Origin of the sequence: Marichromatium bheemlicum (assembly GCF_012276755.1) — a bacterium.
Classification (GTDB): Bacteria; Pseudomonadota; Gammaproteobacteria; order Chromatiales; family Chromatiaceae; genus Marichromatium; species Marichromatium bheemlicum.
Map to the genome: position 1 here is coordinate 115,344 of NZ_JAAXKX010000004.1, position 57,325 is coordinate 172,668.

Below are 57,325 nucleotides of genomic sequence, written 5' to 3' on the forward strand. Positions count from 1 at the left end.
CGAGTCGAACGGCGACTTGCGCACCAGTCGGTGGACCCCGGTCTCGGTACGCAACCAGCCGAAGGCGTACTCGCCCTCGAACTTGATGGTGGCCGATTTGATACCCGCCACCTCACCGGCCGAGGCCTCCATCAGCTCGGTCTTGAAACCGCGATGCTCGCCCCAGCGCAGATACATCCGCAACAGCATCTCGGCCCAGTCCTGGGCCTCGGTGCCGCCGGATCCGGCCTGGATATCGACGAAGGCATTGTTGGCATCCATCTCGCCGGAGAACATGCGCCGGAATTCGAGGTCGGCAACGCGGGCCTCGTAGCCGGCGAGATCGGACTCGAGCGCGGCAACGGTATCGGCATCCTCTTCCTCGACGGCCATCTCCAACAGGTCATCGGCATCAGCCAGTCCCGAGGTCAGCTCGTCGATGGTGATCACCACCGCCTCCAGGGTGGCGCGCTCGCGTCCGAGCGCTTGGGCGCGCTCGGGCTGGCTCCAGACATCCGGGTCCTCGAGTTCGCGTAGGACCTCGGTCAGGCGTTCTTGACGGTTGTCGTAGTCAAAGATACCCCCTAAGGGACTGCAGGCGTCCCTTCAGGTCATTGATCTGCGAGGCGATCGGATTGATATCGAGCATGCAAGGCTCCGTCGGGTAAAACCCGTCATGATAATTCGTCAGGCCAGCGCGGCGCCACCCCGGCAGAGCCTAGGGGACGCCTTGCAGCCTACCGCGGCGCTCGTGCAGCAGTACACCACAGGGCACCGACCGAGGCGCCGAGACCATAACAGGCCGACCCGATCGATCCGGCCCTGCCGCACAGACCTCAAGGGTCACTCAGTCTATTCAGCAACATGCAGACTTCGCGCCACTCAGACCCCGAGATCGGGTCCTGTCGTCGGCCTGCAATCCAGCGCCAGCTGACTATACTTCAAGGTAAGGCAATCAACCGGATCCGACCCTAGCCATGGCACGTCTTCCTCGATTCGTCCTGCCCGGTTACCCGCAGCATGTCATCCAGCGTGGGAACAACCGTCAACGCATCCTCTTCGAAGAGGATGACTATTGGTTCATCTGGGAGAAGCTCAAGGCTGCGACCGAGAAGTTCCAGTGCTCGATCCACGCCTATGTCTTGATGCCAAACCATTTTCATTTGTTGCTGACCCCGCATCAGGACAATGGCATCGGCAAGCTCATGCAGTACGTCGGGCGCTACTACGTCCAGTACTTCAATGCCCGCTACGAGCGTACCGGCACCCTCTGGGAGGGACGCTACCGCGCCACCCTGCTCGACCCCAAGGAATACCTGTTGCCGGTCTCCCACTATATCGAGGCGAACGCGGTACGCGCCGCCCTGGTCGAGCATCCAGCCGCATACGGTTGGTCGAGCTATGGGGCCAATGCGCTCGGCGAGGACGACCCGCTGACTAGCCCGCATGCCGAGTACAACCGGCTCGGACGCAGCATGAAGGCCCGACGCGAGCACTATGCCCGATGCGCCGAGACCCCGGTCACCGAGCCACTGCTCGGACAGATCCGGGACGCCACCAACAAGGCCTGGGTGCTCGGTGACGACGCCTTCTGTACCCGTATCGCCGGCGCCCTCAACCGGCGCCCTCAACCGCGACCGCGTGGCGGTGACCGCCGCTCGGCGGCCTATCGTCGACGCGCCCAAGCGGCATCGATGCGATGAGCGCAGCAATCGAGATCCACCGCCCCGATCCCGGGGCGGAATATTTCTTCGCCGAGGGCTGTTTCATCCTCGAGACCTGGAACCGGCACGACGACCCTGAGGTCTCGATCGCCCGCGCCCGTCTCACCCCAGGGACCACCACCCGATTACATCGCCTGGTTGCAACCACCGAACGCTACTTGATCCTACAAGGGAGTGGCCATATCGCCCTCGACGACGGCACCGATCGGTACGTCGGCCCCGGCGATCTGGTACACATCCCCGCCGCCGCCCCCCAGCGCATCACCAACAGCGGCGAGACCGATCTGGTGTTCCTCGCCATCTGCACCCCACGCTTTCGCCCCGAGGCCTATCAGGACATCGACCCGGCGCCACACGACTGACCGCCTTCGTCCCGGGCCAGACACCATTCGTCGAGCGCGGTCATGTCGCCGACGGCGCCAGCGATCACGCTGCGATCGCCACCCAACGCCCCGTCAACCCCACAGCAGACACCCCGGAATGCGATGAACACCCCCACCCCACGCGATCGGCAGCTCACCCTGAGCGACGGACGTCAGCTCGGCTATACCGAGTACGGCACCGCACACGGCCGCCCGGTCTGTTACTGTCACGGCTTTCCCAGTTCGCGCCGCGAGGCGGGGCTGCTGCACCAGGCGGCGCGACGCCAGGGCATTCGTCTGATCGCCCCTGACCGCCCCGGTTACGGCCTCTCCAGCGACCAGCCAGGACGCGAGATCCGTGACTGGCCGGCCGACCTCGCCGCCCTCGCCGATCGGCTCGCACTCGATCGCTTCGACCTCATCGGGGTCTCCGGTGGCGGTCCCTATGCCCTGGCCTGTGTCGAGGCCCTGCCGACCCGGGTCGGACACTGTCTGCTGGTCTGTCCGCTCGGCCCCATCTACCTCGATCCGGTACGCCGTGCCATGGCCCCCGGGGTGCGTCTCAGCCTATCGTTGGCACGGCGCATCCCATGGCTCACCGAACGCATCTACACCGGCCCGGTACCGGCACTGCTTGCCGCACGTCCCGAGCTGGTCGCGCGGCTACGCTATCGCAACGCTGCCGCACCCGATCGCGCGGTGCTCGATCGCCCCGAGGTTACCGCCGCACTCGATCGCACGATCGTCGATGCAATGTGCAACGGCGCCCCGGGGGCGCGCCGCGATCTGCATCTCTACCCCCGGCCCTGGGGATTCGACCCGACCGGGATCGACCGCACCATCACCCTCTGGCACGGCGATACCGACAACACCGTCCCACTCGCCCACGCCCATTGGTATGCGCATCATCTGCCCGCCTGTCGCGCCCGGATCCTCCGCGGCGAGGGCCACTACTCGTTACCGGTCCGCCACGCGCTGACCCTCCTCCAGGCCCTGGCCGAGCACGATTGAGCCGCCCCCTCGTCCCTCGTAGCGCCCGAGGCCAAGCGCACGCCGGAGCACGGGGGCCAGACCATTGCGAAAAAAATCGTCATCGGGGGTTGACGGGCGCCGAGGGGGACATTAATATTTGCAGCCTCTTCGGGGCGCATAGCTCAGCGGGAGAGCACTGCCTTCACACGGCAGGGGTCGGTGGTTCGATCCCACCTGCGCCCACCATATCCGCAGACAAAAAAGCCGGCAACAGCCGGCTTTTTTTGTGTCTTCCACACTCCCACCTCCGTCACTGCTTACCCGTCATCCAAGATCGCCAGAGGGACGGGCGCGCCGCGCGCCGCAACATCCTGCAGCCGATCGCGCTCAATCCCCGGACACGGGTTCGACACGGTTACGCCCCCGGGCCTTGGCCAGATAGAGCTGGCGGTCGGCGATGCGCAACAAGCGCTCGGGACCGTCCTCCTCCTGTCGCTGCGGGATGAGCGCAGCGCAGCCGAGGCTCACGGTCAACCCCGGGCCCTCGCCCCGCTCGGCCACGAGACGGGCGAAGTGATCCTGGATCGCGTCGCGCACCGCCTCGGCGAGCTGTAAGGCGCCAGCGATATCGGTCTCCGGCAGCAGCAAGGCGAACTCCTCGCCACCGTAACGCGCCAGCAGGTCGGCTGGGCGGCGCAGGTGCATGGTGGCGCAACGGGCGATACCACGCAGACACTCATCCCCGACCAGATGCCCCCAGGTATCATTGACGGACTTGAAGTGATCGGCATCGATCATCACCACCGACAGCGGTAGCTGTTGGCGCCGTGCCCGCCGCCACTCGTGGTCGAGCTGGCGGTCGAAGACCCGCCGATTGACCACGCCGGTGAGCCCGTCGCGCTCAGCAAACTGCATCAACAGTGCAGTCTTGCGCCTGAGCAGCACATGGGTGTTGATCCGCGCCCGCAATACCGCCGCCGAATAGGGTTTGACGACAAAATCCACTGCCCCGGCCGAGAGCGCCTCGGCCTCGAGCCGGGTATCCTGATTGGCGGTGACATAGATCACCGGGATGGCGGCGGTGTCCGGCTCGGCCTGCAATTGTCTGCACACCTCCAGACCATCGAGATCGGGCAGGTGATAATCGAGCAGGATCAGCTCGGGGCGCTCAGCGGCAAGACGCAGCGCATCCTCACCATTGGTGGCAATAGTCAGGGTATAGGTGTGCTCGAGGATCCTGGCGATCAGGCGCAGGCTGGTGGGATCGTCCTCGACCACCAGCAGGTGCGGGCGCTCTGGCCCCTCGAGATAGGCATAGGGGCCATGATTCGATAGGCCGTCAGTATTCATCGGGTCAGTCCCTCTCGTATCCTCTGTAGCGTTGCCAGCGCCTGGGCAAAGGCGAAATCGTCGAGCTGTGCCACCAAGGGGTCGAGGGCCGCGGCCGCAGGGTGCCCGGCCAGCAACGAACGCAGACGGTGCAGCTGCTCGGCCGGGACCAACCGATGCCCCTGCAGCATTCCTTCCAGTTCGGCCAGCGCCGCCTGCGCGCCCGCCAGATCGAACGCACCAGCAGCGGCCTGGGCATCCGGGTCGGTTGCCGCCGTCTGCATCAGCACGGAGGTGCGCAAGGCATCCACCCCCGATTCGAGCGCGGCCAGACAGCGCCCCTGTAACGCGTCGAGGGTGGCGCTGTCGGCCGCCTCGGCCAGGGCTTGCTCCAGCGCCAAGGCGGCCTGCTGCACCCGCACCGCGCCGACACTACCGGCCGCACCCTTGAGGGTATGCGCCAGCCGCTGCGCGCTCGACATATCACCCGCAGCCCGGGCCGCGGCCAGCTCAGACGGCCAGTCGGCGATATCGCGCATGAAGCCCTCGAGGACGCCCCGCAACAACGCTTCATCGCCGTCGAGCCGTTCGAGAGCCGCGGCCAGGTCGAGTTCGTCCCCCTCGGCCGCGAGGTCTGCTTGACGACGCCGAGACGCCACCACGACCTCCTCACCCAACACGCTGCGCGCCGGCAGCCAGCGCCGCAACACCGAGACGAGTTCACGCGGGTCGACCGGCTTGGCGATATGATCATTCATCCCCGCCTCCCTCACCCGGTCACGATCGCTGGCAAAGGCCGCAGCCGTCATCGCGATGATCGGCACATCGCGCCCACGCGCGGTCTCGCGCAGCGCAGCGGTGGCCTCGAAACCGTCCATCCCCGGCATCTGCAGGTCCATCAGCACCAGCTCGAAGGGGTGCTCGGCAAACCGCACCAGCGCCTCGTGGCCATTATCGGCCACGCTCACCCGCAGCCCCATCTTGCCGAGCATCGCCAGCGCGACCTCTTGGTTGGTGTGGTTGTCCTCCACCAACAGCACCTCGGCCCCCCGAATCGCCTCGGCGCCGGCATACGGCCCCGCCTCGTTGGCCTCCTCGGCCTGGGGCAGGTGCACCCGACCGTGCTGCTGCAGATCGACGACCGCATCGAACAATGACGATTGGGTCAGCGGCTTTTTCAACACCTGATCGGGCTGCACCGCAGCGGTTGCCAGCGCCCGCAGCAACGCCTGGTGCTCGTAGGCCGAGACCATCACCACGGTCGCCGGGCGCGTCTCACGACCGGCGACCTCGTCGAGGTGGGTGAGCAACCGCAGTCCGTCATCGCGCAGCATGCGCCAGTCGGCCAACAACAGCGAGAACGACTCACGGCCCAGCTCGGCCTGGAGGATCGCCTGCAAGGCGCTGGCGGCATCGGTGACACACTCGACGGCAAACCCCCAGTCACCGAGATAACGCCCGAGGATCGCCTGTGCCTCGTCGTGCACATCGACCACCAACACCCGTTCGGGTTTGGGCGGTGCGGGTGGTGCCTCGGCGACATCGGCATCGACCTCCAACGCGAGCGTGAACCAGAAGGTGCTGCCCTCGCCCTCGCGGCTCTCGACGCCGAGCTTCCCGCCCATCAGCGCCACCAGGCGCTCACTGATGGTCAGCCCCAGCCCGGTACCACCGAAACGACGTGTAGTCGAGACATCGGCCTGACTGAAGGGTTGGAACAGGCGCGAGACCTGCTCGGCGCTGATACCGATCCCGGTATCGCGCACCTCGATGCGCAGTGACCGCCGCCCGGCATGCACCGGCCCACCCTGCACGGCGAGGATGACGCAACCTTGGGCGGTGAACTTGATCGCGTTGCCGAGCAGATTGTTGAGGATCTGGCCCAGCCGCAACGCATCACCACGATAGCCCCCAGTCAATGCCCGGGGGGCATCGATGAGCAGTTCCACCCCCTTCTCGGCCGCGGCGATGGCGAACAGCTCGGCGCGCTCGCGCAACAGCTGATCGAGGACGAAGGGAGACGACTCCAGCTCGATCTTGTCGGCATCGAGCTTGGAGAAGTCGAGGATGTCGTTGAGCAGCCCCAGCAGCGACTGGGCCGAGCGCTGGATCTTGGTCACCAGATCGCGCTGGTCCGGCGCCAGCTCGGTGTCGAGCAGGATCTCGAGAAAGCCGAGCACGGCGTTCATCGGGGTACGCACCTCATGGCTCATGTTGGCCACGAAGGCGCTCTTGGCCGCGCTGGCCGCGCGCGCCTCGGCGGTCCGCGCCTCCACCCGCTGCTCCAGATCGAGGTTGAGCGCCTGCAGGGCCACCTCGGCTTGCTTGCGCGCACTGATGTCACTGACCACGACCAGGCCGCCGATCAGCTGCTGCGCCTCGTCGAACAGCGGTACCGCGGTGACCTCGGCGACCCACTGCCGAGCATCCGGGAGCGTGATCTCCAGCTCCTCGGCAGGGATCGCCCGCTCCTCACGCAACGCGCGCTGCAGGGGTAACGCCTCGGGCGCCAGCAGTTGGCCCGCGCGGCGATACTCGATGCGGGCCCCGAAGGTATCGGGGGCCTCGGCTGAGGCCGAGAGGTTGTCATCGGCACCGAGCCCGAACAGGCGCCGCAGTGCGGCATTGCTACTGATGTGCTGGCAATCACGGCGATGGGTGAAACCAACCCCGACGGGTAGCGCCTCGAGCAGGCCCTCGAGCCGGGTCGTCAGGGCCCGTAACCGCGCCTCGATACGCTTGCGCCGGGTGACATCCAGGGTGATGCCACTGAGTTGGCCTTGGCCTGCGGCATCGAGCCGTCCACGGGCATTGATCCAGTGCTCGGAGCCATCCGGCCACAGCACGCGATACTCGGTGACATAGTCCTCACCGGTGCGCACCGCGCGCTGCACCAGGGCATCGACCCGCTCCCGATCGGCAGGATGGACGGCATCGAGGAAGTGCTGGTAACGCATCTCGACATCGGCCGACAGACCGAATTGCGCCTTGCAGCGATCACTGAAGAACAACGCGCCACTGGTCACGTCCCAGGTCCAGACCCCGGCCTCGGCGGCATCGACGGCCAGGCGCAAGCGCTCCTTGACCTCCTTCTGCTCGCTGATATCGAGCACCAGGGCGACGACATTGGTCACCGCTCCGGCGACATCGCGCACCGGCGCAGCGGCCACGTTCACCCACAGGATGCCGCCGTCTCGACGCCGACAGCGTTTCTCCATCATGCAGGGGCGCCCCTGCTGGAAGATCGCCTCGAACATCCGACCATCGGCCACCGGGTCCTCGGAGGCGGCGAGCGTCGACCAGTGCCGACCGGTCAGGTCCTCGGCATCGCGCCCGAGGATCTCGCAGAGCCGGGTGTTGACCTGCACCAGCCGTCCCCCGGGATCCATCACCATCATCCCCGCCAGCCCCTGATCGATGAAGCTGAGCAGGGTGCGCTGCGCCTCGAAGCGCAGCGCCGCCTCGCGCAGCGCGTCGGCACGGCGCTGGCTGCGCCGTAACGCCCAACCGGCGACGAGGATGACGCCGCCCAGCCCGGCGAGGATCACCAGATAACGCGCGCCCACCTCGACGAGTTCGGCGCGATAGCGCGCGCGCGGCACATGATCGACCAGCTTCCACAGCCCGGGCGAGACACCGTCGACCTGGTTCGGCGCCGCCAGGACCCGCATCGGCTCCAGGGTCTCGAAGCTCCACAGTCCGGCCTCGTCCTCGAACTGACCACGTGGGGCACTGGCGATGCGCGCCCAGGCCGCGGGGTGGCGCCGCGCCAGGGTGAGGTCGGGGCGCCCCCGCATGAACCCCCAGGCATCCTCGGCGCGCGCCCCGACCAGCCAGTAACCATCGCGATTGAGCAGCCAGGTCTTCGACTCGCGCAACCCGGCGAGCGAGTCGACCAGGTTCGTCGCCAGATAGTTGACGATGAGGATCCCGCAGCCACGACCCGCATCATCGACGACCGGGGTGGCCAGCCGCAGCACCGGTTTGTAGGGGTGTTCGACCCCGCCATGTTCGACATTGAGATCGAGCGCCGAGACATAGGTCTCGCCCGGCGCCAGCGCCATGGTCTCGGTGAAGTAAGGGCGCCCGGACTTGTCCTGGAGCGCCGCCGGCGGCGTCATCGAGGGACCCGGTGTGGACTGCTCGAGGCGCACCCGTTCGCGACCACGGACATCGATCCAACGCAGCTGGTCGTACTGGGGTTTGGCCGCCATGAAGGCCGGCCAGTCGCGCAACAGCGCAGTCGCGGTGGTCTCCGGGTCCGTAGCGCAGCCGGACAAGCCGTGCCCCCGGGCCAGATAATGGAGATCGCGATCGACCTCGTCGAGCATCCGGCTCAACAGCGCACTGCTGAGCGCGGTCGCCTGACGACTCTCGACCAGATACCGCCCCAAGACCTGTTGACCGGTCGCCCAGGCGGCAAAGCCGACACCGATCAGCGCGGCCAGGCCCGCGGCCACCAACCCGGTCAGTTGCGAGACCCGAAGTCCCTTGCCGCTCATCCTCCGGAGCCTCCATGGGGCCGTGTCGATGCCCCGGATAGTCTGCGCGCCTCGCGGTCTTTAAACCCCGGCTCGTCGGCCGATGAGGTCTCAGCCCGAGGAGGAGGGCTCGCCGTCGTCGTCGACCTCGCCCCCGGGCGGCCATGATGCCGCCCCCGCTCCCCCCAGGGTCTGGCCGAGCACCTGTCGGGTCCGCGCGGCGAGGAACGCCGGTGAGAGCCGCCGCTCGGCGAACAACAGCCGCTGCGCGGCGCTCCGGTCGAGGTAGAGCAGATCGGTCGGCGCGGGGGCGAAGGGGCGGCGACTGATCCGCGCCACCCGTCCCAGGTTGAGTCCACGACCGTCATCGAGCAGGATCAGGTGCGGCGCCAGCCCACGCGCCGGGTCCGGGCGCGGGAAATCGAGCACCGCGAGCAATTCGTGCGGGGTGTCGCTCAGGTGTACACCAAGCTGGGTACGACTCTCGACCAGCTCGACGAGATAGACGCGCTCCCCGACGGCCGCGCGCAACCGTTCGAGCTGCTGGTGATAGACACTCCCGGGCCAGAGCCGATCACGACACGACTCGCGGTCGGCGCTCGAGCACTCGGACGCGGTGCCCGTCTTCGTCTCTCCCCCTGCCATCTCCTTCCCCGGTATTGGCGATCGTGGTCAGGACAGTGTGCACCAACGCCGGTCGGACGGTAAAACCGCCAGGGTGGTTCAGGCGTAGACGTCCACCCCCAATACCTGCTGGACGTAGACGCGCTCCTGGTGCTGCTGGACGGCCTGGTACTCATCAAGGGCCCGGCGGGCACGCGGGTCGATATTGGCGTTGGCCGCAAGTAGTTCGCGGGACTCCTTGCGCGCCTGGAGGCGCTCGGCACGCTCGACCTCGGCCACTGGACGTGGGATCCGCTCGGCCTGATCGGCGCGCGGTTGTAGCTGTTCGGGCGTGGCTTGGGGGTCGCGCTCACGCTGCGGTTGCTCGAGAGGCAGCGGATAGAGTGGATGCAGCGTGGCGTTGGAGATTTGCATGGGTCCGGCATCCGCGCTGAGGGGGTCAGGGAGCAGGCGCATCCCGATGCCGCATCCCGCGCCCGCCGCGAGCGGGCACTGTGGTGCATTATTGACGATCCATCGTGAAAATCAACGCCCTACTACTACAGCCGCATATTTTTTTGTGTTGTGATATGTGGACTCAACGGTTTGGTTTTCAAACAACATGAAGTACAGCGAGGTCTCTGGCTGGGAGACGGAACTGGACAGGATCCATCAGCGCCTAGCGGCGTGTTTTCGTCGCCCTGAGCCGCGCGCCCGAGCGCGGGGTTATCTGCAAGGGCTGCTGACGACAGTGCCACGCAAGAACGGTTGGCAGCTGGCCGAAACCTTGGGCGAACGGCGCCCGGACGGGGTGCAGCGGTTGCTCAACACGGCGCGCTGGGACGCCGAGGCGGCGCGCGAAGTGCTGCGCGCCTACGTCGTCGAGGCGCTGGGCGACGCCGAGGCGGTGCTGATCGTCGACGAGACCGGTTTCTTGAAGAAGGGCACGCACTCGGTGGGGGTGCAGCGCCAGTACAGTGGCACGGCGGGCCGGGTCGAGAACAGTCAGATCGGGGTGTTTCTGTGTTACGCCAGCCGGCACGGTGCGGCCTTCATCGATCGGGCGCTGTACCTGCCTAAATGTTGGGCGAATGACCCCGCACGCTGCGCCGAGGCCGGTGTCCCGGAGCAGGCACGCCGGTTCCAGACCAAACCAGCCCTGGCGCGTACGATGCTCGAGCGCGCGCTCGATGCGGGGGTGCCTTGTGGGTGGGTGACGGGCGATGCCGTCTACGGCAAGGATCGCAAGCTGCGCCTGTGGCTCGAGGCGCGCCAACAGCCCTTCGTGCTCGCCGTGGCGGGCAATGAACCGGTGTGGTTCGATGGCCCGCAGACCCATCGCGTCGCGGCACTGGCCAAGACGCTGCCAGAGACGGCCTGGCAACGCCACGCCGTCGGCGCCGGCAGCAAGGGCGCGCGCACCTTCGAGTGGGCCTGGGTGCCGCTGTGGCGCCTGCAGCTCAGCGCCGCGGAGCGCGCCTGGGGGCATTGGCTGGTGGTGCGGCGCAACTGCAACCGCCCCGAGGAGCGGGCCTACTACATCGCCTTCGCGCCCCGCGCCGAGGCCACGCTCGAGCGCCTGGCCAAGGTCGCCGGGCAGCGCTGGGCGATCGAGGTCGGCTTCGAGCTGGCCAAGCAGCAGTGCGGGCTCGATGAGTATGAGGTGCGCCGCTGGCCGGCCTGGCATCGCCATATCACCCTTGCGCTGCTGGCCCATGCCTGCCTCGTCGTGCTGCAACGGCGGGCGAAAAAGGGGGCGCTGTCGCCGGGCGGATCGCACTGACCGCCCCTGAGATCCGGCGCCTGCTCGAGGCGCTGTTGTGGCGCGAACGCGCCCCGCCGGATGCCGCCATCGCCTGGTCGGATTGGCGACGACGGCACCAAGCGCGGGCCAGGGTCTGTCATTATCGAGCGCGTGGGGCTGGGCCGCCGTAAAAATATGCGGCTGTAGTAGTAGTCAACGCCTTGGCGCGACAGCGCACTCAATGCCCCCAGAGCATGTGGTCGACGTAGCGCTTGACCCGACGGTGGCTGGGGGTGTCGATGGTGGTGAACTCGAGACTGGTGCGATAACTGCCCTTGTCGCGTTGTGAGCGCAACACCCGCGCATAGACCTCCATCGCCTTGCCGGAGCCGATCTCGGGGGCGAGCGAGAGCAGGATCTCGGTGTAGGGCGGTAACACCACCGGCAGATCGGCACTCATCCCGTAGTAGCTGAGATCGTGCACCTTGCCGACGAAGGACTCGGAGAGGATGCGCTTGGAGACCACCTGACGGAACTCGACGGCGAAATCGACGGCGATCCGCGGCGCCTTGCGCGGCTCGACCTCGGGCACCTCAAGACGCTGCGGCCAGTCGACCGCCTTGAGTTCGTAGAGGGTGACCGGCTCGGCCTTGCCCTTGACGGTGACCTGGTTGATCGCGCCGATCTCGATGTGCTCGCGGGCACCGGCCTGGGCCGATTCGCTGAGCAACACCTGGCCACGCAGGCTGTAGTTCTCGATGCGCGCGGCCAGGTTCACCGGATCACCGATGACGGTGTATTCGTTGTAGAGTGGCGAGCCGAAGCTCCCGGCCATCAGCCGACCACTGCTCACGGCGACCCCGGCATAGAGGCTCGGCTCGTTCCAGGCGCGCTGATCGCGGTTGAGCACGACCATCGCGCGCTGGATCTCGACGGCACAGGCGAGCGCGCGCAGCAGATCGTCGTCACGGCGCTCGGGCACACCGAAGACGGCCATCACCGAATCTCCCATGAACTTGTCCACCACCCCGCCGTAGCGGGTGACCAGCTCGACCATCCGGGTGAAGAAGCGGTTGAGCAGGCGCACCATCACCTCGACCGGCTGCGACTCGACCAGGGCGGTGAAGCCGCGGATATCGGCGATCACCACGGTCGCCTCGGTGGCGATGATCGGCTGCGACTCGAGCAGGAAATCGTCGAGCTGGGCGCTCAAGCGCTCGCGTAGCATCTCGCCGTCGATGGGTGCCGAAGCGGCCTCTTCGCCCCCTTCGATCGCGGCGAGGATCCGCGCGAACAAGAGTTGTTTATCTTGGTGTTGCATGGAACCGGACGAACTCCAGCGCGTCATAAATTGACAATCTTCATGGGGTTTGATCCCTCGATCGGCGAAGCTGATCCTTGTCCTCAACGAGACAATCGCGGCATCGCCTCCCCCTTCCGAACCGGAGACAAGCATTCATGGATCGTTTTACACGGATCTACAGCATCGTGCTCGGCCTCATCGCCATCGGCTTGATGGGGCTGTGGCTCAAGTCGGCCTGGCAGCCCGAGGTGTGGCAACTCGACGAGATCCTGGTCGAGGATTCGATGCTCTCATCCTACCCCTACCAGTTCAGGGTTCGGGCCTTCGAAGACGGTGTCGCGACCATCTCCACCCCGCGCTCGTTCGACATCCCGGCGATCCGCTTCCTGGAGATCATCCACCCCAACCTCGCCAACAGGGCGCAGGATGATCCCAAGATGATTGCCGCCCAGCAGGAATTGATCAACCATCAGAAGCGCGCCCAGGGCCTGATCCTGGCCCAGCCTCAGGTCGAGCGCGTCGACTGGCAGCTCGACACCCAGTGGCTCGCCGATCATGGGGTCCAGATCGGCGGCCGCTGATCGACCGTGCACCGGGTCGGCCCGGCCTCCCACTGAGACCGACGCCGACCCGGCGACACCGCCCCACGCCCGCCACACACCGCTGACGGCAACCACCCAGCCCCGGGACAGGGGCGTGGTGAACGGCTATAGTTACTCCTCTCGAGTCGCGCCGGATCCACCACCCCGCGCGACCCCCAGCCATCGCTCGTTCGTAGAAGGGTTCCTCCATGCAGGTCAGTGCTCGCGTCCCCGACAAGCTGAAGCGGTTTCTCGGCGCCCATCGCCGTCAGCTCTTCAACCTCCTCGCCTGGTGCTGTTTCGGCCTCGGTTTCGTCGGCATGCTGGTGCCGCTGATGCCGACCACCGTGTTCTGGATCTGCGCCGCCTGGCTGTGGCTGCGCAGCCGCCCGGAGCGAGTCCGCTTCCTGGTCGAGCACCCGCGCTTCGGTGCCTCGATCCGCGACTTCCTCGAACACGGCGAGGTCTGCCCCACGGGCAAGAAGGCGGCCATCCTCAGTATGGCCGGCAGCTACCTGATCTGGTTCTCGCTGATCGGGCCGGGGTTGTGGCCGGCACTGACCGTGGCCGCGATCCTCGCCCTGGTCTCCACCTGGATCGCCACCCGCCCCGACAACCGCCATCGTCGCCGTCAGGCACAGGGCGAGGTCCGGGTGGAACTCGATCTCGAAGGGCTCGTCGCCGCCGAACCGGCCACCGAGACACGCGGCCTCTCGCGCTGATCCCGCCGGCGGCCATTGACTGCCATGGGGTCGATCCTACTGCTCGACAATGGTTCACGCCGGGCCGCGGCAGTTCACGCCTTGAGAGGTCTGGCCGCCACCCTCGGGGCGCGCTGCCACCAAACGGTGACGCCGGTCTCGCTCGGCCATGTCGACCACATCCCCGCCGCCGAGCTCGACGGACAGGCAGCGGTGTTGCTCGAACCGCTGCTCGAGGCCCGGCTCGCCGCCGGTCTGCGCGAGTTCCTGATCCTACCGTTGTTGTTCGGTCGCAACGCCGCGCTCACCAACACCCTGCCCGCACTCACTGCGCGACTGCGGGTGCGCCACGGCCCCTTCACGCTGCGACTCGCCCCTGAACTCTGCCCCCTTCCCGAGGGCGAACCACGGCTGGTCGAACTCCTCGCCGAGCAGCTCGAGCACTGCGCCACGACGGCCGGTCGCACACCACGACGCGTCATCCTCGTCGATCACGGCTCGCCGCGCCCTCAAGTCAGCGCGGTACGGGCCTGGCTGGCCACGCGCCTGAACGAACGCCTCGGCGCCACGGTGCAGCTCGAACAGGCAGTGATGGAGCGCCGCCCGGAGGCCAGCTACGATTTCAATGGAGCGCTGCTGGAGACACAGCTCGAGCAGCTCGCCGCCACCGGACGCGATACCCCGATCTTCCTGGTGATGCTGTTCCTCGCACCGGGTCGTCACGCCGGCCCCGGGGGCGATATCGCCACCATCTGCGCACGCGCCGAACAGGCCCACCCCGGTCTACGGATCCACACCACCGACCTGGTCGGCACCCACCCTCTGCTCATCGACATCCTCGCCACCCGGCTGCAACAGCGCACACGCCATCGCGCACTCTGAGCCGCGCTAGCGCGCCCTTGAGTCGGACCGCCCCCCGCCCCAATCCTTGCCGGAAGACATCAGCCTCGCACCCGCACCGTCATCAAGATGCGTCGCTTTCTGCGCCACCCCTCGGACATCCCGATCCACTACCGACTTGCCAACCGCCCCCACCGGCGACGCAACCGCCTGCGCAATATCGGCAAGGGTGGGCTCTGCTTTCTCTCCTGCACGCCGGTAGCGGTGGGCGCGACCATCGAGATCGAGATCCCGGTCGCCGAACCGGCCTACCGGGCCGAGGGGTTCGTGGCCTGGTGCCGCCCCCGTCGAGGCTTGTTCGAGGTCGGCGTCCACTTCGCCAACGGCGAGGCCGATTACCAGATCAGGATGGTCGAACAGGTCTGCCGGATCGAGCACTACCGCCGGCGGGTACTCGCCACCCAGGGACGAGCACTCAGCAGCGAACAGGCCGCGTCGGAGTGGATCCAGCGCTATGCGGCCGACTTCCCAGGCTGAGCAGCACACCCCGCCAGGAGCGCGGGCCTCGGGGGGTCAGTGGAAATGGTGGACGTAGCGCAGGTTCATGCGCGCGCCCTCGGGGCGGTTCTCGGCGCCGGTCTCCCAGAAGGCGTTGAAGAACAGATGATCGTGGGGGCTGAGGTGATAGAGCGCCCCGGGGCCGATGGCGAACACCCGCTCCTCGCTGTCGGCGACCGACTCGCCGTCGATCTTAGAGCGGGTGATCTGCTCGAGATAGTAACCGTTGATGCCCAGACGCAGCCGGTTGGGCAGCACCTCGTAGGCGGTGGAGAAATTAAGGTGGATCGCCTGCCCGGCCTGGGCGTCCTCGGCACCGAGCCCCTTGAAGGGGTCGTTGTTCTCGGCGTTCCACAGATAGTGCAGACGCCAGGAGACCGTCCAGCGCGGACGGACGAACAGGGTCGCAGCCCAATAGGGGTTGAAGGAGAAGACGTTGCTGCCGGCGTTGATCGGGGCGTCGGCGTCGTAGCTACCGGTGGGGAGCAGCATCTGCAGTTCGATACGGTGCATGAAACGCGGCCCGTTCGGTCCCATGATCGGGTCCCACTGCAGGAAGGGACCGACCAGCACGTCACCGAGATTCCCCCCGTTGGTCGAGAGCGCGAGATTGTCGCCGGGATCGAGATCGAATCCGACGACGGGCAGGATCAGGTCCAGCCCCCACTTGCCACCGAACAGCAGCGCCTGATCCGACTGATAGACGAGCTGGGTGAGGCTGAGGTTGAGATCGAGTTCGGCGCGTTCCGGCCCGCGCGGGGTCGGAACCCGCAGGTCATCACCCGCGGCATCCTTGAGCGCACCGTTGCGATAGAGCTGCAGGTATTGACTGGCATACCAACCCGGCCCTGAGGGCGGACCGCCATCGAGAAAGCTGGTGAAACCGAGATTGACCGCCGGCAGGTCATAGGCGAACGCCGACGGCCCACCGATCAACCCCAGAACGACGGTCGCCGCCCTCCATGCTCGCACGCCCATGCACACACCTCGCTCCATAGTGTCGCGGGCAACGCGACAACCGGTACCGAACCGGCCCGATCGTCCGTCCCCGCGCAACCGCTCGCACACGAAAAGACCGCGCGGATCTTAGTGCAATGCCGAGCACTTGGCAAAGGCGATCGCCACTCAGCGGGGCGCAACCTCTTCGACGGCGGCCTCCCCCAACGCCTCACGCAGCGCCGCAAGCGCCTCGTCGAGCCCCGCTCGCCCGCGAAAACCGAGCAGGATGTGCGGGTCCTCGCCCATGTGCGGCAGGCTGAACATCTTCAGCGCCGGGAAGCGCGCGCCGAAGGACTCCATCACCGGGATCAATTGGCTCTCGGGGATACCACACACCTTGAGCGCGACCTCGCGCTGAGGCGAGCCCGTGCCATAGTGGGTCTCGAGCACCTGTGCGGCCATCGGCCAGGCCATCTTCGGAAACCCCGGCAGGAACCAGTGATCAGCCACCCTGAAACCAGGGATGCGGTTGACCGGGTTGGCGATCAAGGCACTGCCTTCGGGCAGCTCGGCCATGAGGATGCGGTGTGGATAGGCCGTCTCGCCGAACTTCTCCTCGAGCAGCGCTACCGCCTCGGGGTGGCGGGTCAATGCCACTCCGGCGGCGGCGGCGGCACAACCGCGGGTATGGTCGTCCGGGGTGGCACCGATGCCGCCACAGACGAAAACCGGCTCGGCGCGCGCCATCGAGAAACGCAGGTGTGCGGTGATCACCTCGGGATCATCGGGTAGCATCCACTGCCAGGCCAACTCGTGGCCTCGGCTGCCGATCATCTCCTTGAACCGTTCCAGGTGCTGGTCGCGTCGCGTGCCGTTGAGCACCTCGTCGCCGATCACGATCAACCCGAAGCGTTGCGGGGTCTCGGTTGCCATCTTTTCAATCGCTCCAGAAACACGGGATTACAACGAAAAAGGGGGCCTTGCGGCCCCCTTTCGCGGTCAGTCGATCAGGGCCTTACGGCCACGGATCACTCGCCGGGCTCGACCGCCTTCATGCTCAGACGGATACGGCCCTGCTTGTCGACCTCGAGGACCTTGACGCGCACCACGTCTCCCTCGGAGAGCTTGTCGCTGACGCTCTGCACCCGCTCCTCGCAGATCTGCGAGATGTGCACCAGGCCGTCGCGACCGGGGAGGATGGTGACGAAGGCACCGAAGTCCATCAGCCGCGCGACCTTGCCCTCGTAGACCTTGCCGACCTCGACATCGGCGGTGATCAGGCGAATGCGCTTCTTCGCCTCCTCACCGGCGGACTTGGCCACCGAGAAGATCTTGACCACACCGTCGTCGTTGATGTCGATGGTGGCGCCGGTCTCCTCGGTGATCGCACGGATCACCGAACCGCCCTTGCCGATGACGTCGCGGATCTTCTCGGGGTGGATCTTGAACTCGATGATGCGCGGCGCGTGCTCGGACATCTCCTCGCGCGGCGACGACAACACCTTGTTCATCTCCTCGAGGATGTGCAGACGCCCGGCCTTGGCCTGCTCCAGGGCGATCTCCATGATCTCCTTGGTGATGCCCTCGATCTTGATGTCCATCTGCAAGGCGTTGACGCCCTCGGCAGTACCGGCCACCTTGAAGTCCATGTCGCCGAGGTGGTCCTCGTCGCCCATGATGTCGGTGAGCACGGCGAACCGATCGCCTTCCTTGATCAGCCCCATGGCGACCCCGGCCACCGGGGACTTGATCGGCACGCCGGCATCCATCAGCGCGAGGCTGGTACCGCAGACGCTGGCCATCGAGCTCGAACCGTTCGACTCGGTGATCTCGGAGACCACACGCACCGAATAGGGGAACTCCTCAAGGTTCGGCATCACCGCCAGCACGCCACGCTTGGCCAGGCGGCCGTGACCGATCTCGCGGCGCTTGGGGCTGCCGACACGACCGGACTCACCGACGCAGAAGGGCGGGAAGTTGTAGTGGAGCATGAAGTGCTCACGGCGCTCGCCATCGAGTGCATCGATGATCTGCGAGTCACGCTCGGTGCCCAGGGTGGTGACCACCATCGCCTGGGTCTCGCCACGGGTGAACAGCGCCGAGCCGTGGGTGCGCGGCAGCACACCGGTGCGGATGGTGATCGGACGCACGGTGGCGCTGTCGCGACCGTCGATGCGCGGCTCGCCGGCGAGCACAGCCGAGCGTACGGTGCGCTTCTCCAGCCCCTCGATCTCGGCCATCACCTGCGCCTCGGTCCAGGCCGCCTCCTCGCCCTCGCACAGCGCGGCCAGGGTCTCGGCGCGGATGGTGTCGAGCGCGGCATAGCGCGCCTTCTTGTCGTGGATGCGATAGGCCTCGGCGACGCGTGCGCCACAGGCCTCGGCGACGGCCTCGGCGAGCGCGGTGTCGCGCTCCGGGGCGCTCCAGTCGAAGGGCGGCTTACCGGCCTCGGCGGCCAGCTCACGGATGGCTTGGATGACCACCTGCATCTGTTCGTGGCCGAACAGCACGGCGCCGAGCATGGTCTCCTCGGAGAGCCCACGGGCCTCGGACTCGACCATCAGCACCGCCTGCTCGGTACCGGCGACGACCAGGTCGAGATCGGAGTCCGGTCCCAGACCGACCACCGGCGGGTTGAGGATGTACTCACCGTCCTTATAGCCGACCCGGGCGGCACCGATCGGGCCGTTGAAGGGCAGACCGGCCAGGGCCACCGCCGCAGAGGCACCGATCAGCGCCGGCACCTCAGGGTTGACCGCGGGGTTGAGCGACTTGACCGTCGCGATGATCTGCACCTCGCGCTTGAAGCCATCGGCAAACAGCGGCCGCAGCGGGCGGTCGATCAGACGGGCGGTGAGGATCTCGGCCTCGCTCGGACGCCCCTCGCGACGGAAGAAACCGCCGGGGATACGGCCGGCGGCGTAGCTCTTCTCCTGGTAGTCGACGGTGAGCGGGAAGAAATCACGCTCGACACCGGGGCGCTTGTCCACGACCACGGTCACCAGGACCACGGTGTCTTCCATGTTCACCAGGACGGCGCCATCGGCCTGACGCGCGATCTCGCCGGTCTCGAGCCTGACGGTCTGATTTCCGAATTGGAACTGTTTAACGATAGGGGTGGGAATCACAAGTAAATCCTCGGGGTATATGGTCCGTCGAAGCTTCGGGCCGTGGACCCCTGCAACCGCGTGGCGCCGATGCTCGCCGGGCTGACAGGGTGGTGTGTCGGCGGTTGCGCCCGGGACACCAGGCGCACCGGCGACGGCCAGACCAGGACCGCGCTCGCGGTCCGGTCCTCGAGCCTTCGAGTACGCGTCAGCGACGCAGCCCCAGGCGCGCGATCAGCTCGCGATAGCGATCGAGATCCTTGCGCTTGAGATAGTCAAGCAGTTTACGCCGGGAGTTGACCATGCGCACCAGGCCCCGGCGCGAGTGATGGTCGTGTTTGTGCTCCTTGAAGTGATCGGTGAGCTGCTGGATGCGCGCGGTGAGCAGCGCGACCTGCACCTCGGGGGAACCGGTGTCGCTCTCGCCACGACGGTATTCTTCGACGATCTTCTTCTTGTCTTCTGCGGTCATGGTCATTGGGTGTCTCCTGGATAGGGGTGACGATAAACAGGCGCAGACCCGGCAACGCGGATGGATCCTCCGACAATGACCTCAGGGAATCCGGCCTGTGTGGCATATGCGGGGTTCCCCCGCGACAACGCCCCCACCCCGGCAGCAACCGGGGCGGGGGCGAAAAACGTTCAGATCAATCGCTTCGGCTGGACCTTGCCATCGTCGAGGATACAGCCGACACCGAGGAACTGCTCAGACGGGTCATAGAGACGCACCAGACCCTCGGTCGGCGCCTGCGGCACCAACACCGCCTGTCCCTGGCGCAGATAGAAGGCCGCATCGGCCGACAGACGCACCGCCGGCCAGTGCCCGAGAGCGCTGTCGAGGGCCAGTAGTTGTGCGTCGAGCTGCGCCAACGCGCCCTCCTCGGCCGCGGCCATCGCCTCGACCTGATCGAGGGTGACGAAGGCGGTCTCGCCCTCGCGATAGGGGCCGACACCGGTACGACGCAGCGCGCTGACGTGGGCACCACAGCCGAGTTCATGACCGATGTCCTCGGCCAGGGTGCGGACATAGGTCCCCTTCGAGCAGTGCACGTCGAGTTCGATCTCGGGCAGCTCGCAATTGATCAGGTCGAGCGCGAAGATCTCGATCTCGCGCGGGGTGCGCTCGACCTCGACCCCCTGACGGGCGAGCTTGTAGAGACGCTGCCCCTGATGCTTGACCGCCGAGTACATCGGCGGCAGCTGCGAGATGGTGCCGATGAAACCGGCGATGACCTCGCGCACCCGAGCCTCGTCGATACCCTCGACCGCACGGGTCTCGAGCACCTCGCCCTCGGCATCCGCCGTGGTGGTGGTCACCCCCAAGCGCACCCGCACCCGATAGCGCTTATCGGCATCGAGCAGATAGGTGGAGAACTTGGTCGAGTCCCCCAGACAGCATGGCAGCAGGCCGGTGGCCAGCGGATCCAGGCTGCCGGTGTGGCCGGCCTTCTTGGCCTGGTAGAAACGCTTGACGCGCTGCAGCGCGTCGTTCGAGCTCAGCCCGCAGGGCTTGTCGAGCAGCAGGATGCCGGTGATGTTACGTCCCGGTCGTCTACGGCGCGCGGCCATCGTTAATCACACTCCACGTCGGCGCCTTGTGAATCGTCCCGGTCCGTCTCAGCGACGGCCTGATCGATCAACGCGGAGAGTCGGGCCCCGCGCTCGATCGATGCATCGAACACAAAATGCAGTTGAGGGATGGTCCGCAGACGGACACGCTGCGCCAAGGCATGGCGCAGGTATCCGGCAAGCCGACCGTTGAGCAGCCGCTCCTGGACGGCGTGATCGGCGTCGTCCGGGAAACAGGTGAAGTAGACCTTGGCATGCGCCAGGTCACGGGTGACCCGCACCTCCTGGATGGTGATGCTGGTCAGCCGCGGATCCTTCACCTCGTCGCGGAGCAGGACCGAGAGCATACGCTGCAGCTCGGCACCGACCCGCTCGGTGCGGTCGAATTCCTTCATGCTGGTCTATAACCGTGACTGATCAAAGTTGACGCGCCCGCTCGGTGCGCTCGAACACCTCGATCTGGTCACCTTCCTGGACGTCGTTGTAGTTCTTCACGCCGATACCACACTCGGTGCCGGCCTTGACCTCGGGAACGTCGTCCTTGAAGCGACGCAGCGATTCGAGCGCACCCTCGTAGACCACGACGTTGTCGCGCAGCACACGGATCGGGTTGTTGCGCTTGATCGTCCCCTCGGTGACCATGCAGCCGGCGACCGCACCGAACTTGGAGGAGCGGAAGACGTCGCGAACCTCGGCCAGACCGATGATCTCCTCGGTGACGATCGGGCTGAGCAGACCGGAGATGGCCTGTTTCACGTCGTCGATCAGCTCGTAGATGATGCTGTAGTAGCGCAGGTCGAGACCCTTGTCCTCTACCACGCGCCGCGCTGCGGCATCGGCACGAACGTTGAAACCGAGCAGAATGGCGTTGGAGGTGAAGGCGAGGTTGGCATCGGACTCGGTGATACCACCGACACCGGAGGCGACCACCGCCACCTTGACCTCATCGTTGGTGAGCTTGACCAGGCTCTCCTTGAGCGCCTCGAGGCTGCCCTGCACGTCGGCCTTGACGATGAGGTTGACACTCTTCTGCTCGCCGTCCTTGAGCTGGCTGAACAGCTGATCGAGGCTCGCGCCGCGCTGCTCCTCGAAGCGGTGCTGACGCTGCCGCTCGGCACGGAACTCGGCGACCTCGCGGGCACGCCGCTCGTCGCTGACGGTGATCACGTCGTCACCGGCGTTGGGGGTGCCGGAGAGACCGAGCACCTGCACCGGGATCGACGGCCCCGCGGACTCGACCGCCTTGCCGGTCTCGTCGAACATCGCTCGCACTCGACCGTGCTCACCACCACTGACGATGATGTCGCCGCGATGCAGGGTACCGGCCTGGACCAGCACCGTGGCCACCGGACCGCGCCCCTTGTCGAGGCTCGACTCGACGATGGCGCCGCGCGCCGGGCCCTCGACCGGGGCCTTGAGCTCGAGGACCTCGGACTGCAGCAAGATGGCGTCGAGCAACTCGTCGATGCCGTCACCGGCCTTGGCCGAGACGCGCACCACCATGGTGTCGCCGCCCCACTCCTCGGGCACCACCTCGTGCTGGGTGAGTTCCTGCATCACCCGATCGGGATTGGCCTCGGGCTTGTCGATCTTGTTGACGGCGACGATCACCGGGACCTCGGCGGCACGGGCGTGCTGGATCGCCTCGATCGTCTGCGGCATCACCCCGTCATCGGCCGCGACCACCAGGATGACGATGTCGGTGACCTGGGCGCCACGGGCACGCATCGCCGAGAAGGCGGCGTGCCCGGGGGTGTCGAGGAAGGAGATCGTGCCCTTCGGGGTGTCGACGTGATAGGCACCGATGTGCTGGGTGATGCCACCGGCCTCACCGGAGGCGACCCGGGTACGACGGATGTAGTCGAGCAACGAGGTCTTACCGTGGTCGACATGGCCCATGATGGTCACCACCGGCGGACGGGTGACCTGCTCGGCCTGCTCGGCCTGCTCCTCGAACTCCTCGAGCAGCACGTCCTCGGCATCGCGATCATCGGCGAAGACCGGTTTATGGCCCATCTCCTCGACCAGGATCGCGGCGGTATCGCGATCGAGGCTCTGGTTGATGGTGACCATCATGCCCTGCTTGAACAGTTCCTTGATCACCTGCGAGGACTTCACCGACATGCGGTTGGCCAGCTCACCGACAGGGATGCTCTCGGGGATCTCGACCTCACGCACCACCGGCGCGGTCGGCTTCTGGAAGGCATGGGTGTCGGACGACTGGATCTTGCCACGACGTTTACCGCCGCGACGCAACCGACCGCTACGGTCGTCATCGACCCCGCGACGCCCCCGAGTGGCCTCCTTACGCACGCCCTTCTTAGCGGGCCGATCGTCGCGATCGTCACGACTGTCGGCGCCCTTCTTCACGATCTTCTTGCCCTTGACGGGTTCGGCGCGACGACCAGCAGGGGCCGCCTTCTTCTCGGCGACAGGCGCGGCCTCGACAGGCTTCTCGACCACAGGTGCGGGCGGCGCCTCGGCGGCGCGCTTGGCCTCCTCGGCCTGGCGCCGCGCTTCCTCGGCCTCGGCCTCGGCTCGACGCTTGGCCTCTTCCTCGCGACGCTTGGCATCTTCCTCGCGCTGACGGCGCTCACGCTCTTCCTGCTCGGCGAGGCGACGCGCCTCCTGCTCGGCGCGCATCGCCTCGAGCTCAGCGCGACGCCGGTTCTCGTCGAGGAGCGCGGTCGTCGACTTGCGCTCCGGACCACGGCCACGACGGTCCGGACCGGAGCGTCGACCGGCACCGGCGGCACCGGGCTCGGTGCGCTTGTAGGTGCGCTTGCGTCGCACCTCGACATTGACGGTCTTGCCGCGCACCGTCGGTGCCGGACGGGCACCGGCACCGGCACGGGCGCCTGCGGCGGCGGGCTGACGCAGCTCGCTGACCGACTTGCGCTTGACCGAGACCGCGCTGCTGGAGTCGGCGGCCTCGTCGCCCTCCTCCTTGCCGTGGCTGCGCCGCAGATAGCCGAGCAGCTGCTTCTTTTCCTGCTCGGTCAGGGTGGAATCGGCACCATTGGCACTGATCCCCGCCTCGTTCAGCTGGGTGAGAAGACGCTCGACCGGGATTCCGACCGTGGAGGCGAGTTGTTTGACGGTAACTTCACTCATGGACTGACCTATAAACCTCTATTCCTCTGCGGCTTGCACAAACCAGGGTTCGCGTGCCTTCATGATCAAGCGCGCAGCCCGCTCTTCGTCCATGCCCTCGATTTCCATGAGTTCGTCGATCGACTGCTCGGCGAGATCCTCGCGTGAGGTCACCCCACGCTCGGCGAGTGCGTCGGCAAGCGCCTCGTCCACACCCTCCATCTCGAGCAGATCGTCCGCCGGGGCCCCTTCTTCTTCGGAGGCGATGGCGCGTGTCAGCAACAGGTCGTTGGCGCGCTCGCGCAGCAATTCGATCGTTGCCTCGTCGAAATCCTCGATGGCCTGCATCTCGGCAAGCGGCACATAAGCGACCTCTTCGACGCTGGAGAAACCTTCCTCCACCAGCACCGCGGCCAACTGCTCGTCGATGCGCAGCTGGTCCATGAAGGACTGCACCGAGCGGTTGGCTTCCTGCTCGCTCTTGGCTGCGGCATCCGCTTCGTTCATGACGTTGAGTTCCCAACCACTGAGCTGCGTGGCCAGTCGGACGTTCTGTCCGAACCGACCGATCGCCTGGGCCAGGTTCTCTTCCTTGACCGCGACATCCATGCTGCGTGCGTCCTCGTCGATGACGATCGAGACGACATCGGCCGGAGACATGGCATTGATGACGAACTGCGCGGGGTTCTCGTCCCAGAGGATGATATCGACGCGCTCCCCGTTGAGTTCATCGGAAACCGCCTGGACACGTGAACCACGCATCCCGACGCAGGCACCCACCGGATCGATCCGTGGATCGGCGGTGCGCACGGCGATCTTGGCGCGCGAGCCGGGATCACGCGCCGCCCCCATGATCTGGATCAGGCCCTCGCCGACCTCGGGGACCTCGAGCTTGAACAGCTCGATCAGTAGCTCGGGCGCGGTACGACTGACGAACAGCTGCGGGCCCTTGGGCTCGGAGCGTACGTCGTAGAGATAGCCGCGCAGCCGGTCGCCAGGGCGCACCGACTCACGCGGGATGACCTGGTCGCGCGGCACCAGCGCCTCGGCGTTGTTGCCGAGATCGAGCAGGATGGTGCCACGGTCGGCCTTCTTGACGATACCGGTGACCAACTGGCCCTTGCGATCGATGAAGGCGTCGACGACCTTGGCCCGCTCGGCCTCGCGCACCTTCTGCACGATGACCTGCTTGGCGGTCTGAGCGGCGATCCGCCCGAACAGCTCGGACTCGATCTCCTCCTCGATGAAATCACCGATCTCGAGTTCGGGCTCGAGCACGGCCGCGGCAGACGCGGTGATCTGGCGTGCCGGGGCCTCCAGCACGCCTTCTTCCGGATCGGGGACGATCTCCCAGCGGCGGAAGGTGCGATAGTCGCCGGTCTTGCGATCGATGGTGACACGCACATCGATCTCGCCGCCGTGCTTCTTGCGCGTCGCAGACGCCAACGCAGCCTCGATGGCCTCGAAGATGACACCTGCGGGGACGTCCTTTTCGTTGGAAACGGCCTCAACGACCAGTAGGATCTCTTTGCTCATTCAACCTATCCGAACTCAGAACTTGCACCCCATACCCGTCGGGCCGCGGCGCGTTGAGAGTACGCTCGGCGGCCACGACGGCGCCATGCTCACCAATCGACCACCAGGCGCGATGATTCGATCACACCAAAGGGGACCTGCCAGACCTCGCCCTCGACCTCGATCGAGACCTGTTCGTCGTCACAACCGACGAGCAGACCCTGAAGCCGGCGCCGTCCCCGGAGCTTCTCAGCCAGGCGTATCTTCACCCGCTCACCGACGAAACGCGCGTAATGTTCGGGGAACACCAACGGCCGTTCGACGCCGGGTGAGGAGATCTCGAGGTCGTACTGACCGGGCAAGGGATCCTCGACATCCAGCACACCGCTGAGCTGATGGCTCACGCTGGTGCAGTCATCGAGGGTGATCCCATCGGGATGATCGATATAGACCCGCAGGGTCGCGTTCGTTCCGTGCTGGAAGAACTCGACCCCGACGAGCTCGTAGCCCATGGGTTCGACGACGCGACGCGCCAAACGCGTCAATGTGCTGTCTGCCGGCTGCATAATCCGCCCTTCAGAAACAAAAATTGGGCCAGCGGCCCAACCTCTTGCGGTGACCCAAGCACCCCTCGCACGGGCTTGTCACCAATTCGCGAGCGATAAAAAAACCCCGAGACGGGGTTCGATGGGTGGCCAGTGCAATGGTTACCAGATCCGCCACTTCCTTAAGCGCTGAAAGTCTATAGTAACTTATTGAGTTAAGCAAGGTGCGCATCCCGCGTGAACGCGCCCGAGCCCTGCCGCGACGAGGCGCCATCCGGCCGACTATACGGCATCCTGGAAGGCGCCTCATCGAGAGCTAGCGACCCGGACCCAGAAAAGCCGGCGGCCCATCGACGAAGGGCGGCGGTGGCGGCGGGGCATGGAGCAACGGCGGATACGGCCAGACCACCGGATACGGCGCCCAGCGCTGCTCCATCCGCTCCCTGGCCAGACGACGCAGAGCGGCATGGTGTGCCGCCAGGCGCGCCTGGTAGGCCACCTGCGGGTCGCCTGGTGCAGTGACCACCTGAGGCGCGGGTGCGACCGGCGCGGCTGGCGCCAGCACCCCACCCGCCTCGTCACGCAGCGACCCCACCGCGCCCGACCCTGCCGCCGTGGGCGGAGACACCGTCTCTGGCGCGTCCGGCTCGGCAACAAGCGCCGGCAGGGCGATCACCTCGACATCGACGACAGCGACTTCGGCAGGCGCCGGGCTCGGCGCGGCGACCGATCCGAGCGTCGTCGACTCGGCCTGCGACATCGCCGACACCGACGCCTCCTCGGCACTGACGAGTTCGCGCCCCTCCCGCTCCAGCGAATCCCAATAGAGATAGGCGAAGACGAACACGCCGCCCCATAACAGGAACTTCGGCAACCAACTGATCACGGAACGGGTCTTGGGGGTTTCTGCAGCGGCCATCCGAGTACTCCATGGTGAGATGGTCGGGGCGACCCCGGGGGACGCCCCGGGGCGCGACATGCGCCACCGCCTCGGCGTGCAACGACGCCGGGAGGGGTCCGACAAACACACATCACCGTGCCGCGAGCGCCGAAACGACGACCTGGCCCGGGAACCGAATCAGCCGTGGCCGGCCAGCGCGGTGAGGATCTCGACAATGCGCCCCGAACAGACCTCGAGGTTGCGCTCGATCTCGGCCATGGTGATCTCGCCCTCCCCCTTGCCCGCGGCCCAGTTGACCACGAAGGCGAGGGTGGCGTAGCACAACCCGAGTTCACGCGCGAGCGCCGCCTCAGGCATGCCGGTCATACCGACCAGATCGCAACCGTCACGCTCGAGCCGCGCCACCTCGGCGGTGGTCTCAAGCCGCGGTCCCTGGGTAGCGGCATAGGTGCCACCGTCGACCACCGCGTGACCGAGTCGGGCACAGGCGCCGAGCAGCTCACCACGCAGCGACTGACAATAGGGCTCGGTCATGTCGACATGCTCGACGCCGTGCGCATCACCGGTGAAGAAGGTGTGCTCGCGACCATGGGTGTAGTCGATGATCTGATCCGGCACCCCCAGCACCGCCGGGCCATAACGCTCGGTGATCCCCCCGACGGCGGCCAGGGCGACCACCTGCTCGGCGCCGCACTCACGCAGCGCCCAGATATTGGCGCGATAGTTGACCCGATGCGGCGGCAGTCGGTGCCCGGCACCATGACGCGGCAGGAACAACACCTCGGTCTCACCGAGCCGCCCCCGGGTGACCGGGGCCGAGGTCTCACCATAGGGGGTTTCGATACACCGCGCCTCACGCGCCTGCAGCGCCGGCAGGTCCGAGAACCCGGAACCGCCAATGATAGCCAGAACAGTCATGCAGCCACCGCCACTTGTCAAAATGGCGGCAGTTTACCGGAGAGGCCACAGGAATCCAAAGATCGGGGTCGAGCCTCCCGCCGCGGGGCCGAAACGCCCCTGATCGCGCGCTCAGGGGACGATCGAGGTCTCGCGGAGGATCCCCGCCTCGATCAGCTTGGGCAGCAACACCTGCTCTTCTCGATCGATCCTGGATTCGACCATGTCAAGGATTTCATGGGATTGCGCGAGAAAAGTCTCGCAGAAATCGAAATCACAGTCCTTCAGCCAGCGCTTGTGATAGGCGCGGAAGGTCTGTCGCAACGGCCGCTCACCGCTAATGAAGCCCCAGGCGATCGACTTGGCACGGGGATCCTCGTGGATCAACAGCCCGGGATAGAGACTGCGGTCCTCCTGGGCGAGGTGTTCGCGAACCCGCCGCCCGAAGTCGCACAACAGCTGGTGAGCTGTTCTGGCATTGGGGCGAATCCGCAGTAGGTCGGGGGCGAGCAGCGCGCGCAGGTCATCGATCATCTGGCGCAGTTCCGCGTGTGAGTCGCGGTAGGTGTCGAGCGTGTGCATGTCATCCTCGGGGTTGAGCGATCGATGGGACGCGACCCATCAAGCAGTATCGTCGCGCCCCGCGAGGATGTATACCAGGATGGCGGGAATAGTCAAAAAGCGCTTAATTATATTGTGTTTTTCGACCACCCCTACTGACCGGGCACGCCCCCTCAGACATCCTCGTCGGCGACTGCGTAGATGCCGCGGGCGTTGCGGAAATAGTTCTTGTAGTCGAGCCCGTAACCATAGAGATAGCGATCAGCCACCTCGACACCGATGATGTCGGCCTCGCACTGGTGCGGGCGCTGCTTGGCAACCAACACCGCGCTCTGCACGCTTGCCGCACCATCCTCGTGACAGGCGCGCTGCACCTGATCGAGGGTGATGCCCTCGTCGAGGATGTCATCGACCACCAACACGTGTTCGCCACGGATCGCGTCCGACGGGCGATGCCGCCACGCCAGCTCACCGCCGCTGGTCGCACCTTGGTAGCGACTGGCGTGGATGTAGTTGACCCGCAGCGGGAAGTCGAGCCGGGGCAGCAACAACCCGGCGGTGATCACCGCGCCGGTCATCACACAGAGGATCAACGGGTCCTTGTCGCCGAGACGCTCGGTGATGGTCGCCGCCATGCGATCGAGCGCCGCCTCCATGTCCTCGTGCGACACCAGGCACTCGGCGCGCGCGGCGACACCCTCATACTGACTACGATCGAGCTTCATCCTACATTGGTCTCCGAATCTGTGGGGTCATCGAGCCCGAGTTCGAGACTGTCGTGGGTCTCGAGCCGGGCGGCGTGGTCGACCGCGCGCTGCCACTCGGGGCACTCGCGCAGGTGTAATCGGTCTCGCCCACCACGACCGTGCATCCGCAACAGACGCAGCGCCGCGGCGGGATCGGTGGCATCGGCAAAGCCCTCGACGAGGGCGAGCGCGGCGGGACGATTGTTGCAGATCAGCAGCACGTCGCAACCCGCCCGGTGGGCGGCACGGGCGCGTTGAAGGTGATCGCCCCCAACCGCAGCCGCCCCCATGTTGAGGTCATCGCTGAAGATCACCCCTTGGAAGCCGAGCCGTTGACGCAGGATCTCACCGAGCCAACGCGACGAGAATCCGGCCGGCTCTGGCGCCACCTGCGGATAGACGACGTGCGCGGGCATCAGCCCCTCGAGACCGCGTGCAATCAGCCGCTCGAAGGGCACCAGGTCCTCCATCGCCAGCTCACCGTAACGGCGTGGATCACACGGCAGGGCCTGATGCGAATCCACCGCCACCCCGCCATGACCGGGGAAGTGCTTGCCCACGGCGGCCATGCCCGCGCGGCGCATCCCCTCGGCCCAGGCCAGCGCCAGCTCGGCGACCTGCTCGGGCGCGGCACCGAAGGCGCGATCCCCCACCACCGCGCAGAGCCCCCGGTCGAGGTCGAGCACCGGGGCAAAGCTGAAATCGACGCCGACGGCACGCAACTCGGCGGCCATCAGCCAGCCGAGCCGGTCGCAGAGTTCACGGGCACGAGCGGGATCGCGGCCATAGAGCGCGGCAAACCGCCCCATCGCCGGCAACCGGGTGAAGCCCTCGCGAAAGCGCTGCACGCGCCCCCCTTCCTGATCGACACCGATCAGGAGCGGCGGCGTGCGCAGGGCGTGGATCTCGGCGGTGAGCGCGGCAAGCTGCGCGGGGTCGGCGTAGTTGCGGGCAAACAAGATCACCCCACCGACGGCCGGGTGACGCAGCAGCTCGCGGTCCTCGGCGGTGAGTGTGATGCCCGCGATGTCGAGCATGATCGGGCCTAGCGACATGGGGCGGTCATCCTGCTGCGGCTGCGGTCGGGGTCCGGCGCTGACCGGACCGCTCTGAATGGCCGTCTTTTTAACACAGCGCCGGTGGGGGGGCCACCAGCCACCAGCCACCAGCCACCAGCCACCAGCCACCAGCCACCAGCCACCAGCCACCAGCAGATTTTGAACCGCAAAGACACAAAGCGCGCAAAGGGGGGTGAATATGAAGGCTCCAGCGCCGATACGGCACCTCACTGGAGGCTGATCGCTGGCCACTGGAGGCCAAGTCTACTTCTTCCTTCGCGCTCTTCGCAGCTTTGCGGTTCAAGCGGTTCAATCGTTACATGACGCCCTGACTGCGCGCCCGCACATCGAGCCGATCGCGCAGCCAGTCACCAAGTAGGTTGACGGCGAGGGTCACGGCGAACAGCGCCACGCCGGGGGCGATCACCAGGTGCGGAGCGACCAGTAGATAGGACACGCCATCGCGCAGCATGCTGCCCCAGGAGGCATCGGGCGGTTGGATGCCGAGCCCGAGGAAGGAGAGCCCGGCCTCGGCGACGATCGCCGCAGCGATGCCGAAGGTGGCCTCGACCAGCAGCGGCGCGAGCGCCAACGGTAGCAGATGACGCCAGAGGATGCGCCAGGTGCCGCAGCCCAGGGCGCGCGCGGCGAGGACGTGCTCGCGCTCGGCCAGGGTCAGCGCCTGGGCGCGCGCCAGCCGCGCATAGCCGACCCAACCGACCATGCCTAGCGCGATCACCAAGTTGTCGACCCCGGGACCGAGCAGCCCGGCCAGGGCGATCGCCAGTAGGATCCCCGGAAAGGCGAGGAACAGGTCGATCATCCTGACCACCAGCCGGTCCACCCAGCCGCCGAGCAGCCCGGCGGCAAGGCCGAGCAGGGTCCCCAGAGCGGCGGCGAAGGCCACCACCCCAAACCCGACCAGCAGCGAGACCCGGGCGCCGATCAATAACCGCTCATGGACCGGGCGACCCAGTGCATCGGTGCCGAGCGGCGCACCCGGCATCGGTCCGGCGAGCAGCGTCTTGAGCTCAACCCGGTTCGGCGCCTCGACCAACCAGGGCGCGCACAGCGCCGCGCCGATCCAGATCAGCAACACCACGACCGCCAGTCGCACCCCACCGCCCTCCTGCCTGATCCATCATCCCCACCCGGGAACCTGAGCGCCTATGGTAGGCTCTCAGCACGGTACGGGCCGAGCGCCCGGGTCGCGTTTGGATTTCCGCTCCATGCCCCGATCTAACCGGACAACCGCCGGTGTTGGGCACCGCGCACGCTGTATTTGGTCAACGAGGACGAAGGCTCGCATGAATCCAAGAAACTTCCACATCCTGCTCTGGATCGCGGTCACCCTGTGGCTGGTGATGATGCTCAACGGCATGACCTCGCCAGAGGGTATCGAGACCCGCAACCTGAGCTACAGCGAGTTCCTGAGCGAACTGCACGAGGGCGCGGTGCGCGAGGTCACCATCCAGGACCAGACCATCCAGGGTACGCGGACCGATGGCTCGCGCTTCGAGACCTATGACCCCAACGACCCCGGCCTGATCGGCGATCTGCTCAATCAGGGCGTGGCGATTCGTGCCGAGCCGCCCGAGGAGCCGAGCGTATTGATGCAGGTGATCATCGGCTGGCTGCCCTTCATCCTGCTGATCGGCATCTGGTTCTGGTTCATGCGTCGCAACAGCGGCGGTGGCGCCGGCGGTGGCATCTTCAATTTCGGCAAGAGCCGCGCGCGCCAGCACGCCGAGGGTGAGGTCAAGGTGACGCTGCGTGACGTCGCCGGGGTCGAGGAGGCCAAGGAAGAGGTCGGCGAGCTGGTCGATTTCCTCAAGAGCCCGCAGAAATTCTCCAACCTCGGCGGCCGCATCCCCCGCGGCGTGCTCATGGTCGGCCCCCCCGGCACCGGCAAGACGCTGCTCGCACGCGCCATCGCCGGCGAGGCGCGGGTACCCTTCTTCAGCATCTCCGGCTCGGACTTCGTCGAGATGTTCGTCGGTGTCGGCGCCTCGCGGGTACGTGACCTCTTCGAGCAAGCCAAGAAGAGTGCGCCCTGCATCATCTTCATCGACGAGATCGATGCCGTCGGACGTAAGCGCGGCGCCGGGCTCGGCGGTGGCCACGACGAGCGTGAGCAGACCCTCAACCAGCTGCTCGTCGAGATGGACGGTTTCGCCGGCACCGAGGGCATCATCGTCATCGCCGCAACCAACCGCGCCGACGTCCTCGATCCAGCGCTGTTGCGCCCGGGGCGCTTCGACCGCCAGGTGGTGGTCGGTCTGCCCGATCTCTCCGGGCGTGCCGCCATTCTCGAGGTCCACCTGCGCAAGGTCCCGGTGGCCGACGACATCGACGCGCGCACCATCGCCCGCGGCACGCCCGGTTTCTCCGGTGCCGATCTCGCCAACCTGGTCAACGAGGCGGCACTGTTCGCCGCGCGCCGCAACAAGGCGCGTGTCGACATGGAGGACATGGAACAGGCCAAGGACAAGATCATGATGGGCGCCGAGCGCCGCTCGATGGTGATGTCCGAGTCGGAGAAGAAGCTCACCGCCTACCACGAGGCCGGACACGCCATCGTCGGGCGGCTGGTGCCCGAGCACGACCCCGTCCATAAGGTCAGCATCATCCCGCGCGGACGCGCCCTCGGTGTCACCCTGTTCCTCCCCGAGCGCGACCGCTACAGCATGAGCAAGCGCCAGCTCGAGAGCCAGATCTCGAGCCTGTTCGGCGGGCGCATCGCCGAGGAGATGATCTTCGGACCCGAGCATGTCACCACCGGCGCCTCCAACGACATCGAGCGCGCCACCGACATCGCCCGCAACATGGTCACCCGCTTCGGCCTCTCCGATGTCATGGGCCCCCTGGCCTACGCCGAGGACGAGAGCGAGGTCTTCCTGGGGCGCTCGGTCACCCAGCAACGCCACGTCTCCCCGGAGACGGCCCAGGCGATCGACCAGTCGGTACGTCAGATCATCGATCGCAACTACCAGCGCTCGCGCCAGCTCCTCGAGGACAACCTCGACAAGCTCCACGCCATGGCCGAAGCACTGCTGAAGTTCGAGACCATCGACAAGGCGCAGATCGACGACATCATGTCGGGTCGCACCATGCGCGAACCCGATGACGACACCGGCAACACCCCGACCTCGCAGGGTGACGGCCCGACCCCGGCCCCCTCAGGCCAGGGCAGCCCCCGCCCACCGATCGTCGGCGGCCCGGTCGGCGAGGTCTGAGCGACCGCACCCGACCGTCACAGCGGCGGCGCTCGCCGCCGCTGCTCGAGCGGGCAGCGCGCCCCATCGCGGTGCCCGCGTCCTGGTGATAGCATCGCGCTCCCGCAACCCTCTCCTGCAGGAGCCCCGATGTCCCCAACCAAACTGGTCCTCGCCTCCACCTCACCGTTTCGGCGCGCCCTGCTCGAACGCCTGGGGCTGGCATTTACCACCGCCGACCCCGCGATCGACGAGACCCCACGCCCCGACGAACCGGCACAAGCCCTGGTATTACGCCTGGCCGAGGCCAAGGCCCGCGCCGTCGCCCAGCACCAACCTGAGGCCCTGATCATCGGCTCCGACCAGGTCGCGAGCATCGACGGCCAGATCCTCGGCAAACCCGGCGGACACGAGGCCGCGGTCGCGCAGCTCAGTCTCTGTGCCGGACGCACCGTCACCTTCCAGACCGGGCTCTGCCTGCTCGATGCCGCCAGCGGGCGCGCCCAGACCCTGGTCGAACCCTTCCGGGTCCAGATGCGCGCACTCAGCCACGCGCAGATCGCCGGCTATGTCGCCCGTGAGCGCCCCTTCTTCAGTGCCGGCAGCTTCAAGTCGGAGGGGCTCGGCATCGCCCTGTTCGAGCGACTCGAGGGCGAGGACCCCAACGCGCTGATCGGGCTGCCGCTGATCCGACTAGTGACCCTGCTGCGGAGCCACGGCATCGACCCGCTGACCCAGGGCTCATCGGCCTGACCGACGCCCGCCCCGAGACCAGCTGCACATCCGACACCTTCGAAATTAAGGGGTTTTGCCGATTGCGTGGCGCCGCGCTCACGGGCGAGACTTGATCGGGCAGGGTGCGCGGATCAGACGACCGGGCGCGACCCGATCCTACCGACGACGGACCCGTTCGCAGGAACCCGAAGACCACAGGAGCCGCCGACCATGCGACCTGACCCCGTTTGCCGCTGCCGCCCACGCTGGATGCTGGGCGCGCTGTCTCTCATGCTGCTCGTACTCTCGGGCTGTGCCAGCACCGGCATGCACGGCCACTATGGCTCGGAGCGCTTCCCGGTACCCGACGAGATCGCCGATAACGTCGATTTCTGGCGCCACGTCTACGGCGTCTGGCGCCGTGACCAGATCGCCTTCCACGACGATCGCCATCTCGGGGTGATCTACGAGGTCGCCACCCTCCCCGGCGCCAGCCAAGAGTCCTATACCCCTGAGCAACGCGCCTGGATCGCCGCGCGCAAGCGCCACCACGCCAAGCGCGTGCGCGCGCTCGAGACCGCCTTGCGTGAACAGCGCCCCCTCGAGCGCGCCGATCGCCAATTGCTGGCCCGGTTCGAGCAGGCCGGTGGTCGCGAGGCGGTGTTCGGCGCCGATGACCGGGTCCGTTCCCAACGCGGACTGCGCGAGCGCTTCAAGCGCGGGGTCGAGATCAGCGGTCGCTACGACGGCATCTTCCGCGAGATCATGCGCGCCCACGGCGTACCCGAGGACCTGGCCTATCTGCCACACGTCGAGTCCTCCTTCCAGACCCACGCCCGTTCAAGTGTTGGTGCCGGCGGGGTGTGGCAGTTCATGCCCGCGACCGGACGACTGTTCATGACCGTCGATGGCGACGTCGACGAACGCTTCGACCCCATCCTTGCCGCCGACGGTGCCGCCCGCTATCTCGCCCAGGCCCATCGCAAACTCGGCAGTTGGCCGCTGGCGATCACCTCCTACAACCATGGCCAGGGCGGTATGGCACGCGCCAAGGCACAATACGGCGACGACATCGGTCGTATCGTCGAGGACTACGACGGACGTTACTTCGGCTTCGCCTCGCGCAACTTCTACGCCGAGTTCGTCGCCGCCCGCGAGGTCGCCGCCCATGCTCGACGCTACTTCCCCGAGGGGCTGACCTATGAACGCCCCTGGCGCCACGATCGTCTGGTGCTGCGCCACAGCCTGCCGGTACATCGTTTGGCCAGCCACTACGCGCTCTCCCCCCATCAGCTCAGCGCGCTCAACCTGCACTGGCGCACCCACCTCTCCGAGGGCCGCCGACCGATACCGGCCGGCACCACGGTCTGGCTCCCCGAGGGCAGTCTGCAGCGTATCGCCAGCCACCCACCGGCGGTCCCGGTGGTGGTCGAGCGCAAACCCGCGCCGCGCCCCCAGATCGCCAGCACACCGAGGCGGGGCCAGGCCGCGGCGAGTCGCTATCACATCGTCCAACCCAACGAGACCCTGTATCGGGTTGCACTCGAGAACGGCCTGACCGTGCCCCAGCTGCGCGCGCTCAACCAGCTCACCCCTGGCGACAACGCCATCCACCCGGGGCAGCGGTTGCGTATCGGTGGGATCTAGCGCGGTATCACCACGGCGTCCCTGGAGACACCGTGCATGCCCGGCTCAGCGCTCGGGCTCGCAGAAGGAGCGACACTCGGCCAGGGTCTCGAACGGGACCCGCCCCTTGCAACCGCCATAGCGGAAGGGCTTGCAGCGATTGTCACGATAGTCGTAGAAGAAGCGCGTCTGGGCCGCGCGACAGGGACCGGGATCGGGCTTTGCAAGACAACCGACGGGCAGCTCCTTGCTGGTATCGATACGCGGCTGGGCGGCGCAACCGGCCATGCAGACGGATGCCAGCAGCAAGGTCGGCAAGACCCCAGCACGCCCGGGGAGAGGATTTGGGTGCATGATTGAGACTCCTTCATGCATCGCTCGATCGCCAGCGATGCCGAAGGGATTGTAACCACAGACACCGGCGACTGCCGACCGGCCGCCGTCACTCAGGGGTCGAGATGAGCGAGCGCCGCGCGGAAACGGTTGATGTGGCTCTGCTCGGCACGGGCCAGGGCCTCGAACCAATCGGCGATCTCCTCGAAGCCCTCGGCGCGGGCCTGATGCGCCATGCGTGGATACATCTCCACCGACTCGACCAGCTCACTGGCAATGGCCGCGCGCAGGTTATCGGCACTCGTCCCGATCGGTAGCCCGCTGACCGGATCGCCGACCTCTTCGAGATACTCGAGGTGACCGAGGGCGTGTCCGGTCTCACCCTCGGCGGCGGAACGAAACAGCATGGCGATCTCGCCATAGCCCTCGACGTCGGCCTTGGCGGCGAAGTACAGATACCGACGATTGGCCTGGGACTCGGCGATGAAGGCCCGGATCAGGCTCTGTTCGGTCTGGCTACCCTTGAGTCGCATCTCGCCTCCGGCGGCAAAGCCCTGTGCTGCGTCATTGAGCCAAGCATGGGGGCGCACGGGGAGGCGAAAAAATCGCTGGTTCCAATGACGTCGATCGTCTGCAGACGATCGACGACCCGCCCTGGGCGCCGCCTCACAGCCCCTCATCACCATGCTTGCGAGCCACCGAGGACGCTGCTAAGACTGAACACAGGGGGACGCCCCAAACCGAACCACATGGGCACGTCCCCATGCACGCCGCCGGGAATCCGCGCATTGCCTGCCCCCTCCCGGGCGACAGAGCCCCCGCACCACCGCCAACGCCCGCAACCGAGGGGCTGGCGACGTGCCCCGCACCGGACACCATCTCATGCACCCATCCAGTCAGGTCCCAGGGCAACCACTTCGGCTCCTGCACCTCTCCGACCCACACCTCTATGCCGCGGCCGACGGCAGACTGCTCGGCATGCACACCCAGGCGAGCTTCGCGGCCGTCCTCGAGCACGCACTCGCAGCGGCACCAGCCCACGCCCTGCTGATCACCGGCGACCTGACCCACGACGAGACCGCCGGCGGCTACCGCCTGTTACGCACCTATCTCGAGCGTATCCAGTTACCCTGCTACTGTATCGCCGGCAATCATGACCATTGGCCACTGGCGCGCACCATCCTCGGCCACTTCGCCCCCCCCTCTGGCAGCATCGCGGCACTCGGCCCATGGCGGCTAGTCCTGCTCGACTCCAGCCTCCCCGGAGAGGTCCGGGGACGGATCAGCGCCGCACAACTCGACTCACTGGCGCACTGGCTGGAGACGGCGCGCGCACCGACCCTGATCTGTCTGCACCATCACCCGATTGCCGTCGGCAGCGCCTGGATCGACGCCCTCGGTGCCGACAACGGCGACGCACTCGTCGAGCTCTGCGTCACCTACCCCCAGGTCCGAGGAATCCTCTTCGGCCATGTCCACCAGGCCATCGACCAGCGTCTCGGCACGCTCGAACTGCTCGCCGCACCGGCCACCAGCGTGCAGTTCCTGCCCCAGAGTCCGGGGTTCGCGGTCGACACCCTACCGCCCGGCTATCGTGAACTGCGGCTCTACCCCGACGGACGAATCGCCACCCAGGTGGTGCGGCTCGGTGATTACCCCGAAGGCCCCGATCCCGACGCCAACGGGTACTGAGTCAACCGGTCACGAACCCGACCGGGCGAGGCCCAGCAAAGGGCGTACACATCACCTCGACGACCTGCGCCGCCGGCGGCCCCTGATGCAACCAGACGTGCAGTTCGGTCACCGCCGCCTCGGTCCCGCAGAGCACCACCTCGACCCGGCCATCGGCGAGATTGCGGGCATGACCGCTCACCCCCAGGCGCTGCGCCTGTTGGCGGGTCGCACCACGAAACCACACCCCTTGAACCCGCCCGGCGACCAGACAGCGCCAGCACACTCGATCATCGTCATGGGTCATTCATGCCTCCCGCTTCGGCAACATCGTCATGGTGGTGGGCCCGACGGCGCGATCCGTCCGCCGCAGCTTGCGATTACCCGCACACGGCGCCATGCTCGGGCTGGTGCGGCCAGCGTGCTGGCACTGGCACTGACCGATACCGGCCGGACCACGACACGGAGCGCGAACAGATGTCCTTTATCCTGGTGTTGTACTACAGCCGTCACGGCGCCACCGCAGAGATGGCGAGACAGGTGGCGCGCGGTGTCGAACAGGCGGGGTTGGAGGCACGGTTACGGACCGTGCCCGGGGTCTCGACCGTCTGCGAGACCAGCGCCCCCCCGATCCCCGAGGCCGGCCCCCCCTATGTCACCGACGACGACCTGCGCGACTGCGCCGGGCTCGCGCTTGGCTCTCCGACCCGCTTCGGTAACATGGCCGCGGCGCTCAAGTACTTCCTCGACGGCACCAGTGGGCTGTGGCTGTCGGGAGCACTGGCCGGCAAGCCGGCCGGGGTCTTCACCTCCACCTCCAGCCTGCACGGCGGTCAGGAGAGCACCCTACTGAGCATGATGCTGCCGCTGTTACATCACGGCATGCTCGTGCTCGGGCTGCCCTACAGCGCCACCGATCTGATCCACACCCGCAGCGGCGGTACCCCCTACGGCCCCTCGCACCTGGCCGGACCGGACAGCAACCTGGCGGTGACCGAGGAGGAACAACGGCTGTGCCAGGTACTCGGTCAACGCCTGGCCACGACCGCCCGCGCGCTCGACTCGACGCACCCGCCCCAACCCTCGTTGCCTTGACCCGACCAACCCCTCAGCTGCACCTGGCCATCGAACTCGAGCGCGAGCCGACGCTGGCCGAATACCTCCCCGGCCCCAACGCCGAGGCGGTGGCCGCCATCACCAGACTGGCACGCGGTGATGGCGAGCCCTTCGTGTTCCTCTGTGGCGCCCCCGGCACCGGCAAGACCCACCTGCTCCAGGCGGCCTGCCTCGAGGCCAACGCGCGCCGAGCCCTGGCACACTACCTACCGCTCAGCACACCGGGGCTGGCACCATCGTTACTGGATGACCTCGAGCGGCTCGACCTGATCGCGATCGATGACATCGACGCAGTCGCTGCCGACCGCGACTGGGAGAGCGCCCTGTTCGGGCTTTTCAACCGGCTGCGCGAGCGTGGTCGACGGCTGCTTGCCGCCGCGCGCCAGCCACCCGAACGGCTGGCGCTGGGGCTGGCCGACCTGCGCTCACGATTGCAATGGGGACCTTGCTATCGCCTGCTGGGGTTGAGCGATCGTGACTGCGAGCGACTGCTCGCCACCTCGGCGACACATCGTGGGCTGGTGCTCGGCCCGGCACTGGTGCGCTACATCATGCACTACCACGCCCGCGACCCGGGCTCACTGCTAGAGCTGATCGGACGCATCGACGCGGCGAGCCTGCGCGAGCAGCGCCAACCGACCATCCCGATGCTACGCCGACTGCTGCGCGAGCACGCCTGAGACGTGCTCAACCACGTCCGGCACCACCACGCAGGGCCGCCTTGCGCCCCCAGACCCAGACGTACTGGGTACCACTGACCACCACCGTGGCCAAACAGCCCCAGACCAACGACAGAATCACCACCTCGGGGAGCGGATAGGGGCCGGCATCCATGATCACCGCCACCACCAGCAAGATCTGCAGCAGGGTGTTGAGCTTACTCGCTGGCAGTGGCGCGGCCTCCAACGCCTCGATGCGGTAGTTGTAGAGCACCGCGCCGACCACGATCACCAGATCGCGAGACACCACGGCTACCACCAACCACACCGGGATGATGCCGAGCGAACCAAGCACCAGGAAACTGCACACCAACAGCGCCTTGTCGGCAAGCGGGTCGAGGATACCGCCGAGCCGGGTCTGCCAGCCATAATGTTTGGCCAGAAAGCCATCGAGCCCGTCGGAGACGCCGGCGAAGGCAAACAGGACCAATGCCCAACCGAACTCGCCGACGAGCAACAGATAGACGACCGGGGCAACCGCCACCAGCCGTATCACACTGATGATATTGGGAAGATCTCTGAGCCTCACCTGTCTATCCTGACCCTGGGCGCCCTGCTTCAAAGCACGTCAATCTTGCGCTAGACACCTGAAAAACAGAAACTTTCTCGACCATCGCCAACATCGTCGATGCCGAGCCATGCCCGAACCTGGGACCATTCCCCCATCCAGGCGCGCTGCATCCTACCCGAGCCCCGAGCACTCTCCAAGTTATAACGGGCGCTGACGGTATACAATCGCGCCCTGGCACACTCAACGGAGCCCAAGCGTGACGCAGGATTCCACTCAAACCCCCTCCCCCTCGCTCAACTATCGCGACGCGGGTGTCGACATCGACGCCGGCGCCGAACTCGTCGAGCGCATCAAGCCGCTCGCCGCACGCACCAGTCGCCCTGGCGTGGTCACCGGGCTCGGCGGCTTCGGTGCACTCTTCGAACTGCCGCTCGACCAGTACCGCGCGCCGGTCCTAGTCTCCGGCACCGATGGTGTCGGCACCAAGCTGCGCCTGGCCATCGAACTCGATCGTCACGACGGCATCGGTATCGACCTGGTGGCGATGTGCGCCAACGACATCCTGGTCAGCGGCGCCGAGCCGCTGTTCTTCCTCGACTACTACGCCACCGCCAAGCTCGACGTCGAGGTTGCCAGCACCGTGGTCGGCGGCATCGCCCGCGGCTGCGAGCTGGCCGGTTGCGCCCTCACCGGCGGCGAGACGGCGGAGATGCCCGGCATGTACGGCGCCGGTGACTACGACCTCGCCGGTTTCTGTGTCGGCATCGCCGAGAAGTCCGAGTTGATCCTGCCCGAGCGGGTGCGCCCCGGCGACGTGCTCATCGGCCTCGCCTCCTCCGGCCCGCACTCCAACGGCTACTCGCTGATCCGCAAGGTCATCGAGGTCAGCGGCGTCGATCTCCAGGCACCGTTCGACCAGGCCTCGCTTGCCGAGCGCCTGATGGCTCCGACACGGATCTATGTCCCCGCGATCCTGCCGCTGATCCGCACCCTACGGGTGCACGCGCTCTCGCACATCACCGGCGGCGGTCTCACCGAGAACCTGCCACGGGTCCTGCCCGAGGACACCCGCGCGGTGATCGACCTCGACGCCTGGCAGCGTCCGGCGGTGTTCGACTGGCTGCAGCAGGCCGGCGGGATCAGCGAGCAGGAGATGCTGCGCACCTTCAACTGCGGCATCGGCATGATCGTCTGCGTCGCCGCCGAGGACCACGACGAGGCCATGGCGCTGCTCGCCAACGCCGGCGAACAGGCTTGGACCATCGGTCGCATCGAGCAGGCCGAGGGCGCGCCCGAGGTGCACTACGAGGGCACGCGGACCGATGGGTGAGGCGCAGCAAGCACTCCCGGTGGTGGTGCTGATCTCAGGCGGCGGCAGTAATCTGCAGGCGCTGATCGACGGCCAGGGGCGCGGTGAGCTGCCGATCCGTATCGTCGCGGTGATCAGCAACCGCGCCGAGGCCGGCGGGCTCGAACGCGCTCGGCGTCACGGCATCGCCACCGCGGTGCTCGATCATCGCGACTATGCCGAGCGAGCCGACTACGATGCGGCGCTCACCGGATTGATCGCGGACTACGACCCCGGACTGGTGGTGCTCGCCGGCTTCATGCGCATCCTCACCCCGGCGTTCGTCGCCGCACACCGCGGGCGGCTGCTCAACATCCACCCCTCGCTGCTACCGAAGTACCGGGGACTGAACACCCACCAGCGCGCGCTCGACGCCGGTGATCGTGAGCACGGCGCCAGCGTGCACTTCGTCACCGCCGAACTCGACGGCGGTCCGGTGGTACTGCAGGCGCGCGTCCCGATCCATCCCGACGACGACGCCGAGCGCCTGGCGGCACGGGTGCTGACCCAGGAGCACATCATCTACCCGACGGTGGTGCGTTGGTTCGCGCAGCGCCGACTCAGGCTCGATGACGAGGATCGCGCCTGGCTCGACGATGAACCCCTGAGCGGTCCACGCATCCTCGAGGCCGAGGGCTGAGACCGCCACTCGTGGCTGCCCCCGACGCCCCGTCGGGGGCACCGTGAACGCTAACCCTGCTCGCCCTGCTCACCCTTGACCGGCGTGCGCTGGAAACCATCGAGCTTGGCCAGGACCTGGCGCTTCATCCCGATCAGCTCCATGCACTGCAACCGCGCCGCCTCCCACTGACCATTGGCACGCAACCGTACGATCTCGGCCGAGATCTCGTACATTCGCGCCTGGAGGCGCTCGATCTCGGCGTACTCCGCGAGCGCGCCATAACGCTTGCGCCCGGCGCCGGCGAGCCAGGTGGCGAAGCGCCGCCGACACTGCTCGGTCTGGTCGTCGAGCACCGCGGCAGCACCCTCCCCGGCATCAAGCGCTCCGATCACCTGGCGTACCCACTTGACATGATCGTACTGCGCCAGCAGCAACGGCAGATCGAAGCGCTCATCCTGCTCTCGGCGCCCCAGCAACCAGCGTGGATCGGGCTCGAAGCCCTCGAGCCAGTCATGTACCGCTTCGGCCGGCATCGGCCGGGCGATGGCATAACCCTGGGCGTAGTCACAGCCGATACGCATCAGCATCACCCCGTGCTCCGGGGTCTCCACCCCCTCGGCGATGACCTCCTTGCCGAACACGGTCGCCAACCCGATCACCCCCTCGATGATCGCCAGGTCCTCCTGGTCCTCGAGCATGTCACGGACGAAGGAGCGATCGATCTTGAGGGTCTCGGCCGGGAGCTGCTTGAGGTAGTTGAGCGATGAGTAACCGGTGCCGAAGTCATCGAGCGCGAAGCGTACCCCCAGCGCCTGACAGGCAGTGATCACCGCGCGCATCGCCTCGACGTCCCCGAGTGCGACGCTCTCGAGAATCTCGATCTCGAGACGCTCCGGCGCCACCCCGGGATACTCCGCAAGGATCGCTTGCAACCGCGCCACGAAATCGATGTGCTGGAAATGCCGGGTGGCGATGTTGACACTGACACTGAGCGGGTGCCCCTGCTGGCTCCAAGCGACGAGTTGCGCCAGCGCCTCGTGGAGCACCCACTCGCCGATATCGATGATCAGCGGGCTGCGCTCGAGCAGTGGCAGGAATTCGTCCGGGGCCAGGATCCCGCGCTCCGGATGCTGCCAGCGGATCAACGCCTCGACCCCGATCACCTCGCCGGTGCGCATGTTGACCTTGGGTTGGTAGAACAACCGCAGCTCGCCATGCTGCAGGGCGCACCGCATCCGTTCGAGTTCCTGATGGTGGTGCTCGATCTTGGCCGCCGCCTCCAGGTCGAAGAGCTGATAGCGATTGCGTCCGAGCTGCTTGGCCTGATACATGGCCTGATCGGCATGGCGCAACAGGGTATCGGGGTCGACGTCGTCGAGTGGGTAGAGGGTGACACCGACACTGGCCGAGACATCGAGCACGGCATCGTCGACCTCGAAGGGGACGTCGATGGCCTGCAGCGCGCGCTCCAGCACCCGGTCGAGTTCCTCGGTGGTGCGCAGCTCGGTGATCAGCAGCACGAACTCGTCCCCCCCGAGCCGGGCGACGGTATCGCCCCCACGCACGGTGCGCACCAAGCGCTTGGCGATCTCGATGAGGAAACGGTCGCCGGCGTCATGACCATGGCGATCGTTGACCAGCTTGAAGTCGTCGAGATCGAGAAAGCAGATGGCCACCAAGCGGTCGCGACGCTTGGCATTGGCCAGCGCCTGGTGCAGGCGATCGCTGAGCAACACCCGGTTGGGCAGACTGGTGAGGGCGTCGTAGTTGGCCAGGCTCTCGAGCCGACGCTGTGCCTCCTTGAGGTCGGTGATATCGGAGAACATCCCGACGTAGTGGGTCAGCACCCCATCGGCATCCTTCACCGCATTGATCCGTAACATCTCAGGGTAGACCTCGCCGGACTTGCGCCGATTCCAGATCTCACCGCTCCACTGGCCGAACTCACGCAGCCGGTACCACATCTCCTGATAGTAGGAATCGTCCTGCAGACCGGATTTGAGCAGCGCCGGGGTGTGGCCGAGCGCCTCCTCGCGGGGATAGCCGGTGACCCGGGTGAAGGCGGCATTGACGTCGAGGATGCGGGCGCCAGCGTCGGTGATGACGATCCCCTCCTGGGCGTGATGGAAGACACTGGCGCTACGCTGCAGCGCCTGCAGCGCCCGCTGCTGCTCGCTGAGATCGCGCAAGGTCTCGACCACCGCAACCAACTGGCCTTCGGCGTCGCGAATCGGCCCAACGGTGCGTCCGAGATAGCATGCGTCGGCGCGCTGGGGCATCTCGCACCACCCCTCGACCCGCACTGCCTCGGCGGCGATATCGACCCCGGTCGTGGCACTCGGGGTATAGTGATCCCCCAGCTCCTCGCGCCGCCCCTGTACTAGGAAATCGGCCGGACAGGGTTGGGGACTGTCGAAGAAGGCGCGCCAGTGCTCCCGGGTCCCGACCACCGCCGTGGCCGCCACCCCGGTGAGTCGCTCGCAGGCGACATTCCAGACCACTACCTGGCCCGAGGCATCGAGCACGAAGGCGGGCTCCACCCACTGAGCGATCAACTCGATGGCGAACCCCTGATCGAGCGATGGTGCCGAATCAGGGGGGCGAGAACGTTGATTCATGCGTCTAAGACGACCTCATCGGATCGGCGATGCGGCCGGGGTCGGTAGCCGACCCGGCCACCCGGACTAGTCAGCATCATCGGCGCCGCGTCGCTCGGCGCCAGCACCACTTCCCCCCACCCCGCTCAGCATCCGCTGGAACATGTCCCAGGAGGCCAGGGTCGTGTTCATATAGGGTTGGAAGAGCTTGAGCGGATCATAGCCCTCGGCGCCCTCGCTGATCCGCGCCCGGATCTCGTCGAGCAACTGGCGCTGAAAGGCCTCCACATCGGGCAGCCCGAACAGCTTACGCATCTCCTCCGGGGTGATCTCGACATCGACCTGGATCTTCATCTCGCATCTCCTGGCGACCTTGGCATGGAGGACGCGGCGCACCGCACCACGTCCAGGGTGATCAGTGACGACGGACACTGGGCGCAGGCGGCGCCGTCGGCGCCGGTTCCTCGACGACCACCCCCGGCCGGGTCCGTCGCCCCACCAGCACGCAGGCCTGCTCGAAGGCCCGACGTGCCTCGCGCGCGTTCCACTCCCACTCCGAGGGATGGGCGCTGACCGGGAACTGCCAGTGACCAGTGACCAGCACTGGGTCGATACGGATCTCGAGCGTCCAGTCACGCCAGATGGTATCGGGCTGCGCATCCTCGACGAACTCCTGCTCGACCAAGCGGCAGTAGTTGCCGACCCGGTCGTCGGTGGCGATCGACTCGGAGAGCACCAGGGCGGTGTCGATACAGCTCTGCCAACCGGTATGAACCGCGCTGGCCGATCCCATCAGGGCATGAAAGAGCATGGCGGGCGACAGAGTGAGCGACAAGGGGGTATCCAGATCCGGATCCCCGGCGGTATCTTCTAATGACATGCGTTTCTCAGGGTAACGAGCCGCCATGCCATCGCCGGCGACCCGATCTAGGGTGGAAGCGCACCGTGGGGCGCGCCGCTGGCGCGGACCCGACATCACGACGACGTGCGCCGGCAGGTCTTGGAGCCAGGGTCAACGAGCGTTGCGCGGCGGCGGTCACCTCGACCACGACACACGCACCGCCGTGCCACCGCCCGGGCGTCCCGGCCGGAGCGATGGCTGATGTCACTAGTCTAAGGCGGCGCGCGCGCGAGCGGCAAATCCCGCCCCTGGCACGCCCCATCACCGTGACTGCATCATATGGAGAGCACCATGTCCGTCCTTCTCGAACTGACCATCTTCCCGCTCGACCAGGGGGGCAGCGGGGTCAGCCGCTTCGTCGCCCCGGTGGTGGCAATGGTCCGCGACAGCGGCTACCCGCACCAGCTCGGTCCCATGGGCACCGTGGTCGAGACCGCGACCCTGCCCGAGGCGCTGGCACTGATCGAGCGCGCGCAGGCGATCCTCGACGAGATGGGCTGCGAGCGTGTCTATGCAGTGGCCAAGTTCGACATACGCAAGCGCGCCCAGGGGCGACTCGAGGGCAAGATCGCCTCGGTCGAGCATCGTCTCGGCGCCCCCGAGTGAGCGGCGCCTCGCACGCGCGCGCACCACTGGTCGCGCGCCTCACTTCCCGGTATGGTTGGCCCACCGCACGACAGCCGGACTCGACAGCCCGATGAAGGTCGCGATCTTTTCCGACGTCCAGGCCAACCTGCCGGCCATGGAGGTCGCCGTCGCCCAGATCCTCGACTGGTCGCCGGACCTGGTGATCATGGACGGCGACCTGGTCAACCGCGGCCCCAACAGCCTCACCTGTCTGCAGCTGTTCGAGCAGCTGCATCGCGACCATGGCTGGCTGGCGGTGCGCGGCAACCACGAGACCTGGATGCTGCGCTGCGCGCGCGAGACACCGCGCGATACGCTCGATGCCCGGATGCGACAGTTCGCTGACTGGACACTGCACCAGATCGGCCCGGCAGTGGAGACACTGCGCCACTGGCCCGACCACCTGTGTTTCCATGCCGGCACCGAATCGAGCTGGGTACATGTCACCCATGGCACCATGATCAGCAACCGCCACGGCGTCACCGCCGGTCTCCCCGACGAGGCACTGCGTGACGGCGCCCTGCCCGCAGACGTGGCGCTGTTCGTCACCGCGCACACCCACCGCCCACTGACACGGCGACTCGACGGACTGCCGATCCTCAACGTCGGCTCGGCCGGCTCACCCTTCGACGGTGACCCGCGCGGCAGCTATGCCCTGCTCGAGTTCCTGCGCGGACGCTGGCAGTGGCGGATCGTGCGCTTCGACTACGATCGCGCGCGCGCTCGGCGCGACTTCCTCGACTCCGGCTTCATCGAGCAGGGCGGCCCGCTGGCTCGTATCCTCTACGAGGAGTGGTCCCGCGCCCGCTTGCTGATGCCACAGTGGCGCGCGCGCTTCGAGACCCCAGTGCTCGACGGTGAACTCACGCTCGAGCAGGCTGTCGAGTACTTTCTCGCCGACCTCGGGTCGGCACCGGATTGACCCCGGGCCCAGACACCACGCGGGCCCACCCTATTGACCAGCGCCGGGCCCGCGGGCCCGACGATCAGGACCCACCAGATGAGCGATACCGACACCCTCTTGCGTTTTCTCTTCGAGCGGACCGATGTCCGCGGCAACCTGGTCCACCTCGACGCCAGCTGGCGCGCGGTACTCGACGCCCACGACTACCCCGAACCGGTACGCGGCCTGCTCGGCGAGGCCCTGGCTGCGGTCTCGCTGCTCGCCGCCACCATCAAGTTCGACGGTTCGCTGATCCTCCAGGCCCAAGGCGACGGCCCGCTGCGCACCCTGGTCGCCCAGGCCACCAACACCCACAAGGTCCGCGGCCTGGCGCGCTGGGACGCCACCCTCGACCCCGACGCCACGCTCACCGAGCTGTTCGGTCAGGGGCGGCTGGTGCTCACCGTCGAACCACGCGTCGGCGAACCCTATCAGGGGATCGTCGCACTCCAGGGCGAGCGCCTGAGCGAGGCCCTGGAGCACTTCTTCAGCGGCTCCGAGCAGTTACCGACCCGGCTCTGGCTCGCGGCCGACGCCGAGCGCGCCGCCGGACTGTTGCTGCAGCGCCTGCCGAGCGCGGCGCGCGAGGCCGACGACTGGTCGCGGGTCGGCATGCTCGCCGCCACCCTGAGCCGCGAGGAGCTCCTCGAACTCCCCGCCGAGCAACTGCTCTACCGGCTCTTCAACGAGGAGCCGGTACGACTCTTCGAGCCCGAGCCGATCGCCTTTCGCTGTGGCTGCTCGCGGGCGCGCATCGAGCAGACCGTCAAGCTACTCGGCGCCGACGAGATCGAGGCCCTGCTCGCCGAGCGCGGGGCGCTCGAAGTGAACTGCGAGTTCTGTAATCGCACCTACCACTTCGACCCCGTCGATGCGCGCCAGCTCCTCGCCGAGGACAGCCATCACACCCCGCCATCGCAACACCAATGAGTCGGGCGGCACCAACCGTCGACGGCCAGATCGAGTCCTTTGGGTACGACAGACGCTAAGGACTCGACGGCGCCAGCGATCCACCGCCGTTTTCCAGCCCCAGGAGGCACGGCGCGACCGGCACGGCCCCGACCCCGCTGAGCCGAGGCCCGGACCTCCAGCCCCGGCAGGCACCGTCCCCTCTCTCCCCAAACGACGCCGCCCGCTCGCCCCGAGAGGCGAGCGGGCGGCGTCTTATCAGGATCGGCCAACGTCCCCGAAGCCACCGCTACGACAGCGGTAAAGCCCGCGGGGGAGCGACTCAGTCGACCAACTCGCCGGCGAGGACGCGTTCGAAACGCAGGCCGCCGTCGGCCACCCCGACCTCGATCAGATCCCCCGGGGCGAACTTGCCGGCGAGGATCTCCTGCGCCAGCGGGTTCTCGAGCTGGGCGCGGATCGCGCGCTTGAGCGGACGGGCGCCGTAGACCGGATCGAAGCCGGCCTCGCCGAGGTGATCGAGCGCCGCGTCGCTGATCTCGAGGCGCATCTCGCGCTCGGCCAGGCGCCGCTGCAGATAGTCGAGCTGGATGCGCGCGATGGCGCGGATCTGCGCCTGCTGCAGCGGGTGGAAGACAACGATCTCGTCGAGCCGGTTGATGAACTCGGGACGGAAGGCCTGACGCACCACCGCCATCACCGCCGACTTCATCTCGGCATAGGCCGCCTCGCCGGCGTGCTGCTGGATGACCTCAGAGCCGAGGTTGGAGGTCATCACGATCACCGTGTTGCGAAAGTCCACGGTGCGCCCCTGACCATCGGTGAGCCGACCGTCGTCGAGCACCTGCAACAGCACGTTGAAGACGTCGGGGTGGGCCTTCTCCACCTCGTCGAGCAGGATCAGGCTGTAGGGGCGACGGCGCACCGCCTCGGTAAGATAGCCGCCCTCGTCATAGCCGACATAGCCGGGCGGTGCCCCGATCAACCGCGCCACCGAGTGCTTCTCCATGAACTCGGACATGTCGATGCGCACCATCGCCTCCTCGGTATCGAAGAGGAAGCTCGCCAGCGTCTTGCACAGCTCGGTCTTGCCGACGCCGGTGGGACCGAGGAAGAGGAAGGAGCCGATCGGGCGGGCCGGGTCGGAGAGCCCGGCGCGCGAACGGCGGATGGCGTCGCTGACCGCGCCCACCGCCTCGTCCTGACCGACCACCCGCCGGCCGATCTCCTGCTCCATACGCAGCAGCTTGTCGCGCTCGCCCTCGAGCATCCGCGACACCGGGATACCGGTCCAGCGCGAGACGATCTCGGCGATCTCCTCGTCGCTGACCTTGTTGCGCAGCAGTCGGTTCTCGCCCTGCTCGGCCCCGGCGGCGGCCGAGGCCAGTTGCTTCTCGAGTTCGGGGATGCGCCCGTACTGCAGCTCCGACATCCGCGTCAGGTCGCCGGCACGGCGCGCCGTCTCCATCTCCACCCGGGCGCGATCGAGCGCCTCCTTGACGTGCGCGGTACCGGCAACCGCCGCCTTCTCCGACTTCCAGATCTCGTCGAGATCGGCGAACTCGCGCTCGAGCCGACCGACCTCGTCCTCAAGATCGGCGAGGCGCTTGCGCGAGGCCTCGTCGGATTCCTTCTTCAGCGCCTCGCGCTCGATCTTGAGCTGGATCAGCCGACGATCGAGGCGGTCCATCTCCTCGGGCATGGAGTCGATCTCCATGCGGATGTGCGAGGCGGCCTCGTCGACCAGGTCGATCGCCTTGTCGGGGAGCTGGCGATCAGAGATGTAGCGGTGCGACAGGGTCGCCGCGGCGACGATCGCCGGGTCGGTGATCTCGACGGCGTGATGGACCTCGTAGCGTTCCTTGAGCCCGCGCAGGATGGCGATGGTGTCCTCGACATTGGGCTCGTCGACCAGCACCTTCTGGAAGCGCCGTTCGAGCGCCGCGTCCTTCTCGACGTACTTGCGGTACTCGTCGAGGGTGGTGGCGCCGACGCAGTGCAGCTCACCGCGCGCCAGCGCCGGCTTGAGCATGTTGCCCGCGTCCATCGAGCCCTCGGCCTTGCCCGCGCCGACCATGGTGTGCAGCTCGTCGATGAAGAGGATGACATTGCCCTCCTGACGGGCGATGTCGTTGAGCACCGCCTTGAGCCGCTCCTCGAACTCGCCGCGGAACTTGGCCCCGGCGATCAGCGCGGCCATGTCGAGTGAGAGCAGCCGCTTCGACTTCAGCCCCTCTGGCACCTCACCGTTGACGATGCGCTGCGCCAGCCCCTCGACGATGGCGGTCTTGCCGACGCCGGGCTCGCCGATCAGCACCGGGTTGTTCTTGGTGCGCCGCTGCAACACCTGCACGGTGCGGCGGATCTCGTCGTCGCGCCCGATCACCGGGTCGAGCTTGCCCTGTTCGGCGCGCTCGGTCAGATCGATGGTGTACTTCTCAAGTGCCTGACGCTGCTCCTCGGCATTGGGGTCATCGACCTTCTGGCCCCCTCGAACCGACTCGATCGCACGCTCCAGCGCCCCCTTCGAGGCACCGGCCTCGCGCAACACCCGACCCAGCTCGCCGCGGTCGTCGAGCGCGGCGAGCACGAACAGCTCGGAGGAGACGTACTGGTCCTGGCGCTGCTGGGCGAGCTTATCGGTCTGGTTGAGCAGGCGCCCCAGATCGTTGCCGACGTGTACCTCACCGCCGGTGCCTTCGACCACCGGCAGCCGATCGAGCAACTCGCCAAGGGCCGAGCGCAACTGATTGACATTGACATCGGCGCGGGTGAGCAGATGGCGCACCGAGCCCCCTTCCTGATCGAGCAGCGCGATCAGCAGGTGGACCGGCTCGATGAACTGATGATCGCGCCCGATCGCCAGGCTCTGGGCATCGGCCAGCGCGAGTTGGAACTTTGACGTCAACTTATCCATTCTCACGGTGAATTCTCCGGTTTTTTGTAGGTTATTAACGAAGATTGGGGGAGCGCGAGACCGAATCAAGCAATCCACACTGTCCCCCCAGACCCGCCCAGGGGGGGAAAATCACGACTCCGACTGCGACCTGATTTCCGGTATCATGAGCGCGTGAACCTACGTGACCTGAAATATATCCTCGCCGTCGCCGAGACGCGTCACTTCGGGCGCGCCGCCGAGCGTTGCTTCGTCAGTCAACCGACGCTCAGTGGCCAGATCAAGAAGCTCGAGGACGAACTCGACGTGGTGATCTTCGAGCGCACCAACCGCTCGGTCGAGATCACCCCCGTCGGCGAGGCGATCCTCCACCACGCCCGACTGGTGCTGGAGCAGACCAACGCCATCGAGCAGGTCGCGCGCGCCCACCAGGACCCCTTGGCCGGCTCGCTGCGCATCGGCGCCATCCCCACCATCAGCCCCTATCTGATCCCGTTGTTGCTGCGGCCGCTACGCGCACGCTGCCCCAAACTGCAGCTGGTGCTCTCCGAGGAGATCACCGACACCCTGCTCGAGCGCCTCAACCACCACGAGATCGATGCCGCGCTGCTCGCTACCCCGGTCGAGGACTCCGACCTCGCCGCCATCGAGCTGTTCGACGAGCCCTTCTGGCTCGCCCATCCCGAGGGCCATCCGCTGCAGCAACACCCCGAGATCAGCGCCGACGACCTGGAGTCGTGCGAGCTGCTGCTGCTCGCCGACGGTCACTGCCTGGCCCATCAGGTGATGGAAGTCTGTCGACTCTCGCAGCGCCCGACCCAGGGCGAGATGGCCGATCTGCGCGCCTCCAGCCTCGAGACCCTGTTGCAGCTGGTCAGCGCCGGCTTCGGCTGCACCCTGGTCCCGGCACTGGCGGTGCGCGAGGCCTGGATGCATGATCATGGCATCGTCGCGCGCCGGCTCCACCTGCCCAACGCCTATCGCCGCATCTCCCTGGTCTATCGCCGCAGCTTCCCGCGGCGCCAGGTCCTCGAGACCTTCGCCGCAGTGGTCCGCGCTCAGCTCCCCGCCAGCGTCCACCAGCTCGGGACCCCCGACTGAGCCCTCGTCGACCGTCCCCTGAAAGACACACCCCATCTCCAGCAGCACCGGCCGCGGTGCTGCTGACGCCACTTGACCTCTTCGGGAAGCACCATAACTTCTCGATGTAAGGGTCAGAAATTGCGGATCTGTTCATAATCTTTCGTTAGACTTGGCCCGACAACCAATCCTGGCGATGGCGGAACGCAACGTCGCCGAGACACCACATTCGATCATGGAACTAGGGAAGCAGCAGGGGGTGCCCATGCAGACCAAGCAGACACAGGCCCTATGGGAGTTACAGCGTCACGGCCTCCCAGAGATCGCAGAAACGGCCGCACGCCACTGGCAGGCCGGTCAACGCTATGACCCCGAGGACACCCTCCCGATCCCGCGCTCGCTCGAGACCTTGATCGAGCAGTGCAATTGGGAGATCGACCGGATGGCAGCGGCCTATCCCTGAGCCCGCCCCGATCGAGACCGGACGATGACCCCAGGACACCTGAGCGTCGAGACCCACCCCGACCACCCCGGGTTGGTCCGTCTCCGGGTCGCGGCGCAACCGCCGACACCGACACCTCGACTACACTGCGTCGTGCGCTTCGAAGACGTCACCACCGCGCGCATGCACGCTCACCAACACCTGCGCCGCCACCTGGTCGACATCGACTCCGGTCTCTACCGCACCGACCCGCTCACCGCCTGCGCCGCAATCGCGGCCATCGCCCTGCCGCAACGGCACATCGCCCTGGATCCCGAGCTGGCCGCCGACCCCAGGTACACCCGCCTCATCGACCGAACCCGCATTCGCAACCGTCGCATCGACCGACTGTTCAACGCCGTCGGCCTCCTCGCCCTGTTGCTCCTGTTGATCCTCGCCCTCCCGGTCACCCCCTGAGGTCGCCGTCATGCGCATCGTCGAGGTCATCGCCGCGGCCAGACACACCAAGACCCTACTCGGCATGGCCCGCTTCTATGGCGCCACCGATGCTTGGTGCGGCGATCGCGGCGAGGACGGACGGCGCGCGATACGGATGCTCGTCGACGACGCCCATCGTCAGGCGCTGATCGACTCGCTGCAGGACCTGTTCAGGACCGATCCCGATGCCCGCATCGTCATCCAACCCGTCGACACCACCCTCACTCGCGACACCCCGCGCCAGCAGGACGAGGCACTACGCCGCGCGCAGGCGATCGCCGCGACCCGCGAGGAACTCTACAGCGAGATCGTCAAAGGGGCGCGACTCGACAGCAACCACCTGATCCTGACCGTGCTCTCGACCTTGGTCGCGGCGATCGGGCTGCTCGAGGACAATGTCGCGGTCTTGATCGGCGCGATGGTCATCGCCCCCCTGCTCGGCCCCAATATCGCACTGGCCTTCGCCACCGCGCTCGGTGATCGCGCCCTGGTGTGGCAGGCGCTGCGCACCAACGCCGCCGGATTGGCGCTATCGCTGCTGCTGGCCGTCGTCATCGGGTTGATCTGGGAGGTCGACTTCGGCCTCGCCGAGCTGGCCACGCGGACCGATGTCGGCCTGGCCGGTGTCGTGCTGGCGCTCGCCTCGGGCGCGGCCGCGGTGCTGTCGTTGACCTCTGGGCTGTCCTCGACCCTGGTCGGGGTGATGGTCGCCGTCGCCCTGCTACCACCGACGGCGACCATCGGCCTGGCGCTCGGCAGCACCCGCTGGGATGCGGCGCTCGGCGCACTGCTGTTGCTGGCCGTCAACATCGTCTGTGTTTTGCTGGCCGCCAAGCTGGTGTTCTTGTTCAAAGGGGTGCGGCCACGCACCTGGACCGAACGCAATCGCGCCCGCCAATCGATACGCCTTCATCTCGCCCTCTGGGCGCTGCTGCTCAGCGCCTTGGTCGCGATCATCCTGCTGCGCGCCGAGCCCGTGATCGCGCTGCACTGATCCACTCATCGTGCATCCCTCGGCGACCGGCGCGCATCCTCCCGTGAGTCGTGCCATCATTGAACCGCGCACTCATCCCCTCGCCACGAGGGCCAGGACGGCGCCGTCGCACGGGGCGATAACAGCGCGGCCGCAAGGGCCGTATCCTGCGGCCCATTGATCTGAGCGAGGTTGAGATCACACGCAGTACCGCACCATCTACTGTCGGTCGACCCCGACACCGCGACTGCGGGGGTGTGAACCTTGCCACCTCCCGCAAACCAAGGGTTTACCCCAAGGGATGTTCCCCGCATGAAAAAGAACTATCCAGTGACGCAGCAGGAGGTCTCCTTCGCGGATGACACCAACATCCTGTCGACCACCGACCTCAAGGGCGCCATCACCTACGTCAACGATCACTTCATCGAGATCTCGGGCTTTACCGAGAACGAACTGATCGGACGCAATCACAACGTGGTGCGTCACCCCGACATGCCGCCGGTGGCCTTCGCCGAGCTGTGGACGACACTGAAGGCCGCACGCCCCTGGATGGGCCTGATCAAGAACCGCTGCAAGAACGGCGATCACTACTGGGTGAGCGCCTATGTCACCCCGATCACCCACGACGGCGACACCGTCACCGAATACCAGTCGGTACGCACCAAGCCGGCGCGCGTCATGGTCGAGCGCGCCGAGCGCCTCTATGCCGAACTGATGCGCAATCGTCGCCCCTGGCACTGGCGCCTAGCGCTCCCCAGCGCCCGCTGGCGACTGCTCGGCAGCATCGCCCTGCTCGGCGCCGGCGCCATCGCCGCCAGCCCCCTGCTCGGGCTGGCGGTGTCGCAGAGCGCCCTCCCGGTCTTGCTCTTTACCCTGGTGGCGATGACCGTGGCCTGGCTCGAGACCCGCGCCCTGACCACCATCGCCACCCAGGCCCGGCTCGTCGCCGACAACCCGACTAGCCAGTACATCTACACCAACCGGCGCGACGAATACGGCGCGGTCGAGTTCGCCATGCACATGCTCGAGGCCGAGACCGGCGCCGCCGTCGGCCGGGTCGACGACTCGGCAGCCCGGTTGCTGCGCCAGGCCGAGCACATGGCCGCCGCAGTCGACTCGGCACGGAGCGCGATCCTCGCCCAACAATCCGAGACCGACCAAGTCGCCACCGCCATCGAGGAGATGGCCGCCAGCGTGCGCGAGGTCGCGCAGAACGCCCAGCGCACCGCCGACACCGCCCATGAGGCCGATACCAATGCCACCGGTGGCGCCGATGTGGTGAGCGCCACCGGCGGCTCGATCGGCACCCTCGCCGACGAGATCGAACAAGCCGCTGCGGTGATCCACACCCTCGAGCAGCACAGCGACGAGATCAACGCCGTGCTCGAGGTGATCCGGGGCATTGCCGAGCAGACCAACCTGCTCGCCCTCAACGCCGCCATCGAGGCCGCCCGCGCCGGCGACGCCGGGCGCGGCTTCTCGGTGGTCGCCGACGAGGTGCGCAATCTCGCCAACCGCACCCAGCAGTCGACCACCGAGATCAAGAGCATGATCGAGAAGCTGCAGGGCGGGGCACGCGCCTCGGTCGAGGTCATGGGCAACAGCCGCACCCAGGCCGAGCACAGCGTCTCGCGCGCCGCCGAGGCCGGTAGCGCGCTCGCACGGATTGCCGCCGGCATCCAATCGATCACCGACATGAGCACCCAGATCGCCACCGCCGTCGAGGAGCAGAGCGCGGTCAGCGAGGAGATCAGCCGCAGCATCACCGACATCCGTCACGGCGCCGACCAGACCGCCGCGAGCAGCCATGCCATCGAGACGGCCGCCGCCCGGGTGGTGGAACTCTCGGCCGAGCTGCGCACCCTGGCACGGCAATTCTGGGAACATCGGCGCTGAGGGCCGCAACAGATGAAGACCAATCTCCCCGTCACCGGCAAGGAACAGACCTTCGCCGAGACCGACAACATCATGTCGACCACCGACCTCAAGGGCATCATCACCGACGTCAACGACACCTTCGTCGACATCAGCGGCTTCACCCGTGACGAACTGGTGGGTGTCAACCACAACGTGGTGCGCCACCCCGACATGCCGCCGGCAGCCTTCGCCGAGCTGTGGCAGACGGTCAAGTCCGGGCGCCCCTGGATGGGCCTGGTCAAGAACCGCTGCAAGAACGGCGATCACTACTGGGTCGACGCCTTCGTCAACCCGATCATGCGCAACGGCAAGGTGGTCGAATACCAATCGGTGCGCACCCGCCCGGCGCGCGATCTGATCGATAAGGCCGAGCGGCTCTATGCCGCCATCCGCGCCGGCCGCCTGCCCCTGGCGCTGCGCCTGCCGCGCCTCTCGGCGTTCTGGCGACTCACCGCCGGGCTGGTGAGCGCGGCACTCATCGCCCTCGCCGCACTAGTGCCGACGGCCCAACCCCTGGCCCCGGGCGCCGCCCTGATCGGGCTGATGCTCGCCGTTGCGATCCTCATCGTCTGGCTCCAGACCCGACCGCTGGCGCGCTTGAGCGCGCGCGCGCACCAGGTGATCGACGATCCCACCGCACAGTATCTCTACACCGGCACCAGTCGCGAGTACGGCGGCATCACCTTGGCGATGCGGATGCTGCGCACCGAGAGCCGCTCGGCGGCGGTGCGGATCTCCGATACCGCAGCCAAACTCTCGCGCCAGGCCGAGACCACGGTCGATACCGTCTCGCAGCTGCGCGGTGCAATCCTCGAACAACAGTCCCAGACCGACCTGGTGGCCACCGCCATCGAGGAGATGGCCGCCAGCGTGCGCGAGGTCGCTCGCAACGCCCAGCACACCGCCGACACCGCCAGCGGCGCCGACGAGGCCGCGCGCGATGGTCACCGCATCACCATCGACACCGGCTCGGCCATCGACCGGCTCTCTGGTGAGGTCGAGAACGCCGCCAGCGTGATCCAGACCCTCGAGCAGCACAGCGACGAGATCAGTGCCGTGCTCGAGGTGATCCGTGAGATCGCCGAGCAGACCAACCTGCTCGCCCTCAACGCCGCCATCGAGGCCGCCCGCGCCGGCGAGGCCGGACGCGGCTTCGCGGTGGTCGCCGACGAGGTGCGCAACCTCGCCAACCGCACCCAGCAATCGACCACCGAGATCCAGACCATGATCGAGAAGCTGCAGGCCGGTGCGCGCGCCTCGGTCGAGGTGATGCACGGCAGCCGAGCCCAGGCCGAGGAGAGCGTCGCTCAGGCCGGGGAGGCCGGTGAGGCACTGGCGGCGATCGCCGCCAGCGTGCAGCAGATCTCGGACATGACCACCCAGATCGCCACCGCCGTCGAGGAGCAGAGCGCGGTCAGCGAAGAGGTCAACCGCAGTATCACCAACATCCGTCAGGCGGCCGACGGCAACGCCGCGACCACCGGCGAGATCGAGCACACCGCCGAGGCCTTGGCCACCCTCGCCGAGGAGATGCGGGTACTCTCTGAGCAGTTCTGGCGCCACCGGATCTGCATGAGCGA

General features: G+C 67.0%; 54 protein-coding genes and 1 tRNA gene (2 of these 55 only partly in view). 26 read left to right on the forward strand and 29 right to left on the reverse strand.

What is annotated here, in order from left to right; genetic code table 11:
* Positions 1-628 (reverse strand): peptide chain release factor 2 gene (gene prfB, locus HF203_RS04765; RefSeq protein WP_168667114.1). Its coding sequence is split into 2 segments (ribosomal slippage): positions 1-552 and positions 554-628, totalling 1,098 coding nucleotides; it reaches 471 nt to the left of the window's first position; the frame shifts between segments, so codons are not numbered across the junction.
* A gap of 328 nt (positions 629-956) precedes the next feature.
* On the opposite strand from prfB, the gene HF203_RS04770 reads away from it, so the two are divergent.
* The 4 genes from HF203_RS04770 (at position 957) to HF203_RS04785 (ending at position 3,283) form a co-directional block, all read left to right on the forward strand.
* Positions 957-1,682: a transposase gene (locus tag HF203_RS04770; protein ID WP_168667116.1), complete on the forward strand. Its 726-nt coding sequence runs from the start codon at positions 957-959 to the stop codon at positions 1,680-1,682.
* Positions 1,679-2,065 carry a cupin domain-containing protein gene (locus HF203_RS04775; protein WP_168667118.1) on the forward strand — a complete coding sequence of 129 codons (387 nt, stop codon included), beginning with the start codon at positions 1,679-1,681 and terminating at the stop codon, positions 2,063-2,065. The genes HF203_RS04770 and HF203_RS04775 overlap by 4 nt, the downstream gene beginning before the upstream one ends.
* A 123-nt stretch (positions 2,066-2,188) precedes the next feature.
* Positions 2,189-3,076, forward strand: a complete 888-nt coding sequence (locus HF203_RS04780; RefSeq protein ID WP_168667120.1) for an alpha/beta fold hydrolase — start codon at positions 2,189-2,191, stop codon at positions 3,074-3,076.
* Between the two features lie 132 nt (positions 3,077-3,208).
* Positions 3,209-3,283: transfer RNA gene (locus HF203_RS04785), tRNA-Val, on the forward strand.
* A gap of 141 nt (positions 3,284-3,424) precedes the next feature.
* On the opposite strand, the gene HF203_RS04790 is transcribed toward HF203_RS04785, so the two are convergent.
* The 4 genes from HF203_RS04790 to HF203_RS04805 form a co-directional block, all read right to left on the reverse strand.
* Positions 3,425-4,387: a diguanylate cyclase gene (locus tag HF203_RS04790; RefSeq protein ID WP_168667122.1), complete on the reverse strand. Its 963-nt coding sequence runs from the start codon at positions 4,385-4,387 to the stop codon at positions 3,425-3,427.
* On the reverse strand, positions 4,384-8,868 hold the full coding sequence (locus tag HF203_RS04795; protein WP_168667124.1) for a PAS domain S-box protein: 4,485 nt from the start codon (positions 8,866-8,868) through the stop codon (positions 4,384-4,386). Before HF203_RS04795 ends, HF203_RS04790 begins: the two co-directional genes overlap by 4 nt.
* Before the next feature lie 90 nt (positions 8,869-8,958).
* Positions 8,959-9,492, reverse strand: coding sequence for a hypothetical protein (locus HF203_RS04800; protein WP_246221653.1), 534 nt, complete (start codon positions 9,490-9,492; stop codon positions 8,959-8,961).
* A gap of 78 nt (positions 9,493-9,570) precedes the next feature.
* Positions 9,571-9,885, reverse strand: a complete 315-nt coding sequence (locus HF203_RS04805; RefSeq protein ID WP_168667126.1) for an endoglucanase — start codon at positions 9,883-9,885, stop codon at positions 9,571-9,573.
* Between the two features lie 187 nt (positions 9,886-10,072).
* Between HF203_RS04805 and HF203_RS04810 the strand changes: the two genes are divergently transcribed.
* Entirely contained in the window at positions 10,073-11,233 is a 1,161-nt protein-coding gene (locus HF203_RS04810; protein ID WP_168667128.1) for an IS701 family transposase, read from the forward strand.
* A gap of 199 nt (positions 11,234-11,432) precedes the next feature.
* Here the strand turns inward: HF203_RS04810 and HF203_RS04815 are convergent, their stop codons facing one another.
* Positions 11,433-12,515 carry an adenylate/guanylate cyclase domain-containing protein gene (locus HF203_RS04815; RefSeq protein ID WP_168667130.1) on the reverse strand — a complete coding sequence of 361 codons (1,083 nt, stop codon included), beginning with the start codon at positions 12,513-12,515 and terminating at the stop codon, positions 11,433-11,435.
* Positions 12,516-12,652: 137 nt separating this feature from the next.
* On the opposite strand from HF203_RS04815, the gene HF203_RS04820 reads away from it, so the two are divergent.
* The 4 genes from HF203_RS04820 (at position 12,653) to HF203_RS04835 (ending at position 15,156) form a co-directional block, all read left to right on the forward strand.
* On the forward strand, positions 12,653-13,078 hold the full coding sequence (locus tag HF203_RS04820) for a hypothetical protein (RefSeq protein WP_168667132.1): 426 nt from the start codon (positions 12,653-12,655) through the stop codon (positions 13,076-13,078).
* Positions 13,079-13,287: 209 nt separating this feature from the next.
* Positions 13,288-13,800, forward strand: coding sequence for a YbaN family protein (locus tag HF203_RS04825; protein WP_168667133.1), 513 nt, complete (start codon positions 13,288-13,290; stop codon positions 13,798-13,800).
* Positions 13,801-13,881: 81 nt separating this feature from the next.
* Positions 13,882-14,661, forward strand: coding sequence for a sirohydrochlorin chelatase (locus HF203_RS04830; protein ID WP_343043882.1), 780 nt, complete (start codon positions 13,882-13,884; stop codon positions 14,659-14,661).
* 87 nt (positions 14,662-14,748) lie between these two features.
* A complete protein-coding gene (locus HF203_RS04835; RefSeq protein WP_168667137.1) occupies positions 14,749-15,156 on the forward strand; it encodes a PilZ domain-containing protein in 408 nt (135 codons plus the stop codon).
* A gap of 36 nt (positions 15,157-15,192) precedes the next feature.
* On the opposite strand, the gene HF203_RS04840 is transcribed toward HF203_RS04835, so the two are convergent.
* The 15 genes from HF203_RS04840 to HF203_RS04910 form a co-directional block, all read right to left on the reverse strand.
* Entirely contained in the window at positions 15,193-16,155 is a 963-nt protein-coding gene (locus tag HF203_RS04840) for a SphA family protein (protein WP_168667139.1), read from the reverse strand.
* Positions 16,156-16,302: 147 nt separating this feature from the next.
* A complete protein-coding gene (locus tag HF203_RS04845; protein WP_168667141.1) occupies positions 16,303-17,049 on the reverse strand; it encodes a competence/damage-inducible protein A in 747 nt (248 codons plus the stop codon).
* Between the two features lie 95 nt (positions 17,050-17,144).
* Positions 17,145-19,244 (reverse strand): polyribonucleotide nucleotidyltransferase, encoded by a 2,100-nt coding sequence (gene pnp, locus HF203_RS04850; protein ID WP_168667143.1) that lies wholly within the window; start codon positions 19,242-19,244, stop codon positions 17,145-17,147.
* 187 nt (positions 19,245-19,431) lie between these two features.
* Positions 19,432-19,701, reverse strand: coding sequence for a 30S ribosomal protein S15 (rpsO, locus tag HF203_RS04855; protein WP_168667145.1), 270 nt, complete (start codon positions 19,699-19,701; stop codon positions 19,432-19,434).
* A gap of 164 nt (positions 19,702-19,865) precedes the next feature.
* The gene (truB, locus tag HF203_RS04860) at positions 19,866-20,792 is read right to left on the reverse strand and encodes a tRNA pseudouridine(55) synthase TruB (RefSeq protein ID WP_168667147.1); all 927 of its coding nucleotides are present in this window, start codon (positions 20,790-20,792) and stop codon (positions 19,866-19,868) included.
* Between the two features lie 2 nt (positions 20,793-20,794).
* Entirely contained in the window at positions 20,795-21,187 is a 393-nt protein-coding gene (rbfA, locus tag HF203_RS04865) for a 30S ribosome-binding factor RbfA (protein WP_168667149.1), read from the reverse strand.
* A 22-nt stretch (positions 21,188-21,209) separates the two neighbouring features.
* Positions 21,210-23,906: a translation initiation factor IF-2 gene (infB, locus tag HF203_RS04870; RefSeq protein ID WP_168667151.1), complete on the reverse strand. Its 2,697-nt coding sequence runs from the start codon at positions 23,904-23,906 to the stop codon at positions 21,210-21,212.
* 18 nt (positions 23,907-23,924) lie between these two features.
* On the reverse strand, positions 23,925-25,421 hold the full coding sequence (nusA, locus tag HF203_RS04875; RefSeq protein ID WP_168667153.1) for a transcription termination factor NusA: 1,497 nt from the start codon (positions 25,419-25,421) through the stop codon (positions 23,925-23,927).
* Positions 25,422-25,510: 89 nt separating this feature from the next.
* Positions 25,511-25,966, reverse strand: coding sequence for a ribosome maturation factor RimP (rimP, locus tag HF203_RS04880; RefSeq protein ID WP_168667155.1), 456 nt, complete (start codon positions 25,964-25,966; stop codon positions 25,511-25,513).
* 295 nt (positions 25,967-26,261) lie between these two features.
* Complete coding sequence (locus tag HF203_RS04885) at positions 26,262-26,864, reverse strand: hypothetical protein (protein WP_168667157.1); 603 nt, start codon at positions 26,862-26,864, stop codon at positions 26,262-26,264.
* 159 nt (positions 26,865-27,023) lie between these two features.
* Complete coding sequence (locus HF203_RS04890; RefSeq protein WP_168667159.1) at positions 27,024-27,764, reverse strand: S-methyl-5'-thioinosine phosphorylase; 741 nt, start codon at positions 27,762-27,764, stop codon at positions 27,024-27,026.
* 111 nt (positions 27,765-27,875) lie between these two features.
* Entirely contained in the window at positions 27,876-28,325 is a 450-nt protein-coding gene (locus HF203_RS04895) for a hemerythrin domain-containing protein (protein ID WP_168667161.1), read from the reverse strand.
* Positions 28,326-28,477: 152 nt separating this feature from the next.
* A complete protein-coding gene (locus HF203_RS04900; RefSeq protein ID WP_168667163.1) occupies positions 28,478-29,029 on the reverse strand; it encodes a hypoxanthine-guanine phosphoribosyltransferase in 552 nt (183 codons plus the stop codon).
* Entirely contained in the window at positions 29,026-30,105 is a 1,080-nt protein-coding gene (nagZ, locus tag HF203_RS04905) for a beta-N-acetylhexosaminidase (protein ID WP_168667165.1), read from the reverse strand. Before nagZ ends, HF203_RS04900 begins: the two co-directional genes overlap by 4 nt.
* A 319-nt stretch (positions 30,106-30,424) precedes the next feature.
* Positions 30,425-31,225 (reverse strand): ABC transporter permease subunit, encoded by an 801-nt coding sequence (locus HF203_RS04910; RefSeq protein ID WP_168667167.1) that lies wholly within the window; start codon positions 31,223-31,225, stop codon positions 30,425-30,427.
* 190 nt (positions 31,226-31,415) lie between these two features.
* Here HF203_RS04910 and ftsH point away from each other — a divergent pair, with 190 nt between their 5' ends.
* The 3 genes from ftsH to HF203_RS04925 all read left to right on the forward strand — a co-directional run bounded on the left by ftsH (position 31,416) and on the right by HF203_RS04925 (position 35,684).
* Positions 31,416-33,344 (forward strand): ATP-dependent zinc metalloprotease FtsH, encoded by a 1,929-nt coding sequence (gene ftsH, locus HF203_RS04915; RefSeq protein WP_168667184.1) that lies wholly within the window; start codon positions 31,416-31,418, stop codon positions 33,342-33,344.
* A 129-nt stretch (positions 33,345-33,473) separates the two neighbouring features.
* The gene (locus HF203_RS04920; RefSeq protein ID WP_168667186.1) at positions 33,474-34,076 is read left to right on the forward strand and encodes a Maf family protein; all 603 of its coding nucleotides are present in this window, start codon (positions 33,474-33,476) and stop codon (positions 34,074-34,076) included.
* Positions 34,077-34,328: 252 nt separating this feature from the next.
* A complete protein-coding gene (locus tag HF203_RS04925) occupies positions 34,329-35,684 on the forward strand; it encodes a LysM peptidoglycan-binding domain-containing protein (RefSeq protein ID WP_246221654.1) in 1,356 nt (451 codons plus the stop codon).
* Positions 35,685-35,729: 45 nt separating this feature from the next.
* Here the strand turns inward: HF203_RS04925 and HF203_RS04930 are convergent, their stop codons facing one another.
* Together HF203_RS04930 and HF203_RS04935 are read right to left on the reverse strand one after the other, a co-directional pair.
* Positions 35,730-36,017 carry a BPTI/Kunitz domain-containing protein gene (locus HF203_RS04930; protein ID WP_168667197.1) on the reverse strand — a complete coding sequence of 96 codons (288 nt, stop codon included), beginning with the start codon at positions 36,015-36,017 and terminating at the stop codon, positions 35,730-35,732.
* Positions 36,018-36,109: 92 nt separating this feature from the next.
* Positions 36,110-36,529: a rubrerythrin family protein gene (locus tag HF203_RS04935; protein WP_168667199.1), complete on the reverse strand. Its 420-nt coding sequence runs from the start codon at positions 36,527-36,529 to the stop codon at positions 36,110-36,112.
* A gap of 349 nt (positions 36,530-36,878) precedes the next feature.
* Between HF203_RS04935 and HF203_RS04940 the strand changes: the two genes are divergently transcribed.
* Positions 36,879-37,688: a metallophosphoesterase gene (locus HF203_RS04940; RefSeq protein ID WP_168667200.1), complete on the forward strand. Its 810-nt coding sequence runs from the start codon at positions 36,879-36,881 to the stop codon at positions 37,686-37,688.
* A 1-nt stretch (position 37,689) separates the two neighbouring features.
* Here the strand turns inward: HF203_RS04940 and HF203_RS04945 are convergent, their stop codons facing one another.
* Positions 37,690-37,974, reverse strand: coding sequence for an acylphosphatase (locus HF203_RS04945; RefSeq protein WP_168667202.1), 285 nt, complete (start codon positions 37,972-37,974; stop codon positions 37,690-37,692).
* A 170-nt stretch (positions 37,975-38,144) separates the two neighbouring features.
* Here HF203_RS04945 and wrbA point away from each other — a divergent pair, with 170 nt between their 5' ends.
* Together wrbA and hda are read left to right on the forward strand one after the other, a co-directional pair.
* Positions 38,145-38,762, forward strand: a complete 618-nt coding sequence (gene wrbA / locus HF203_RS04950) for an NAD(P)H:quinone oxidoreductase (RefSeq protein ID WP_168667204.1) — start codon at positions 38,145-38,147, stop codon at positions 38,760-38,762.
* Positions 38,759-39,463, forward strand: a complete 705-nt coding sequence (hda, locus tag HF203_RS04955; protein WP_168667206.1) for a DnaA regulatory inactivator Hda — start codon at positions 38,759-38,761, stop codon at positions 39,461-39,463. Before wrbA ends, hda begins: the two co-directional genes overlap by 4 nt.
* 7 nt (positions 39,464-39,470) lie before the next feature.
* Here the strand turns inward: hda and HF203_RS04960 are convergent, their stop codons facing one another.
* Positions 39,471-40,031 carry a CDP-alcohol phosphatidyltransferase family protein gene (locus tag HF203_RS04960; protein WP_168667208.1) on the reverse strand — a complete coding sequence of 187 codons (561 nt, stop codon included), beginning with the start codon at positions 40,029-40,031 and terminating at the stop codon, positions 39,471-39,473.
* 238 nt (positions 40,032-40,269) lie between these two features.
* Between HF203_RS04960 and purM the strand changes: the two genes are divergently transcribed.
* Both purM and purN read left to right on the forward strand, forming a co-directional pair.
* On the forward strand, positions 40,270-41,343 hold the full coding sequence (gene purM / locus HF203_RS04965; RefSeq protein WP_168667210.1) for a phosphoribosylformylglycinamidine cyclo-ligase: 1,074 nt from the start codon (positions 40,270-40,272) through the stop codon (positions 41,341-41,343).
* Positions 41,336-42,001 (forward strand): phosphoribosylglycinamide formyltransferase, encoded by a 666-nt coding sequence (purN, locus tag HF203_RS04970; RefSeq protein WP_168667211.1) that lies wholly within the window; start codon positions 41,336-41,338, stop codon positions 41,999-42,001. The genes purM and purN overlap by 8 nt, the downstream gene beginning before the upstream one ends.
* A gap of 50 nt (positions 42,002-42,051) precedes the next feature.
* On the opposite strand, the gene HF203_RS04975 is transcribed toward purN, so the two are convergent.
* The 3 genes from HF203_RS04975 to HF203_RS04985 all read right to left on the reverse strand — a co-directional run bounded on the left by HF203_RS04975 (position 42,052) and on the right by HF203_RS04985 (position 45,460).
* Positions 42,052-44,601, reverse strand: a complete 2,550-nt coding sequence (locus HF203_RS04975) for an EAL domain-containing protein (RefSeq protein WP_168667213.1) — start codon at positions 44,599-44,601, stop codon at positions 42,052-42,054.
* Between the two features lie 66 nt (positions 44,602-44,667).
* A complete protein-coding gene (locus HF203_RS04980; RefSeq protein ID WP_168667215.1) occupies positions 44,668-44,934 on the reverse strand; it encodes a DUF6489 family protein in 267 nt (88 codons plus the stop codon).
* 61 nt (positions 44,935-44,995) lie between these two features.
* Positions 44,996-45,460: a hypothetical protein gene (locus tag HF203_RS04985; RefSeq protein ID WP_168667217.1), complete on the reverse strand. Its 465-nt coding sequence runs from the start codon at positions 45,458-45,460 to the stop codon at positions 44,996-44,998.
* 312 nt (positions 45,461-45,772) lie between these two features.
* Here HF203_RS04985 and HF203_RS04990 point away from each other — a divergent pair, with 312 nt between their 5' ends.
* The 3 genes from HF203_RS04990 (at position 45,773) to hslO (ending at position 47,981) form a co-directional block, all read left to right on the forward strand.
* The gene (locus HF203_RS04990; protein ID WP_168667225.1) at positions 45,773-46,087 is read left to right on the forward strand and encodes an MTH1187 family thiamine-binding protein; all 315 of its coding nucleotides are present in this window, start codon (positions 45,773-45,775) and stop codon (positions 46,085-46,087) included.
* 91 nt (positions 46,088-46,178) lie between these two features.
* A complete protein-coding gene (locus HF203_RS04995) occupies positions 46,179-47,030 on the forward strand; it encodes a metallophosphoesterase family protein (RefSeq protein WP_168667227.1) in 852 nt (283 codons plus the stop codon).
* 78 nt (positions 47,031-47,108) lie between these two features.
* Positions 47,109-47,981 carry an Hsp33 family molecular chaperone HslO gene (gene hslO / locus HF203_RS05000; RefSeq protein ID WP_168667229.1) on the forward strand — a complete coding sequence of 291 codons (873 nt, stop codon included), beginning with the start codon at positions 47,109-47,111 and terminating at the stop codon, positions 47,979-47,981.
* Positions 47,982-48,282: 301 nt separating this feature from the next.
* On the opposite strand, the gene clpB is transcribed toward hslO, so the two are convergent.
* Entirely contained in the window at positions 48,283-50,883 is a 2,601-nt protein-coding gene (gene clpB, locus HF203_RS05005) for an ATP-dependent chaperone ClpB (protein ID WP_168667231.1), read from the reverse strand.
* Between the two features lie 147 nt (positions 50,884-51,030).
* Here clpB and HF203_RS05010 point away from each other — a divergent pair, with 147 nt between their 5' ends.
* The 6 genes from HF203_RS05010 to HF203_RS05035 form a co-directional block, all read left to right on the forward strand.
* Positions 51,031-51,957: a LysR substrate-binding domain-containing protein gene (locus HF203_RS05010; protein WP_168667233.1), complete on the forward strand. Its 927-nt coding sequence runs from the start codon at positions 51,031-51,033 to the stop codon at positions 51,955-51,957.
* A gap of 214 nt (positions 51,958-52,171) precedes the next feature.
* Positions 52,172-52,399: a hypothetical protein gene (locus tag HF203_RS05015; RefSeq protein WP_246221655.1), complete on the forward strand. Its 228-nt coding sequence runs from the start codon at positions 52,172-52,174 to the stop codon at positions 52,397-52,399.
* A 24-nt stretch (positions 52,400-52,423) separates the two neighbouring features.
* On the forward strand, positions 52,424-52,834 hold the full coding sequence (locus HF203_RS05020) for a hypothetical protein (protein WP_168667235.1): 411 nt from the start codon (positions 52,424-52,426) through the stop codon (positions 52,832-52,834).
* A 10-nt stretch (positions 52,835-52,844) separates the two neighbouring features.
* On the forward strand, positions 52,845-53,849 hold the full coding sequence (locus HF203_RS05025; RefSeq protein WP_168667238.1) for a TIGR00341 family protein: 1,005 nt from the start codon (positions 52,845-52,847) through the stop codon (positions 53,847-53,849).
* Positions 53,850-54,140: 291 nt separating this feature from the next.
* Positions 54,141-55,724: a methyl-accepting chemotaxis protein gene (locus HF203_RS05030; protein WP_168667245.1), complete on the forward strand. Its 1,584-nt coding sequence runs from the start codon at positions 54,141-54,143 to the stop codon at positions 55,722-55,724.
* Between the two features lie 12 nt (positions 55,725-55,736).
* Positions 55,737-57,325: the 5' portion of a methyl-accepting chemotaxis protein gene (locus tag HF203_RS05035; protein ID WP_168667256.1), read on the forward strand. Its footprint extends 43 nt past the window's final position; only the first 1,589 of its 1,632 coding nucleotides appear in the window; it begins with the start codon at positions 55,737-55,739; the stop codon falls past the right edge of the window.

Excerpts from the sequence above, each read along its gene's own strand:
- HF203_RS04895 (WP_168667161.1), bottom strand. The coding sequence starts at position 28,325 with ATGCACACGCTCGACACCTACCGCGACTCACACGCGGAACTGCGCCAG.
- infB (WP_168667151.1), bottom strand. The coding sequence starts at position 23,906 with ATGAGTGAAGTTACCGTCAAACAACTCGCCTCCACGGTCGGAATCCCG.
- HF203_RS04980 (WP_168667215.1), bottom strand. The coding sequence starts at position 44,934 with ATGAAGATCCAGGTCGATGTCGAGATCACCCCGGAGGAGATGCGTAAG.
- truB (WP_168667147.1), bottom strand. The coding sequence starts at position 20,792 with ATGGCCGCGCGCCGTAGACGACCGGGACGTAACATCACCGGCATCCTG.
- HF203_RS04930 (WP_168667197.1), bottom strand. The coding sequence starts at position 36,017 with ATGCACCCAAATCCTCTCCCCGGGCGTGCTGGGGTCTTGCCGACCTTG.
- HF203_RS04995 (WP_168667227.1), top strand. The coding sequence starts at position 46,179 with ATGAAGGTCGCGATCTTTTCCGACGTCCAGGCCAACCTGCCGGCCATG.
- HF203_RS05025 (WP_168667238.1), top strand. The coding sequence starts at position 52,845 with ATGCGCATCGTCGAGGTCATCGCCGCGGCCAGACACACCAAGACCCTA.
- HF203_RS04900 (WP_168667163.1), bottom strand. The coding sequence starts at position 29,029 with ATGAAGCTCGATCGTAGTCAGTATGAGGGTGTCGCCGCGCGCGCCGAG.
- HF203_RS05020 (WP_168667235.1), top strand. The coding sequence starts at position 52,424 with ATGACCCCAGGACACCTGAGCGTCGAGACCCACCCCGACCACCCCGGG.
- HF203_RS04795 (WP_168667124.1), bottom strand. The coding sequence starts at position 8,868 with ATGAGCGGCAAGGGACTTCGGGTCTCGCAACTGACCGGGTTGGTGGCC.
- HF203_RS04790 (WP_168667122.1), bottom strand. The coding sequence starts at position 4,387 with ATGAATACTGACGGCCTATCGAATCATGGCCCCTATGCCTATCTCGAG.
- HF203_RS04940 (WP_168667200.1), top strand. The coding sequence starts at position 36,879 with ATGCACCCATCCAGTCAGGTCCCAGGGCAACCACTTCGGCTCCTGCAC.
- HF203_RS04890 (WP_168667159.1), bottom strand. The coding sequence starts at position 27,764 with ATGACTGTTCTGGCTATCATTGGCGGTTCCGGGTTCTCGGACCTGCCG.
- HF203_RS05030 (WP_168667245.1), top strand. The coding sequence starts at position 54,141 with ATGAAAAAGAACTATCCAGTGACGCAGCAGGAGGTCTCCTTCGCGGAT.
- HF203_RS04800 (WP_246221653.1), bottom strand. The coding sequence starts at position 9,492 with ATGGCAGGGGGAGAGACGAAGACGGGCACCGCGTCCGAGTGCTCGAGC.
- HF203_RS04945 (WP_168667202.1), bottom strand. The coding sequence starts at position 37,974 with ATGACCCATGACGATGATCGAGTGTGCTGGCGCTGTCTGGTCGCCGGG.
- HF203_RS04925 (WP_246221654.1), top strand. The coding sequence starts at position 34,329 with ATGCTGCTCGTACTCTCGGGCTGTGCCAGCACCGGCATGCACGGCCAC.
- HF203_RS04825 (WP_168667133.1), top strand. The coding sequence starts at position 13,288 with ATGCAGGTCAGTGCTCGCGTCCCCGACAAGCTGAAGCGGTTTCTCGGC.
- HF203_RS04885 (WP_168667157.1), bottom strand. The coding sequence starts at position 26,864 with ATGGCCGCTGCAGAAACCCCCAAGACCCGTTCCGTGATCAGTTGGTTG.
- nusA (WP_168667153.1), bottom strand. The coding sequence starts at position 25,421 with ATGAGCAAAGAGATCCTACTGGTCGTTGAGGCCGTTTCCAACGAAAAG.
- ftsH (WP_168667184.1), top strand. The coding sequence starts at position 31,416 with ATGAATCCAAGAAACTTCCACATCCTGCTCTGGATCGCGGTCACCCTG.
- wrbA (WP_168667204.1), top strand. The coding sequence starts at position 38,145 with ATGTCCTTTATCCTGGTGTTGTACTACAGCCGTCACGGCGCCACCGCA.
- purN (WP_168667211.1), top strand. The coding sequence starts at position 41,336 with ATGGGTGAGGCGCAGCAAGCACTCCCGGTGGTGGTGCTGATCTCAGGC.
- HF203_RS04840 (WP_168667139.1), bottom strand. The coding sequence starts at position 16,155 with ATGGGCGTGCGAGCATGGAGGGCGGCGACCGTCGTTCTGGGGTTGATC.
- HF203_RS04770 (WP_168667116.1), top strand. The coding sequence starts at position 957 with ATGGCACGTCTTCCTCGATTCGTCCTGCCCGGTTACCCGCAGCATGTC.
- HF203_RS04775 (WP_168667118.1), top strand. The coding sequence starts at position 1,679 with ATGAGCGCAGCAATCGAGATCCACCGCCCCGATCCCGGGGCGGAATAT.
- HF203_RS04815 (WP_168667130.1), bottom strand. The coding sequence starts at position 12,515 with ATGCAACACCAAGATAAACAACTCTTGTTCGCGCGGATCCTCGCCGCG.
- HF203_RS04975 (WP_168667213.1), bottom strand. The coding sequence starts at position 44,601 with ATGAATCAACGTTCTCGCCCCCCTGATTCGGCACCATCGCTCGATCAG.
- HF203_RS04920 (WP_168667186.1), top strand. The coding sequence starts at position 33,474 with ATGTCCCCAACCAAACTGGTCCTCGCCTCCACCTCACCGTTTCGGCGC.
- HF203_RS04845 (WP_168667141.1), bottom strand. The coding sequence starts at position 17,049 with ATGGCAACCGAGACCCCGCAACGCTTCGGGTTGATCGTGATCGGCGAC.
- hslO (WP_168667229.1), top strand. The coding sequence starts at position 47,109 with ATGAGCGATACCGACACCCTCTTGCGTTTTCTCTTCGAGCGGACCGAT.
- HF203_RS04780 (WP_168667120.1), top strand. The coding sequence starts at position 2,189 with ATGAACACCCCCACCCCACGCGATCGGCAGCTCACCCTGAGCGACGGA.
- rbfA (WP_168667149.1), bottom strand. The coding sequence starts at position 21,187 with ATGAAGGAATTCGACCGCACCGAGCGGGTCGGTGCCGAGCTGCAGCGT.
- HF203_RS04805 (WP_168667126.1), bottom strand. The coding sequence starts at position 9,885 with ATGCAAATCTCCAACGCCACGCTGCATCCACTCTATCCGCTGCCTCTC.
- HF203_RS04810 (WP_168667128.1), top strand. The coding sequence starts at position 10,073 with ATGAAGTACAGCGAGGTCTCTGGCTGGGAGACGGAACTGGACAGGATC.
- HF203_RS04985 (WP_168667217.1), bottom strand. The coding sequence starts at position 45,460 with ATGTCATTAGAAGATACCGCCGGGGATCCGGATCTGGATACCCCCTTG.
- HF203_RS04990 (WP_168667225.1), top strand. The coding sequence starts at position 45,773 with ATGTCCGTCCTTCTCGAACTGACCATCTTCCCGCTCGACCAGGGGGGC.
- rpsO (WP_168667145.1), bottom strand. The coding sequence starts at position 19,701 with ATGACCATGACCGCAGAAGACAAGAAGAAGATCGTCGAAGAATACCGT.
- HF203_RS04935 (WP_168667199.1), bottom strand. The coding sequence starts at position 36,529 with ATGCGACTCAAGGGTAGCCAGACCGAACAGAGCCTGATCCGGGCCTTC.
- HF203_RS04835 (WP_168667137.1), top strand. The coding sequence starts at position 14,749 with ATGCGTCGCTTTCTGCGCCACCCCTCGGACATCCCGATCCACTACCGA.
- HF203_RS04820 (WP_168667132.1), top strand. The coding sequence starts at position 12,653 with ATGGATCGTTTTACACGGATCTACAGCATCGTGCTCGGCCTCATCGCC.
- rimP (WP_168667155.1), bottom strand. The coding sequence starts at position 25,966 with ATGCAGCCGGCAGACAGCACATTGACGCGTTTGGCGCGTCGCGTCGTC.
- nagZ (WP_168667165.1), bottom strand. The coding sequence starts at position 30,105 with ATGTCGCTAGGCCCGATCATGCTCGACATCGCGGGCATCACACTCACC.
- HF203_RS05015 (WP_246221655.1), top strand. The coding sequence starts at position 52,172 with ATGGAACTAGGGAAGCAGCAGGGGGTGCCCATGCAGACCAAGCAGACA.